This window comes from Achromobacter sp., from assembly GCF_032102605.1.
In the GTDB taxonomy this organism is placed as follows: Bacteria; Pseudomonadota; Gammaproteobacteria; order Burkholderiales; family Burkholderiaceae_B; genus Achromobacter.
In genome coordinates this window covers 220636-276784 of record NZ_DAMDGT010000001.1, presented here as the reverse complement: position 1 = coordinate 276784, position 56149 = coordinate 220636, and the positions used below count along the sequence as shown (strand labels likewise).

General features: G+C 67.5%; 56 protein-coding genes (2 of these 56 running past the window's edge). 34 read left to right on the top strand and 22 right to left on the bottom strand.

Going from position 1 to position 56149, the window contains the following annotated elements; translation table 11 throughout:
- Both pdeR and RT614_RS01315 read right to left on the bottom strand, forming a co-directional pair.
- Window positions 1-1338, bottom strand: partial view of a cyclic di-GMP phosphodiesterase gene (gene pdeR, locus RT614_RS01320; RefSeq protein ID WP_313619741.1) — the 5' portion only. It extends 660 nt beyond the left edge of the window; 1338 of the gene's 1998 nt are visible here — the first part of the coding sequence; its start codon is at window positions 1336-1338; its stop codon lies off the left edge, out of view.
- Between the two features lie 289 nt (window positions 1339-1627).
- Window positions 1628-2623 carry a tripartite tricarboxylate transporter substrate binding protein gene (locus RT614_RS01315; RefSeq protein ID WP_313619739.1) on the bottom strand — a complete coding sequence of 332 codons (996 nt, stop codon included), beginning with the start codon at window positions 2621-2623 and terminating at the stop codon, window positions 1628-1630.
- Window positions 2624-2844: 221 nt separating this feature from the next.
- Between RT614_RS01315 and RT614_RS01310 the strand changes: the two genes are divergently transcribed.
- From RT614_RS01310 to RT614_RS01290, 5 genes are all read left to right on the top strand, one after another.
- On the top strand, window positions 2845-4620 hold the full coding sequence (locus RT614_RS01310; RefSeq protein ID WP_313619737.1) for an IlvD/Edd family dehydratase: 1776 nt from the start codon (window positions 2845-2847) through the stop codon (window positions 4618-4620).
- A 16-nt stretch (window positions 4621-4636) separates the two neighbouring features.
- On the top strand, window positions 4637-5314 hold the full coding sequence (locus RT614_RS01305) for a GntR family transcriptional regulator (protein ID WP_313619735.1): 678 nt from the start codon (window positions 4637-4639) through the stop codon (window positions 5312-5314).
- Window positions 5315-5427: 113 nt separating this feature from the next.
- A complete protein-coding gene (locus RT614_RS01300) occupies window positions 5428-5949 on the top strand; it encodes a sigma-70 family RNA polymerase sigma factor (RefSeq protein ID WP_313619734.1) in 522 nt (173 codons plus the stop codon).
- 8 nt (window positions 5950-5957) lie between these two features.
- Window positions 5958-7010: a FecR domain-containing protein gene (locus RT614_RS01295; RefSeq protein ID WP_313619732.1), complete on the top strand. Its 1053-nt coding sequence runs from the start codon at window positions 5958-5960 to the stop codon at window positions 7008-7010.
- Window positions 7011-7080: 70 nt separating this feature from the next.
- The gene (locus RT614_RS01290) at window positions 7081-9516 is read left to right on the top strand and encodes a TonB-dependent receptor (RefSeq protein WP_313619731.1); all 2436 of its coding nucleotides are present in this window, start codon (window positions 7081-7083) and stop codon (window positions 9514-9516) included.
- A gap of 76 nt (window positions 9517-9592) precedes the next feature.
- Here RT614_RS01290 and RT614_RS01285 read toward each other — a convergent pair whose 3' ends face one another.
- Window positions 9593-10504, bottom strand: a complete 912-nt coding sequence (locus RT614_RS01285; RefSeq protein ID WP_313619730.1) for a LysR family transcriptional regulator — start codon at window positions 10502-10504, stop codon at window positions 9593-9595.
- A 122-nt stretch (window positions 10505-10626) separates the two neighbouring features.
- Between RT614_RS01285 and RT614_RS01280 the strand changes: the two genes are divergently transcribed.
- From RT614_RS01280 to ccmI, 16 genes are all read left to right on the top strand, one after another.
- Complete coding sequence (locus RT614_RS01280) at window positions 10627-11589, top strand: 3-hydroxyacyl-CoA dehydrogenase family protein (RefSeq protein WP_313619729.1); 963 nt, start codon at window positions 10627-10629, stop codon at window positions 11587-11589.
- Window positions 11586-12440, top strand: coding sequence for a 3-keto-5-aminohexanoate cleavage protein (locus RT614_RS01275; protein ID WP_313619728.1), 855 nt, complete (start codon window positions 11586-11588; stop codon window positions 12438-12440). The genes RT614_RS01280 and RT614_RS01275 overlap by 4 nt, the downstream gene beginning before the upstream one ends.
- A 223-nt stretch (window positions 12441-12663) precedes the next feature.
- Complete coding sequence (gene napE, locus RT614_RS01270) at window positions 12664-12822, top strand: periplasmic nitrate reductase, NapE protein (protein WP_313619727.1); 159 nt, start codon at window positions 12664-12666, stop codon at window positions 12820-12822.
- 23 nt (window positions 12823-12845) lie between these two features.
- The gene (locus RT614_RS01265; protein WP_313619726.1) at window positions 12846-13166 is read left to right on the top strand and encodes a chaperone NapD; all 321 of its coding nucleotides are present in this window, start codon (window positions 12846-12848) and stop codon (window positions 13164-13166) included.
- Window positions 13150-15645, top strand: coding sequence for a periplasmic nitrate reductase subunit alpha (napA, locus tag RT614_RS01260; protein ID WP_313619725.1), 2496 nt, complete (start codon window positions 13150-13152; stop codon window positions 15643-15645). Before RT614_RS01265 ends, napA begins: the two co-directional genes overlap by 17 nt.
- 20 nt (window positions 15646-15665) lie before the next feature.
- On the top strand, window positions 15666-16151 hold the full coding sequence (locus RT614_RS01255) for a nitrate reductase cytochrome c-type subunit (RefSeq protein ID WP_313619723.1): 486 nt from the start codon (window positions 15666-15668) through the stop codon (window positions 16149-16151).
- Window positions 16152-16167: 16 nt separating this feature from the next.
- Window positions 16168-16806, top strand: coding sequence for a cytochrome c3 family protein (locus RT614_RS01250; protein ID WP_313619722.1), 639 nt, complete (start codon window positions 16168-16170; stop codon window positions 16804-16806).
- Window positions 16793-17476, top strand: a complete 684-nt coding sequence (gene ccmA / locus RT614_RS01245; RefSeq protein WP_313619720.1) for a heme ABC exporter ATP-binding protein CcmA — start codon at window positions 16793-16795, stop codon at window positions 17474-17476. The genes RT614_RS01250 and ccmA overlap by 14 nt, the downstream gene beginning before the upstream one ends.
- Window positions 17442-18107, top strand: a complete 666-nt coding sequence (ccmB, locus tag RT614_RS01240; protein WP_313620626.1) for a heme exporter protein CcmB — start codon at window positions 17442-17444, stop codon at window positions 18105-18107. The genes ccmA and ccmB overlap by 35 nt, the downstream gene beginning before the upstream one ends.
- Window positions 18108-18115: 8 nt before the next feature.
- Window positions 18116-18937 (top strand): heme ABC transporter permease CcmC, encoded by an 822-nt coding sequence (gene ccmC / locus RT614_RS01235; protein ID WP_313619719.1) that lies wholly within the window; start codon window positions 18116-18118, stop codon window positions 18935-18937.
- Window positions 18934-19197, top strand: a complete 264-nt coding sequence (gene ccmD, locus RT614_RS01230; RefSeq protein WP_313619717.1) for a heme exporter protein CcmD — start codon at window positions 18934-18936, stop codon at window positions 19195-19197. Before ccmC ends, ccmD begins: the two co-directional genes overlap by 4 nt.
- Window positions 19194-19691, top strand: coding sequence for a cytochrome c maturation protein CcmE (gene ccmE, locus RT614_RS01225; protein ID WP_313619716.1), 498 nt, complete (start codon window positions 19194-19196; stop codon window positions 19689-19691). The genes ccmD and ccmE overlap by 4 nt, the downstream gene beginning before the upstream one ends.
- On the top strand, window positions 19688-21691 hold the full coding sequence (locus tag RT614_RS01220; RefSeq protein WP_313619714.1) for a heme lyase CcmF/NrfE family subunit: 2004 nt from the start codon (window positions 19688-19690) through the stop codon (window positions 21689-21691). Before ccmE ends, RT614_RS01220 begins: the two co-directional genes overlap by 4 nt.
- Complete coding sequence (locus tag RT614_RS01215; RefSeq protein WP_313619713.1) at window positions 21691-22212, top strand: DsbE family thiol:disulfide interchange protein; 522 nt, start codon at window positions 21691-21693, stop codon at window positions 22210-22212. The genes RT614_RS01220 and RT614_RS01215 overlap by 1 nt, the downstream gene beginning before the upstream one ends.
- Before the next feature lie 149 nt (window positions 22213-22361).
- The gene (locus RT614_RS01210; protein WP_409558421.1) at window positions 22362-22757 is read left to right on the top strand and encodes a cytochrome c-type biogenesis protein CcmH; all 396 of its coding nucleotides are present in this window, start codon (window positions 22362-22364) and stop codon (window positions 22755-22757) included.
- Window positions 22754-24166, top strand: coding sequence for a c-type cytochrome biogenesis protein CcmI (gene ccmI, locus RT614_RS01205; RefSeq protein WP_313619711.1), 1413 nt, complete (start codon window positions 22754-22756; stop codon window positions 24164-24166). Before RT614_RS01210 ends, ccmI begins: the two co-directional genes overlap by 4 nt.
- 6 nt (window positions 24167-24172) lie before the next feature.
- Here the strand turns inward: ccmI and RT614_RS01200 are convergent, their stop codons facing one another.
- The 4 genes from RT614_RS01200 to RT614_RS01185 form a co-directional block, all read right to left on the bottom strand.
- Window positions 24173-27388, bottom strand: coding sequence for a tetrathionate reductase subunit A (locus RT614_RS01200; RefSeq protein WP_409558414.1), 3216 nt, complete (start codon window positions 27386-27388; stop codon window positions 24173-24175).
- Between the two features lie 23 nt (window positions 27389-27411).
- Window positions 27412-28446 (bottom strand): NrfD/PsrC family molybdoenzyme membrane anchor subunit, encoded by a 1035-nt coding sequence (gene nrfD, locus RT614_RS01195; RefSeq protein WP_313619710.1) that lies wholly within the window; start codon window positions 28444-28446, stop codon window positions 27412-27414.
- 19 nt (window positions 28447-28465) lie between these two features.
- Complete coding sequence (gene dsrO / locus RT614_RS01190; protein WP_313619708.1) at window positions 28466-29239, bottom strand: sulfate reduction electron transfer complex DsrMKJOP subunit DsrO; 774 nt, start codon at window positions 29237-29239, stop codon at window positions 28466-28468.
- Window positions 29240-29389: 150 nt separating this feature from the next.
- A complete protein-coding gene (locus RT614_RS01185; RefSeq protein WP_313619706.1) occupies window positions 29390-29935 on the bottom strand; it encodes a DNA-deoxyinosine glycosylase in 546 nt (181 codons plus the stop codon).
- Between the two features lie 171 nt (window positions 29936-30106).
- Between RT614_RS01185 and RT614_RS01180 the strand changes: the two genes are divergently transcribed.
- Window positions 30107-30970 (top strand): pirin family protein, encoded by an 864-nt coding sequence (locus RT614_RS01180; RefSeq protein WP_313619705.1) that lies wholly within the window; start codon window positions 30107-30109, stop codon window positions 30968-30970.
- Between the two features lie 70 nt (window positions 30971-31040).
- Here RT614_RS01180 and RT614_RS01175 read toward each other — a convergent pair whose 3' ends face one another.
- Window positions 31041-31670 carry a class I SAM-dependent methyltransferase gene (locus tag RT614_RS01175; RefSeq protein ID WP_313619704.1) on the bottom strand — a complete coding sequence of 210 codons (630 nt, stop codon included), beginning with the start codon at window positions 31668-31670 and terminating at the stop codon, window positions 31041-31043.
- Window positions 31671-31799: 129 nt separating this feature from the next.
- Here RT614_RS01175 and RT614_RS01170 point away from each other — a divergent pair, with 129 nt between their 5' ends.
- Window positions 31800-32678 (top strand): aldo/keto reductase family oxidoreductase, encoded by an 879-nt coding sequence (locus RT614_RS01170; RefSeq protein WP_313619703.1) that lies wholly within the window; start codon window positions 31800-31802, stop codon window positions 32676-32678.
- A 93-nt stretch (window positions 32679-32771) separates the two neighbouring features.
- On the opposite strand, the gene RT614_RS01165 is transcribed toward RT614_RS01170, so the two are convergent.
- Together RT614_RS01165 and RT614_RS01160 are read right to left on the bottom strand one after the other, a co-directional pair.
- The gene (locus RT614_RS01165; RefSeq protein WP_313619701.1) at window positions 32772-34628 is read right to left on the bottom strand and encodes a phosphoenolpyruvate carboxykinase (GTP); all 1857 of its coding nucleotides are present in this window, start codon (window positions 34626-34628) and stop codon (window positions 32772-32774) included.
- A gap of 141 nt (window positions 34629-34769) precedes the next feature.
- Complete coding sequence (locus RT614_RS01160; protein WP_313619700.1) at window positions 34770-36422, bottom strand: acyl-CoA synthetase; 1653 nt, start codon at window positions 36420-36422, stop codon at window positions 34770-34772.
- A gap of 172 nt (window positions 36423-36594) precedes the next feature.
- Between RT614_RS01160 and RT614_RS01155 the strand changes: the two genes are divergently transcribed.
- Entirely contained in the window at window positions 36595-37320 is a 726-nt protein-coding gene (locus RT614_RS01155) for a TetR/AcrR family transcriptional regulator (protein ID WP_313619698.1), read from the top strand.
- On the opposite strand, the gene RT614_RS01150 is transcribed toward RT614_RS01155, so the two are convergent.
- Complete coding sequence (locus RT614_RS01150; RefSeq protein ID WP_313619697.1) at window positions 37284-38195, bottom strand: SDR family oxidoreductase; 912 nt, start codon at window positions 38193-38195, stop codon at window positions 37284-37286. The genes RT614_RS01155 and RT614_RS01150 overlap by 37 nt on opposite strands.
- Before the next feature lie 135 nt (window positions 38196-38330).
- Here RT614_RS01150 and RT614_RS01145 point away from each other — a divergent pair, with 135 nt between their 5' ends.
- From RT614_RS01145 to RT614_RS01125, 5 genes are all read left to right on the top strand, one after another.
- Complete coding sequence (locus RT614_RS01145) at window positions 38331-39125, top strand: enoyl-CoA hydratase/isomerase family protein (RefSeq protein WP_313619696.1); 795 nt, start codon at window positions 38331-38333, stop codon at window positions 39123-39125.
- Between the two features lie 142 nt (window positions 39126-39267).
- On the top strand, window positions 39268-40545 hold the full coding sequence (locus tag RT614_RS01140) for a Zn-dependent hydrolase (RefSeq protein ID WP_313619695.1): 1278 nt from the start codon (window positions 39268-39270) through the stop codon (window positions 40543-40545).
- 13 nt (window positions 40546-40558) lie between these two features.
- Window positions 40559-40894 (top strand): thioredoxin family protein, encoded by a 336-nt coding sequence (locus tag RT614_RS01135; RefSeq protein WP_313619694.1) that lies wholly within the window; start codon window positions 40559-40561, stop codon window positions 40892-40894.
- Between the two features lie 56 nt (window positions 40895-40950).
- The gene (locus RT614_RS01130) at window positions 40951-41835 is read left to right on the top strand and encodes a DMT family transporter (protein WP_313620623.1); all 885 of its coding nucleotides are present in this window, start codon (window positions 40951-40953) and stop codon (window positions 41833-41835) included.
- A gap of 99 nt (window positions 41836-41934) precedes the next feature.
- Window positions 41935-43308, top strand: a complete 1374-nt coding sequence (locus RT614_RS01125; RefSeq protein ID WP_313619692.1) for a carotenoid oxygenase family protein — start codon at window positions 41935-41937, stop codon at window positions 43306-43308.
- On the opposite strand, the gene RT614_RS01120 is transcribed toward RT614_RS01125, so the two are convergent.
- Together RT614_RS01120 and RT614_RS01115 are read right to left on the bottom strand one after the other, a co-directional pair.
- A complete protein-coding gene (locus RT614_RS01120) occupies window positions 43293-44177 on the bottom strand; it encodes a DMT family transporter (RefSeq protein WP_313619691.1) in 885 nt (294 codons plus the stop codon). The two genes, RT614_RS01125 and RT614_RS01120, sit on opposite strands and share 16 nt — an antisense overlap.
- Window positions 44168-44971 carry a GNAT family protein gene (locus RT614_RS01115; protein ID WP_313619690.1) on the bottom strand — a complete coding sequence of 268 codons (804 nt, stop codon included), beginning with the start codon at window positions 44969-44971 and terminating at the stop codon, window positions 44168-44170. Before RT614_RS01115 ends, RT614_RS01120 begins: the two co-directional genes overlap by 10 nt.
- Before the next feature lie 123 nt (window positions 44972-45094).
- Here RT614_RS01115 and RT614_RS01110 point away from each other — a divergent pair, with 123 nt between their 5' ends.
- The gene (locus RT614_RS01110) at window positions 45095-46603 is read left to right on the top strand and encodes a PLP-dependent aminotransferase family protein (RefSeq protein ID WP_313619689.1); all 1509 of its coding nucleotides are present in this window, start codon (window positions 45095-45097) and stop codon (window positions 46601-46603) included.
- A 7-nt stretch (window positions 46604-46610) separates the two neighbouring features.
- Here the strand turns inward: RT614_RS01110 and RT614_RS01105 are convergent, their stop codons facing one another.
- Genes RT614_RS01105 through RT614_RS01095 form a run of 3 tightly spaced genes read right to left on the bottom strand, consistent with a single transcriptional unit; the run spans window position 46611 to window position 48778 of the window.
- Window positions 46611-47117: a MaoC family dehydratase gene (locus RT614_RS01105; RefSeq protein ID WP_313619688.1), complete on the bottom strand. Its 507-nt coding sequence runs from the start codon at window positions 47115-47117 to the stop codon at window positions 46611-46613.
- 48 nt (window positions 47118-47165) lie between these two features.
- Window positions 47166-48353 (bottom strand): acetyl-CoA C-acyltransferase family protein, encoded by a 1188-nt coding sequence (locus RT614_RS01100; RefSeq protein ID WP_313619687.1) that lies wholly within the window; start codon window positions 48351-48353, stop codon window positions 47166-47168.
- A gap of 14 nt (window positions 48354-48367) precedes the next feature.
- Window positions 48368-48778, bottom strand: a complete 411-nt coding sequence (locus RT614_RS01095; protein WP_313619686.1) for a hypothetical protein — start codon at window positions 48776-48778, stop codon at window positions 48368-48370.
- A 29-nt stretch (window positions 48779-48807) separates the two neighbouring features.
- Here RT614_RS01095 and RT614_RS01090 point away from each other — a divergent pair, with 29 nt between their 5' ends.
- A complete protein-coding gene (locus tag RT614_RS01090; RefSeq protein WP_313619685.1) occupies window positions 48808-49032 on the top strand; it encodes a hypothetical protein in 225 nt (74 codons plus the stop codon).
- Here RT614_RS01090 and RT614_RS01085 read toward each other — a convergent pair.
- Both RT614_RS01085 and RT614_RS01080 read right to left on the bottom strand, forming a co-directional pair.
- A complete protein-coding gene (locus RT614_RS01085; protein ID WP_313619684.1) occupies window positions 49029-49325 on the bottom strand; it encodes a hypothetical protein in 297 nt (98 codons plus the stop codon). The two genes, RT614_RS01090 and RT614_RS01085, sit on opposite strands and share 4 nt — an antisense overlap.
- Complete coding sequence (locus tag RT614_RS01080) at window positions 49325-49957, bottom strand: LysE family translocator (protein ID WP_313619683.1); 633 nt, start codon at window positions 49955-49957, stop codon at window positions 49325-49327. Before RT614_RS01080 ends, RT614_RS01085 begins: the two co-directional genes overlap by 1 nt.
- 151 nt (window positions 49958-50108) lie before the next feature.
- On the opposite strand from RT614_RS01080, the gene RT614_RS01075 reads away from it, so the two are divergent.
- Complete coding sequence (locus RT614_RS01075) at window positions 50109-50930, top strand: DUF72 domain-containing protein (RefSeq protein WP_313619682.1); 822 nt, start codon at window positions 50109-50111, stop codon at window positions 50928-50930.
- A gap of 18 nt (window positions 50931-50948) precedes the next feature.
- Here RT614_RS01075 and gorA read toward each other — a convergent pair whose 3' ends face one another.
- A complete protein-coding gene (gene gorA, locus RT614_RS01070) occupies window positions 50949-52307 on the bottom strand; it encodes a glutathione-disulfide reductase (RefSeq protein WP_313619680.1) in 1359 nt (452 codons plus the stop codon).
- Between the two features lie 180 nt (window positions 52308-52487).
- Between gorA and RT614_RS01065 the strand changes: the two genes are divergently transcribed.
- Window positions 52488-53111 carry a LysE family translocator gene (locus tag RT614_RS01065; RefSeq protein WP_313619679.1) on the top strand — a complete coding sequence of 208 codons (624 nt, stop codon included), beginning with the start codon at window positions 52488-52490 and terminating at the stop codon, window positions 53109-53111.
- 13 nt (window positions 53112-53124) lie between these two features.
- Here RT614_RS01065 and RT614_RS01060 read toward each other — a convergent pair whose 3' ends face one another.
- Both RT614_RS01060 and nirK read right to left on the bottom strand, forming a co-directional pair.
- On the bottom strand, window positions 53125-53451 hold the full coding sequence (locus RT614_RS01060) for a c-type cytochrome (protein WP_313619678.1): 327 nt from the start codon (window positions 53449-53451) through the stop codon (window positions 53125-53127).
- 164 nt (window positions 53452-53615) lie between these two features.
- Window positions 53616-54698, bottom strand: coding sequence for a copper-containing nitrite reductase (gene nirK, locus RT614_RS01055; RefSeq protein ID WP_313619677.1), 1083 nt, complete (start codon window positions 54696-54698; stop codon window positions 53616-53618).
- Between the two features lie 191 nt (window positions 54699-54889).
- On the opposite strand from nirK, the gene RT614_RS01050 reads away from it, so the two are divergent.
- Complete coding sequence (locus RT614_RS01050; protein ID WP_313619675.1) at window positions 54890-55672, top strand: Crp/Fnr family transcriptional regulator; 783 nt, start codon at window positions 54890-54892, stop codon at window positions 55670-55672.
- 53 nt (window positions 55673-55725) lie between these two features.
- On the opposite strand, the gene RT614_RS01045 is transcribed toward RT614_RS01050, so the two are convergent.
- Window positions 55726-56149: the 3' portion of an SUMF1/EgtB/PvdO family nonheme iron enzyme gene (locus tag RT614_RS01045; RefSeq protein ID WP_313619673.1), read on the bottom strand. The gene runs 410 nt beyond the window's last position; 424 of the gene's 834 nt are visible here — the last part of the coding sequence; its start codon lies off the right edge, out of view; it ends in the stop codon at window positions 55726-55728.

The window sequence follows — 56149 nt, the reverse complement described above, 5'->3', positions numbered from 1 at the left end:
CCAGCGCACCAGGGCTTCGACGCTGTCCACCTCGCCCGTGCGGCCCGCCAGCTTGGGCTGGTAGTACAGCATCAGGTGGTTCTCGGCCAGGGCCTTGCGCAGGTTGGTGTCCAGCCAGACGTAGTCGGCGTTGCGGCGGTCCATCTCGTGCTGGAAGACGCGGTAGGTGTGCCGCCCCGCTTCCTTGGCCACATACATGGCGATGTCGGCGCTGCGCACGACACTGTCCAGGTCGGCGCCATGATCGGGATACATGGCGATGCCGATCGAGCAGCTTGTATAGACCTCGATCAGGCCCTGCCGGAAGGGTTCGCGCAGCCGTTCGATGATGCGCTGCGCAGTGGCCTCCAGCTGCCAGGCCTGGGCCTCTTCCTGCAGGACGATGAATTCGTCGCCGCCCAGGCGGGCCAGCGTCTGGCCTTCGGACAGGCAATTGGAAATCGCCACCGACACCGCCTTCAGCAGGCGGTCGCCAAACCCGTGGCCGTAGTGGTCGTTGATGCGCTTGAAGTTGTCCAGGTCCAGGAAAAGCACACCGCCGCGCCCGTCTCGGCCCGCCTCCAGCGCCCCCTTCAGACGCGACGTGATCGCGTGGCGGTTGGGCAGGTTGGTCAGCATGTCCGTGTTGGCCAGCACGCGCAGGCGTTCCTGGGCCTGGCGTTCTTCGGTGATGTCGGTGCCGGAGCAGATCAGGTAGACGCGCTTTTCGCCGCTGCCGCTGGTGACGAACTTGTTGCGGAACAGGAAGAGTCGCGGCCCCTTGACCGTGTTGATCGTGCGCTCGACTTCATAGGACTGGCCGCGTTTGTAGAATTCGGCGATGTTGCGCCGCGAGGCCACGGCCTCTTCGCGCGTCATGAACATGTCGAAGACGCTGCGGCCCACGATGTCCTGTTCGCGCTTGCCGGTGTATTCCTCGCTCAGCTTGTTGAAGCGCTGCACGCGGCCGTTCTGGTCGACGATGACGATCACCGAATTGGCTTCCGACACCACCGTTTCTGCGAACGACAGGCCTTCGACGAGGTCCTTGGCGACGGATTCGGTATCGGTGTGCGCGGACGCGGTGCCCGCCCATTCATTGGGATTGATCTTGCGGCCGACCAGATGCAGATGGAGCAGATCGCCATACAGCGAAATGTCGATGCGCACGCTGGACGTGATGCCAGTCAGGCCACGCACGATCTCCGCCTGATCCGGGCGCAAGGCCATCGCGATATTGGTTGCGCCCTTGACTGCGGCGAGTTCAATCGCATCGCTATCGGCGGACAACCGCCAATAAGGGCTATGCGTACCGAAATGCGTGTGCAGGATCGATTTTTCGTCCTGGTTCTCAGTCATTGGTATCCCCCCGCCGTCCTAAGGCCCGCAAAGCACATTACGGGCTACTTAATTTGGGGTCAATCACATTATTGAGACAGCCAAATCGTTTATTGCGGTTTATTGCATAGAAGCACGGCGCGCCATGCAAACCTCTGCAACACAGGCGCGTTCCCAGGCGGCGGCAGGCGGTACCCGGCCGGATTATTGCGTTTTTTTTCACATCCCGCATAAACGAAAACGCCGGAAGTCCTGAAGAGGAATTCCGGCGTCTGGCGTAACGGGCGCGAGCCGCGTTGGGCAGGACGATTTACTCGCCCTTGACGCCCGCTTCGTCAATGACCTTGGTCCAGCGGGCGACCTCGGCCGAGACGCGCGCGCCCGCGTCCGCCGGCGTCGTCCACGTGGCGATGGCGCCCTGGTTCAGCAGCGACGCCTTCACTTCCGGCTTGGCCAGGATTTTCTTCAGTTCGCTGTTCAAGCGCTCGATGACCGGCGCCGGCGTATTGGCGGGAGCCACGATGCCGAACATGGAGCTGACTTCGAAGTCCTTCAGGCCGGCCTCGGCGGCGGTGGGCACGTCGGGCAGCGCATCGACGCGCTGGGGCGAGGTCACCGCCAGGGCGCGCAGCTTGCCGGCCTTGATGTTGGCCTGCGCCGCGGGCACGGTTTCGATCATGCTGAGCACCTGGCCACCCATCAGGTCCGTCATGGCCGGACCGCTGCCCTTGTAGGGCACGTGCAGGATGTCGGCGCCAGCGGTGCGCTTGAACATTTCACCCGCCAGGTGCTGGGGCGAGCCGTTGCCGGCGGACGCCATGGTCACGTAACCGGGCTTCGACTTGGCCAGCGCGATGAACTCGGGCAGCGTCTTGGCGGGAACGGATGGGTTCACCACGAACACCAGCGGCACCGTGCCCACGATGGACACCGGGGCAAAGCTCTTTTCCACGTCATAGGTGACGCGGCCGCGGTACAGCGCGGCGTTGATGGAATGGCTGGTCAGCGCGCCCATCAGCAGCGTGTAGCCATCCGGCTGCGCCTTGGCGACCTGGTCCGCGCCGATGTTGCCGGCGGCGCCCGCGCGGTTTTCCACGACGACCGTCTGGCCCAGCGCGCCGGTCAGCTCCTGCGCCAGCACGCGGCCGATCACGTCCGTGGCGCCACCGGGCGGATACGGAACGATCATGCGGATGGGCTTGTCGGGATACGCGTCGGCGGAGAGCGCCGGGGCGGATACGCCGGCGCACAAGGCCAGCAGGGAAAACAGCACAGCGCGGCGCGGCCGCAGACGCAGGTCTGACATGAAGGTATCTCCAGCCGGGATGGGTATAGGAATGAACGGACGCCCGGTTCGTCAACGGCGCCAGTGTATGGGCCGATTCTTGATTGAAGAATCGACATTTTTCTATCGACTGATCGTCATTCCAGATCAATCGATCAACCCCAACAAACTGCTTGCGGCGGGCTCCACGGGCTGGATATGATGTGCCCCCTGGATTATCAATAATATTATCGGGACTGAAAATGACGGACGAGACGAAGGGCGGCAAGCCCGCCAAGGGCCCCTTTGACAGCGACAGCGCCACCGCGCAGGGCGTGGCCCGCGGGCTGACGAACTACGGCGACAAAGGTTTCTCGCTGTTCCTGCGCAAGGCCTTCATCAAAGGCGCCGGCCTGTCGGACGACGCGCTCGCCCGCCCGATCATCGGCATCGTCAACACCGGCAGCAGCTACAACCCCTGCCACGGCAACGCCCCGCAACTGATCGAAGCCGTCAAGCGCGGCGTCATGCTGGCCGGCGGCCTGCCGATGGACTTCCCCACCATCTCGGTGCACGAGAGTTTCTCGCAGCCCACCAGCATGTACCTGCGCAACCTCATGTCCATGGACACCGAGGAAATGATCCGCGCCCAGCCCATGGACGCGGTCGTGCTGATCGGCGGCTGCGACAAGACCGTGCCGGCGCAGCTGATGGGCGCCGCATCGGCCGGCGTGCCCGCCATCCAGCTTGTCACCGGGTCCATGCTGACCGGCTCGCACCGCGGTGAACGCGTGGGCGCCTGCACCGATTGCCGCCGCTACTGGGGCCGCTACCGCGCCGAAGAGATCGACGCCGTCGAGATCGCCGACGTGAACAACCAGCTGGTCGCCAGCGTGGGCACCTGTTCCGTGATGGGCACCGCCAGCACGATGGCGTGCATCACCGAAGCGCTGGGCATGATGGTGGCTGGCGGCGCATCCGCCCCCGCCGTGACCGCCGACCGCGTGCGCGTGGCCGAACGGACCGGCGCCACGGCCGTCGCCATGGCGGCGTCGCGACTGACGCCCGATCTCATCCTGACCGGCAAGTCCATTGAAAACGCCCTGCGCGTGCTGCTGGCCATCGGCGGGTCGACCAACGGCATCGTCCACCTGACCGCCATCGCCGGCCGGCTGGGCATCGACATCGACCTGGCGGGCTTGGACCGCATCAGCCGCGAAACGCCGGTGCTGGTGGACCTGAAGCCGTCGGGCCAGCACTACATGGAAGATTTCCACGACGCCGGCGGCATGCCCGCCCTGCTGCGCGAGTTGCGCCCTTTCCTGCACCTGGACGCGCTGACCGTGTCCGGCCGCACGCTGGGCGAGGAACTGGACGCCGCGCCCCCGGCGTTCAAGCAGGACGTGATCCGCACCGCCGCATCGCCCATCTATCCCGTGGGCGGGCTGGCCGTGCTGCGCGGCAACCTGGCGCCCGGCGGCGCCATCATCAAGCAGTCGGCCGCCAACCCCAAACTGATGGAGCACGAAGGACGCGCCGTCGTGTTCGAGGACGCCGAGGACATGGCCCGCCGCATCGACGACGAGGCGCTGGACGTCACCGCCGACGACATCCTGGTGCTCAAGCGCATCGGCCCGACCGGCGCGCCGGGCATGCCCGAAGCCGGCTACATGCCCATCCCCAAGAAGCTCGCGCGCGCCGGGGTCAAGGACATGGTGCGGATTTCCGACGGCCGCATGAGCGGCACCGCGGCCGGCACGATCGTGCTGCACGTGACGCCCGAGGCCGCCATTGGCGGACCGCTGGCCTACGTGCAGAATGGCGACCGCATCCGCCTGTCGGTGGCCCAGCGCGAAATCGCCCTGCTGGTCGACGACGCCGAACTGGCGCGCCGCGCCGCGGCCCAGCCCATCTCACGCCCCACCGCCGAACGCGGCTATCGCAAGCTGTTCCTGCAAACCGTGACGCAGGCCGACCAGGGCGTGGACTTCGACTTCCTTCGCGCCGGCGTCACGAACGACACCGTGCCCAAGAAGTAAGCACCGCTATTGCCACATGAACGCCATCACGCCCGACGCCTTGCAGCAACCCGCCCCCGACGCCGTACAGGCGGCGGTGGCCACGCTGGAAGAAGACATTGTCTTCGGCCGGTTGCACCCACGGGAACGCCTGACCGAGGACGAGCTGATGGCGCGCTTCGGCATGAAGCGGCATGCGGTCCGGCAGGTGCTGGCCGACCTTGAACTGCTTGGCGTGGTCGAGAAAAAGCGCAATATCGGCGCGGTGGTGCGCGCGTTCTCGGCCCGCGAGGTCATGGAACTGTATGCCTTGCGCGAGGTGCTGGAAGTGCATGCCGCCCGCCAGATGCCCCTGCCCGTGCCCGAACATCGGCTGGCGGCCCTGGTGGCGGTGCAGCGCGAGCACGACGCGGCCGTGGCCGAAGGCGACGCCCGCCGGGTGTTCCGCAGCAACCAGGACTTCCACCGCGAGTTCTTCGGTCTGCTGGACAACGCGGTGCTGGGCCAGGCCATCGAGGAATACGCGCGCCGCACCCATCCGATCCGTTTCGGATCACTGGTGACGGCCGGACATCGCGAACGCGCGCGGCAAGAGCACTGGACCATGATCCAGGCCTTGCGCGACGGCGATCGCGACGCGCTGATGACCGTCTGCCGGGAACATCTGATTCCGTCGCGCGACGCCTACCTGTCCTTGCAGCACGCAACGATTTGACAAGCCATGCCCGGGATCGGTAATAATAACAATTACTATTTCCCGTAATTCGCATGAGCAGTTGGCCCGCCTCGGCCTGCGAGGCGCCGGCGGCTTGATCAAAAGGTTCGATCTTGACTACGCCGGGATGCGCCTTCCCCACCTCCATCGAAACGCTGTATAGCGACCACCACTCCTGGCTGCGGGGCTGGCTGCGCCGTCGCCTGGGCAACGCAGACCAGGCCGAAGACCTGGCCCACGACACGTTCATCCGCCTGCTCAGCAGCGAACGGGTCCCCGCCACGCTCGCCGAGCCGCGCGCCTTTCTCACTACCGTCGCGCAGCACCTGGTGTCCAACCACTGGCGCCGCGAAAAGCTTGAGCGCGCGTACCTCGAGGCGCTGGCCCAGGCCCCGCAGGCGGTGCATTGGTCGCCCGAAGACCGGGCCATCGTCCTGGAGACGCTGCTGGAACTGGACCGCCTGCTGGACGGCCTGCCTGCCATCGTGCGGCGGGCCTTTCTGCTGTCGCAGCTCGAGGGGCACACCCATGCGCAGGTGGCCGAGGCGCTGGGCATCTCGATTCCCACCGTCAAGCGCCACCTCGTCAAGGCCTTGCAGCGCTGTTGCTTCGCCGATCTTTCCTTTACCCGATGAGCCGGCGCATGTCCGCCTCGCCCTGGTACCGAACTACCCGCGACGCCTCCGCCCTGTCGCCCGCCGTCGCGCAGCGCGCGCTGGAATGGCTGGTGGAACTGCAGGGCGACGCCGTGGCGCCCGAAACCGTGCGCGAATGGACGTCGTGGCGCGCCGCGCATCCCGACCACGAGCGGGCCTGGCTGCGCATCGAATCCGTGCAGGGCACGCTGCAGCCCCTTGCCTGTCCCGGCAACGCGGCCATCGCGCAAGCGGCGCTGGCCGCGCCCGCCTCGGCGCAGCGCCGCCGGGCATTGAAGGCCATGAGCGTCCTGGCGATCACGAGCGGCGCAGCCTGGGGCGTGGGACAGGTCACGCCGTGGCGCGCATGGACGTCGGACCATCGCACCGCAGTCGGCGAACGCCGCAAGCTGACGTTGCCGGATGGCACCCGTCTCGTTCTGAACACGGACAGCGCCATCGACGTGCGCTACAGCGCCGCCCAGCGCCGGGTGGCGCTCATCGCTGGCGAGATCCTGATCGCGACCGCCCACGAGGCGGGCGCGCCGGCGCGCCCCTTTCTCGTCGAGACCGCGCACGGCACCGCCCGCGCGTTGGGCACCGAATACACCGTGCGGGTGCTGGGCGCTTCGACCGAAGTCAGCGTCTTCCAGGGCGCCGTGCAGATCCAGCCGCGCGATGACGCCGAGCACGGGCTGACCTTGCAGGCCGGCCTGCGCGCCAACTATTGGGCGCGCGGCGTCGAGCAGCCGGCCGCCGCCGAGGAAAACCAGATTGCCTGGAAGGACGGCTTCATCGTGGCGCGCGGCATGCGGCTCCACGACTTCATCGCCGAGCTGGGCCGCTATTGCCCCGACACGCTGAGTTGCGACCCGGCCATCGCAGGCCTGCGGCTGTCGGGCTCGTTTCCCGTCAACAACGTGGACAAGGTGCTTGCCGCGCTCAGCGCCACCCTGGATATCCGGGTCGAAACCGAAACGCGACTCTGGCGCGGACGGCGCCTGCACCTCATCGCGGGCCCCGACACAGCGCGCCCGGCGCCGCTGTTACAAAAAAGCTGATCCGTTTTGCGATCTGGCGGGTCAAGGCAGGTGAGCACACAGCAACCTCACCTTTCCGATAGGCCAGTACATGACTCACGTCCGGGCGCCCAAGCGCCAGTCCCCTCGTTTCCTGCGGCGCGCTGCCACGGCGCGCCTGGCGGGACGCATCGCCACCGCCGCGCTCGTGGCGGCTCCCGTTCTTGCAGCACCCATCGCCGCGCATGCGCAGACCACCGCGACCCGCAGCTACGACATTCCCGCGGGTACGCTGGAAGACGCGTTGGGCCGTTTCGGACGTGAGGCCGGCATCGTGCTGTCGTTCCGTCCCGAGGTGACCGCCGGCCTGCAAAGCAACGGGCTGCGCGGCAGCTACGGCGTGCGCGGCGGGCTGGACACCCTGCTGGCCGGCACCGGCATCCGGGTCCTGCCGCAATCGAACGGCAGCTATGTGCTGGACCGCCCCGCCGGCGCCGGCGTCGCGACCACGCAACTGCCCGCCGTGACGGTGACCGCCTCGGCCGCCGACCCCGCGTTGCCCGAGCCCTTTGCTGGCGGGCAGGTCGCGCGCGGCGGCGGCCTGGGCGTGCTGGGCACCGGCGATGTCATGGACGTGCCGTTCAGCACCACCAACTACACGTCGCAGATGATCGAGAACCAGCAGGCCCGCACGCTGGCCGACGTGGTGATCAACGAGTCCTCGGTGCGCACGACGACCGCCAGCGGCGGCTTTTCCGACGAGTTCCAGATCCGCGGCTTTTCCGTGGCCGCCGGCGACGTCGGCCTGAACGGCCTGTACGGCCTGGCCTCCGCCAGCCGCATGCCGGCCGCCATCATGGAACGCGTCGAAGTCCTGAAGGGCCCCGGCACGCTGATGAACGGCATCGGCCCCAGCGGCAGCATCGGCGGCGGCATCAACATCGTCACCAAGCGCGCCGGCGACGAACCCCTGACCCGCCTGACCACTACCTACCAAAGCAAGTCGGTGCTGGGCGGCCAGCTCGACATGGGCCGGCGCTTTGGCGAAAACAACGAATGGGGCATCCGCGTCAACGGCGTCTACAACAACGGCGACACCAACATCGACGACGGCAAGCAGCAACAGGGCCTGGGCGCGCTGGCGCTGGACTACCGCGGCCAGCGGCTGCGCTGGTCGCTGGACGCCTACACCCAGCACGAAGACATCGACAACTTCCGGCCCCAGATCGGCTTCCAGTCGAACGTGACGTCGCTGCCCTCGCCGCCGTCGGGCCACCGCAATTTCTACCCGGGCACGGAGCTCAAGCTGAACGATTCGGCCGTGGCCACGCGCCTCGAGTACGACATCAACGACCACCTGATGGTCTACGGCGCCACCGGCTACCGCTACGGCACCGCCGAGCAGACCTTCCCGTCGGGTCCCGCGGACGCGCTGGGCAACTTCACGGTCAGCAATGCCTTCTACGACTCGTATTCGCGCACCTGGACGGGCGACGTCGGCCTGCGCGCGCGCTTTGACACCTGGGGCGTCGGCCACACGCTGACGCTGTCCGCCACGCGTCTGGACCAGGAGTCCGGCAACGCGTATGTGACGTCCTCGGGTCCCGGCGTCCCGTCCAGCATCTTCCGGCCCGCGCCCCTCCCCCCGGTCACCGCCTACCGCGGCGCGCCGCAGAAGGCGTCCAAGACGGAGCTGACCAGCTACACGCTGGTCGACACCCTGTCCTTCGCCGACGACACGCTGCTGATCACCGGCGGCCTGCGCAACCAGCGCGTGGCGCTGGACAACTATTCGACCGCGACCGGCGCACGCTTGAACTCCTACGACGAAAGCGCGATCTCGCCCGTCGCCGGCATCGTCTTCAAGCCCATTTCCAACGTCTCGCTGTACGGCAACTTCACGTCGGGCCTGACCCGCGGCGGCATCGCGCCGGCCACGGCCGCCAACGCCGGCCAGGTCTTCGCGCCGTACAAGTCCAAGCAATACGAGGCCGGCGTCAAGGTCGACTGGGGCAAGGTGATCACCAGCGCCTCGGTGTTCCAGATCACGCGCCCCAACTCGATGACCGATCCCGACACGCGCATCTACAGCTTCGACGGCGAACAGCGCAACCGCGGCCTGGAGCTGTCGGCCTTCGGCGAAGCCATGCCGGGCCTGCGCATGATGGCCAGCGCCACGTTCTACGACGCGACGCTCAAGCGCACGGCGGGCGGCGTGAACGACGGCAACGAAGCCAACGGCGTGCCGAAGAACACTTTCAATCTGGGGGTGGACTGGGACACGCCATGGGTGCAAGGCTTGAGCCTGAACGCGCGCGTGATCCATACGTCGTCGATGTACTTCAACGCGGCCAACACGCTGACCCTGCCCTCGTGGACCCGCTACGACATCGGCGCGCGCTACAACACCGAGATCCTCGGCCGGGCGGTGGTGTTCCGCGCCAACATCGAAAACCTGTTCAACAAGAACGCCTGGCTGGCCAGCGGCTCTTACGCAACGGTCTCGGCGCCGCGCACGGTGCTGCTGTCGGCGCAGATCGACTTCTGAACGCGGCTGGCCGACCGGCGAACCCCGGTCCCGCCACCCGACCGGCAAGCCGGCCTCTGCATAGAGGCCGGCTTTTTCATTGGCGCGGCTGCTGCGCAACATACTCCCGCAACGTCTGCACCAGGGCCACGGCCGCCGGCGACAGGCTGCGGTTGCGGGCAGTCACCAGGCCGATCGACCGCTCGGCCACCGGCCCGGTCAGCCGCCGCTGCACGATGCCGTTCTGCGCCACCGCGCCCGCGGCGATCTCCGGCAGCGCCGCCACGCCGAACCCGCACTCCACCATCGCCACGATGGTGGTCAGGTGCTCGGCTTCGAAAGCCGGAACGAAACGGATGCGGTTCTGCAGGAAGGCCCATTCCGTGTACTGACGCACGCTGCTGGGGTGCACCATGGACACGTGCTCGGCCGTCGCCGTGTCAGCCCAGCGCAGCGGCCCTTTCGCGCGGGCAAGGGGATGCGCCTCTGGGATCAGCAGGATGAAGCTGTCGGACATCAGCGGCACGTAGTGCAGATCGGCATGCTGCGGATCGGCCGCCGTCAGCGCGAAGTCCACCTCGCCTGCCCGGACCAGGTCGAAAGCGGGGCCGGACAGCGTGTCGCGCACCTTCAGCGCCACGTGCGGATGCGCCTGGCGGTAGGCCATGAGCACGCGCGGCAACAGGCGCGCGGCCAGCGACGGCAGCGCCGCCACCGACACCTGGCCGTGCTCGGCGCTGGTGATGCTGCCCACCGCGGCGATCGCATCGCGGAACGCCGCCTGCAGCGTCGCGGCCTGTTGCAGGAAGACCTCGCCGGCGGCCGTCAGCCGCACCGTGCGCGTGGTGCGGTCGAACAGGCGCACACCCAGTGCGTCCTCGATCCGCTGGATCTGCGTGGAAAGCGCGGACTGCGACAGATGCAACTGCGCGGCGGCCTGCCGGAAATTCAGCGTGCGGCCCAGCACCAGCGTGGTATCGATGTCCCGCATCGACAGATTGATCTGCATGATTTGTCCCCGATCCTATTGATCTGATTTGTCGATCATTCTATCCAAAACTTCTGATTCATCAATCAACCCGCCTTCTCTACACTTGCGCCGAAGCGTAGTTTCAGATTCAGGAGAACAGCATGCAGACGGACGCAACAGGGCTGCCCAATCCGGGCGTGGCGCATGCGGTGGTGGTGGGCGGCGGCACGATGGGCGCCGATGTCGCCGTGGTGTTGACCCGCGCGGCCTGCCGCACGACAGTGATCGAACCCGAAGCCGGACGCGCGGCAGCCCTGCCCGCCCGCGTCGCGGAGAACCTCAAGACCATCGGACGCGAGGCGAATGCCGCCCTGCTGGCCACCGCGCCGACGCTGGACGACGTGGACTGGTCCACCGTGGACCTGGTCATCGAATGCATTCCCGAGCGCCTGGACATCAAACAGGCGCTCTTCGCGGACCTGGCGCGGCGCGCGCGGCCCGACGCCGTCCTGGCCAGCAACAGCTCCAGTTTCCCGATCAGCGCGATCAGCCAGGGCCTGGATACGCGCGGCCGCATGCTGGGCCTGCACTTTTTCATGCCCGCGCATCTTGTGCCGCTGGTGGAAGTGGTGCTGGGCGAGGCCAGCGACGACGCCTGCGCCGACTCGCTGATCGCGTTCATGCGGCGCTGCGGCAGCGTGCCGGTCAAGGTGAAGCAGGATCTGCCGGGCTTTCTTTCCAACCGACTGCAGCACGCGCTGTCGCGCGAGGCGTTCGACCTCATCGACCGAGGCATCGCGTCGCCGGAAGACGTGGACGCCGCCGTGCGCTTTGGATTCGGCTTCCGCTTCCTGGCCGCCGGCCCCGTCATGCAGCGCGACCACGCCGGCATCGACGTGCACGCCGCAGCCGGCGCCACGATGTACCCAACCTTCTGCAACGCCGACCACCCCGCGCGTTGCCTGACCGAGCGCGCCGCCGACGGGCGCCATGGCATGAAGGCGGGGGAAGGCTTCTACGAATGGACGCCCGAGACCATCGCGGCCGAACGCGCGCGCTATGACAGGCTGCTGCGCGCCGGCCTGGACCTGATCGCCCCCGAACTGCCGGAGATCCATCCTTGAACGCACCCGCACTGCCGCGCGCCGCGCTGGCCGAATCCCCCGTCATCATCACCGTGGCGCCCAACGGCGCCTACAAGAAAGCCGCCGACCATCCCGCGGTGCCCATGACCCCAGCGGCCCTTGCGCAGGAAGCGCGCGCCTGCCTGGATGCCGGCGCCGGCATGATGCACATGCATGTGCGCAAGCCGGACGGCAGCCATCTGCTGGATGCCCAGGCGTACCGCGACGCGCTTGCCGCAGTGCAGCAGGCGGTCGGCGACGAACTGCTGGTGCAGGTGACCAGCGAAGCCGCCGGCGTCTACAAGGCTGCCGAGCAGATCGCAATGGTGCGCGAATTGCAGCCCGAAGCCGTCTCCATCGGGCTGCGCGAAATCGCCGTGCCCGACATTCCGGAAGCGGAACTGGCCGCTTTCCTGGCGTGGCTGGCCGAGCGGCGGATCATGACGCAGATCATCCTGTACGACGAGGCCGACGTGCGCCGCTGGCTGTCGCTGCGCGCACGCGGATTGGTGCCGCCCGGAGCGTGGTCGGTGCTGTTCGTGCTGGGCCGCTACAGCGCGGGCCAGACCTCGTCCGCGTACGACCTGCTGCCCTTCCTGTCCGCTTACGACCACTCGCTGCCCTGGGCGATCTGCGCCTTCGGCCCCGAGGAAAACGCCTGCGTCACGACCGCCGCGGCGTTCGGCGGCCATATGCGCGTGGGCTTCGAGAACAACCTGAAGCTGCGCGACGGGTCGATTGCGCCAGACAACGCGGCGCTGGTGGCACAAGCCGCCCAAGGCGCCCGCGCCCTGGGCCGTCCGCTGGCGACGGCAGCCGACGCGCGGCGCATCTACGGCGCCGTGGCGTAACCGCGCACGGGCCCTGAGCGGCCCGACGCTGACCCCGAAAGACCCGATGCCTGACGCATGCCGGCGCCCCCGCGCAGCGTGCGTTAGGCATTTTTGTATATAGCGCAGCGCCTACCGCTCACGCCGTGTTGCAACATTGACGCAGCGCAAACTAATCTGCTACAAACTTTCGCATCAGTACGTTTGACGCAATGCCCCTAATGTTTCTGCAGCGAGGTGGTGTGTGCAAGACGAATCCGATGGCTACACGAAGTCTCAGGAGCTGCGAAGTTTCCTGTTCCTGACGGCGGTCATGGCCCCAGTCCTGACGGTGATCATCGTTGCGGGCTATGGTTTCGCGGTCTGGATCTACCAGATGTTCGCCGGCCCCCCGGGCAGCTGATGCGACGCGACGGAACCCCTTCCATGTCCGCGCTCCCCTCCCCCCCGGCGTCCTGTAGCGCCCCTCCTGAATTGCACATCGCCAGCATGGTGGTGCATGCCGCTCCGCGGCGCGTGTCCGACATGCAGCAGGCGATTCTTGCGATTGCCGGCGCCGAAATCCACGGCGCCTCCGACACCGGCAAGCTGGTGGTCACCCTGGAAGCCCCCTCTACCGAAGAAATGCTGGCCCGGATCGCCGAGATCCAGCGCCTGGATGGCGTGCTTGCGTCGGCGCTGGTCTACCAGCATTCCGACACGCTTGCCGCGATGAACGAGGAGATTGACGATGTCCATGGCTCGTAGAGAGTTCATCAAGCAATCCGCCGCTGCGGCTGCCGCCACGGTTGCCGGTATCCCGATCGTCGGCTACACGCAGAACATCGTGACCGACTCCGAGGCCGCCAAGCTGAAATGGTCCAAGGCGCCCTGTAGGTTCTGCGGGACCGGCTGCGGCGTGAACGTCGCCGTGAAGGACAACCAGGTCGTGGCCACGCACGGCGACTTCAATGCAGAGGTCAACCGCGGCCTGAACTGCGTCAAGGGCTACTTCCTGTCGAAGATCATGTACGGCAACGACAGGCTGACCAGCCCCCTGCTGCGCATGAAGGACGGCAGGTATTCCAAGGACGGGGAACTGGCGCCGGTATCCTGGGACCAGGCGTTCGACGTCATGGCCGAACAGTTCAAGCGGGTGCTGAAGGAAAAGGGCCCCACGGCCGTGGGCATGTTCGGGTCGGGCCAGTGGACGATCTGGGAAGGCTACGCCGCCCTGAAGCTGATGAAGGCGGGCTTTCGCAGCAACAACCTGGATCCGAACGCGCGGCATTGCATGGCGTCGGCGGCGGTGGGCTTCATCCGCACCTTCGGCGCCGACGAACCCATGGGCTGCTACGACGACATCGAAAGCGCAGACGCCTTCGTGCTGTGGGGCGCGAACATGGCCGAAATGCACCCCATCCTGTGGACGCGGGTGACGGACCGGCGCCTCAGCAAGCCCAACACCAAGGTCGTGGTGCTGTCGACCTTCGAGAACCGGTCATATGAACTGGCCGACCTGTCGCTGACCTTCACGCCGCAGAGCGACCTGGCGATCCTGAATTACATCGCCAACCACATCATCAAGACCAAGCGCTACAACCGCGAGTTCATCGACGAGCACACCCGGTTCCTGGAAGGCAATACCGACATCGGCTATGGCCTGCGTCCTGAGCATCCCCTTCAGAAGGCCGCCAAGAACGCCAACAATGCCGGCGGCTCGAAGCCGATCACGTTCGACGAATATGCCAAGTTCGTCTCCAAGTACGACCTGGAGTACACCGCCAAGCTGACCGGCGTGCCCGCCAGGAACCTGGAGGCCCTGGCCGAGCTCTACGCCGATCCGAAGATCCGCGTCATGTCGTTCTGGACCATGGGCTTCAACCAGCACACGCGCGGCGTCTGGGCCAACAACCTGGTCTACAACATCCATCTGCTGACCGGCAAGATTTCCACCCCGGGCAACAGTCCGTTCTCGCTGACGGGCCAGCCTTCGGCCTGCGGCACGGCGCGCGAGGTCGGCACGTTCTCGCATCGCCTGCCCGCCGACCTGGTCGTGACGAACCCCGAGCACCGGGCACGCGCCGAGGCCATCTGGGGCCTGCCGGACGGCACCGTGCCCGACAAGGTGGGCGCGCACGCCGTGCTGCAGAACCGCATGCTGAAGGACGGCACCATCAACGCGTACTGGGTGATGGTCAACAACAACATGCAGGCGGCCGCCAACATGTTGAACGAAGGGTATCCGGGCTATCGCAACCCGGCGAACTTCATCGTGGTGTCCGACGCCTATCCCACCGTGACCACCATTTCCGCCGACCTGGTGCTGCCCACGGCCATGTGGGTGGAAAAGGAAGGCGCCTACGGCAACGCCGAACGCCGCACGCAATTCTGGCACCAGCTGGTCAACGCCCCCAGCGGCGCGCGCTCCGATCTGTGGCAGCTGATGGAGTTTTCCAAGCGCTTCACCACCGACGAAGTCTGGCCCGCGGATCTGCTGGCCAAGAAGCCCGAGCTGCGCGGCAAGACCCTGTTCCAGGTGCTGTACGAAAACGGCAAGGTCAACAGATACCCGAATTCCGAGCTGAACCCCGAATACGCCAATGACGAGGCCAAGGCCTTCGGCTTCTACGCGCAGAAAGGCCTGTTCGAGGAATATGCGGAGTTCGGCCGCGGCCATGGCCACGACCTGGCGCCCTTCGACACCTATCACGAGGTGCGCGGGTTGCGCTGGCCCGTCGTGGACGGCGTGGAAACGCGGTGGCGCTACCGTGAAAAGGCGGATCCGTACGTGAAGGTGGGATCGGGCTTCAACTTCTACGGCAACCCGGACGGCAAGGCCAACATCTATGCCCTGCCCTACGAACCGCCGCCCGAGGTGCCGGACGAGGAATATCCCTTCTGGCTGTCCACCGGCCGGGTCCTGGAGCACTGGCACTCCGGATCGATGACGCGGCGCGTGCCCGAGCTGTTCCGCGCCTTCCCTGAAGCGGTGTGTTTCATGCACCCGGATGACGCGCAGGCGATGGGACTGCGGCGGGGATCGCTGGTCGAGATCGCCTCGCGCCGCGGCAAGATGCAGACGCGGCTGGAGACGCGCGGCCGCAACAAGCCGCCGCGCGGACTGGTGTTCGTGCCGTGGTTCGACGCCGGCCAGCTGATCAACAAGGTCACGCTGGACGCCACCGACCCGATCTCCTTCCAGACCGACTTCAAGAAGTGCGCGGTCAAGATCACCAAGGCTTGACGGGCCCGACGGAGACACTCATGAAAATTCGCGCTACAGCGATCGCAATGGTCCTCCTGGTGGGTTCGGGCAGCGCCTGGGCGGCGCCGCCCGACCCGATGGTGGACCCCTTGAGAGGCCCGACGCCCTTGACCGAGTCCATCACGCCGCCGCTGATGAGCCCGGTGGAAAATCGGGATATCCGGCGCATGCGCACGTATTCGATGCAGCCGCCGACCATCCCGCACAAGATCGACGGCTACCAGATCGACAAGAACTTCAACCGGTGCCTGGCCTGCCACGCCCGCGTCAACACCGAACAGACGCAGGCCGTGCCACTGAGCGTGACGCACTACATGGACCGCGACAGCAACGTGCTGGCGGAAGTGTCGCCCCGCCGCTACTTCTGCCTGCAATGCCACGTTGTCCAGACGGAAGCCAAGCCGCTCGTGCCGAACAACTTCCAGGACATCGACACCATCCTGAAGCGGCTGACGGCGACGCCGGCGCCGGCGGAAAAGCGCTAAAAGAGGATGCCTACCCATGCGTAACCTCCTGAAGCGGTACTGGAACATCATCCGCAGGCCCAGCGTGCATTTCAGCCTGGGCTTCCTGACGGTCGGCGGGTTCGTGGGCGGCATCCTGTTCTGGGGCGCGTTCAATACGGCCATGGAGCTGACCAACACCGAGCAGTTCTGCACCGGCTGCCACGAAATGCGCGACAACGTGTATTCGGAACTCAAGGGCACGATCCACTTCACCAACCGTTCGGGCGTGCGCGCCCTGTGCTCGGACTGCCACGTGCCGCACAACTGGACCGACAAGATCGCCCGCAAGATGCAGGCGTCCAAGGAAGTCTGGGGCAAGATCTTCGGCACCATCAACACGCGCGAAAAGTTCGTCGACAAGCGGCTGGAACTGGCGCAGCACGAATGGGCGCGCTTCAAGGCGAACGACTCGCTGGAGTGCCGCAACTGCCACAACTACCAGTACATGGACTTCACGCGCCAGAGCGTGCGCGCGCAGAACATGCATTCGACCTATCTGGTGGACCGCACCAAGACCTGCATCGACTGCCACAAGGGCATCGCCCACACGCTGCCGCACATTCCTCCTGGCCAGACCTCCGAAGCGACGCCGCCGGCCAGGGCGTCCCAAGAGGTCGCGAATGCGTCCCGGTGACGCGCCGGCGCCCATCCTGAGCGCGCGCGGACTGGCCAGCCGGCGCGGCGAGCCGGAGGGCCCCGGGCCGGTGGATTTCGACCTGCACGCCGGCCAGCTCCTGCATGTACATGGCGCGAACGGCAGCGGCAAGACCAGCCTCTTGCGCATGCTCGCGGGCCTGCTGCGGCCGCTCTGCGGCGAGGTCGTCGGCCGGGACGGCGACATCCGGCGCGATCCCAGCGCGCATTTTGCGCGCACCGCCTACCTGGGCCATGGCAACGGCCTGTGCGGGGACCTGACGGCGCTGGAGAACCTGCGCTGCGCGCTGCACGTGGCCGGCACGCCTCATGGTGACGACGCCATCGCCGCCTGCCTGCAGGCCTGGCGCCTGGGCGGCTGCCTGCATATGCCGGCCGCCCGCCTTTCGCAGGGCCAGGGCCGCCGGCTGGTCCTGGCCGCGGTGGTGCTGGGCGCCAAACCGCTATGGCTGCTGGACGAACCCGACGCCGGGCTGGACGCAGCCAGCCTGGATCAATTGCAGCAGGCGCTGGAGTCCCACCTGGCGGCGGGCGGCGCGGCCGTCGTCGCCTCGCACCGCGCGCCGCGCACGTCCGCCGCCCACACCCAAACCTTGAACATGGATGACTACGCGGATGCTGGCTACGCTGTCTCAGTTGGCGCTGCGTGAAGTCCGGCTGGCCTGGAGGCGACCGGCGGACACGCTGGGCGCAACGCTGTTCTTCATCGTTACGGGTTCCCTGTTCCCCCTGGCGGTCGGGCCCGATCCCGTCCTGCTCCTGGCGATCGGGCCGGGCGTGCTGTGGGTCTGCGCCCTGCTCGGCATCCTGCTCAGCCTGCATCGTCCCTTCGCGCAGGACTACGACAGCGGCGCGCTCGAGCAATTGCTGATTTCGCCGCACCCGCTGCCGCTGCTGGTCGGCGTGAAACTCGGGGCGCATTGGTTCAGCACCTGCCTGCCGCTGATCCTGGCAAGCCCGGTGCTGGCCCTGCAGTTCGGCCTGTCGCCGCACGCCATCGGCATCCTCGTGCTGTCGCTGCTGCTGGGCACGCCCACGCTGGCGCTGGTGGGCGGACTGGGCGCGGCGCTGACCCTGGGCCTGCGAGGCGGCGCCCTGCTGCCGCTGCTGGTGCTGCCGCTCTACGTGCCGGTTCTGATTTTCGGCGCGGGCGCGGTGTCGGCGACGCACGCCGGGCTGGCCGCCGGGCCGCAGCTATCGCTGCTGGGCGCCGGCCTGTGCCTGGCGATCCTGCTCTGCCCGTGGAGCGCATCGGCCGCGCTGCGTGTGGCGCTGGACTAGGAGGGGCAATGCAGAACCAAACCGCCTTCGACTCCCCCCGCGCCACGCCGCAACGTTCGGGCTGGCTGCGCTACGCGTCGCCCGTGCTGTTCTATCCGCTGGCGGGCCGGATGACTCCCTTCTTCGCGCTGGGGGCCGCGCTGCTGGCGGCGGCCGGGCTGTACACGGGCCTGGTCGTGGCGCCCATAGACAGCCAGCAAGGCGAGGTCTACCGCATCCTCTTCATCCACGTGGCCGCGGCATGGATGTCGATGTTCCTGTATCTCGTCATGGCGGGCTATGCGGCGCTGGGGTTGATCCTTAACACGCGGCTGTCCTTCATGATGATGCGCGCGCTGGCCCCGACGGGCGCGCTCTTCACCTTCCTGACCCTGTGGACCGGCGCGCTGTGGGGCAAGCCGACCTGGGGCACGTGGTGGGTCTGGGATGCCCGGCTGACGTCGGAATTGATCCTGCTGTTCCTGTACCTGGGATTCATGGCGTTGCAGGCCGCCACCGACGACACGCAGCGCGCGGACCGCGGCGGCGCGATCCTGCTGCTGGCGGGCGTCGTCAACGTGCCCATCATCTACTTTTCGGTGCAATGGTGGAGCACCCTGCACCAGGGCGCATCCATCAACCTGACCACCGCGCCCAGCATGGCGCACATCATGGTGACCGCCATGTTGCTGATGGTGGCGGCCTTCTGGCTGTACAGCGCCGCGGTGGCGCTGGCGCGCGTGCGCGGCATCATCGCCGAGCGGGAGCCTGCGGCCGTCATGGCAGCCGGCGGGCAGACAGGTCTTGTACACGCCGGCGCGATGCGGGCGGGCCGCGGAGAAGCGCCATGAACTGGGACACGCTCTTTTCCCTGCAGGGCCACGGTCCGTACATCCTGGGCGCCTACGGCGTCACGATCGCGCTCATGGCCTGGGAAGTGCTCGCGGTGTGGCGGCGCAGCCGCCGGGCATCGGGGCAGCGGGACGGTGCATCGGGAACCGGTGGATCGGCAAGGGGTGCTTCGGCAGCCGTTGCATCGGCATCGCCCGATCGTGGAAGCTCCGCCTCGCCCGCATCCGTCGCGAAGTCCGATTCAGGGACTTCGCCATGAGCCCCCGCAAACGTCGCGCCTTCGCCATCGTCGGCGGTCTTGCCCTGCTGGGGCTGGCGACCGCGCTGGTGCTCAACGCCCTGCAATCGAACCTGGTGTTCTTTTTCAGCCCGACGCAGGTGGTGGCCCGCGAAGCCCCCGGTAGCGGCAGCTTCCGGGTCGGCGGGCTGGTCGAGCAGGGCTCGCTGCGGCGCGAAGCCGACGGCCTGACGCTGCGCTTCGCCGTCACGGACACCGCCCACGTCGTGCCCGTGACCTACCAGGGCCTTCTGCCCGACCTGTTCCGCGAGGGCAAGGGCGTGGTCGTGGCCGGCAAGATGGGCCCCGACGGCGTATTCCGCGCCACCGAGGTCCTGGCCAAGCACGATGAAAACTACATGCCCCCCGAAGCCGCCGACGCAGTCAAGCGAGCGGAAGCGGCGGCAGGCGGTCCTGCGGCAGGCGGCTATCCCTCAACCGGCAGCACCTCCACGATCCGGGCGGAGGCTCGATGATTCCTGAAATCGGCCTCTTCAGCCTGATCCTGGCGCTGCTGGTGGCGCTGGCCCAGGGCATCCTGCCGCTGGTCGGCGCGGCCACCGGCTGGCAGGCGGGACTGCGCGTGGCGCGCCCCGCCGCGATCGGCCAGTTCGGCCTGACCACCGTGGCCTTCGCGTGCCTGGGCTGGTCGTTTATTCACAACGACTATTCCGTGTTGTACGTGGCCGCCAACTCGCATTCGGATCTGCCCGCCGCCTACCGCTTCGCGGCGGTCTGGGGCGGCCACGAAGGGTCCCTGCTGCTGTGGCTGTACCTGCTGACCGCCTGGACGCTGGCCGTGGCGCTGTGCAGCCGTCGCCTGCCGCTGCCCTTCGTGGGCCGGGTGCTGGCCGTGATGGGCTGGATCAGCGTGGGCTTTCTGCTTTTCATGCTGTTCCTGTCCAATCCCTTCGAACGCCTGATCCCGCCCGCCATGGCCGGCCGCGACCTGAATCCGCTGCTGCAGGATCCCGGCATGATCGTGCATCCGCCCATGCTGTACATGGGTTACGTGGGCTTTTCGGTGGCGTTCGCCTTTGCCATCGCCGCGCTGTTGTCGGGCGAACTGGACGCGCTGTGGGCGCGCTGGGTCCGCCCCTGGACGCTGGCCGCGTGGACCTTCCTGACCATCGGCATCCTGCTGGGCAGCGCCTGGGCCTACTACGTGCTGGGCTGGGGCGGCTGGTGGTTCTGGGACCCCGTCGAGAACGCGTCCTTCATGCCCTGGCTGGCCGGCACCGCGCTGATTCACTCATTGATCGTCACCGAGCGTCGCGGCGCGTTCCGAAGCTGGACGGTGCTGCTGGCCATCTGCACGTTCTCGCTCAGCATCCTGGGGACGTTCCTGGTCCGGTCCGGCGTGCTGACCTCGGTGCACGCCTTTGCGGTGGACCCCGGCCGCGGCCTGTACATCCTGGCCTTCATGACGCTGATCGTCGGCGGATCGTTGGCCCTCTATGCCTGGCGCGCGCCCACGGTCGGACTGGGCGGCGGCTTTTCGCTGCTGTCGCGCGAATCCCTGCTGCTTTCCAACAACGTGGTGTTGACGGTGGCGGCGGGTTCCGTACTGCTGGGCACGCTGTATCCCGTCGTGCTGGACGTCCTGGAGTGGGGCAAGATTTCCATCGGACCGCCCTACTTCGAAGCCGTGTTCGTGCCGCTGATGACGCCCGCCATCTTCCTGATGGGCGTAGGGCCCGTCGCGCGCTGGAAGCAGGCGGAAGTGCCCGACCTGGCCAAGCGGCTGCGTGTCGCGTTCGCCGTCAGCGTGCTGACGGCGGTGCTGGCGCCGCTGGCGATGCCGGGCGCATCACGCTTTGGCTCGCCGATGATCATCCTGGGCCTGTGGCTGGCCGCCTGGTCCGTCGCCAGCTCCGCAGCGCACGCCTGGCAGCGACTGACGGACGGCGATGGCGACGTGCTGCGGCGGCTGGCGCGCCAGCCGCGCTCCTGGTACGGGATGCTGCTGGCGCACGCCGGCATCGGCGTCTTCATCGCGGGCGTCACGCTGGCCAACGGCTACGAGGTCAAGCGCGAAATACGCGTGGACATCGGCGCCACGGAAGAAGCCGGCGGCTACGAGTTCACTTTCGCCGGCGTCGGACCCGCGACCGGCCCCAACTACAGCGCGCAGCGCGCCGTCTTTCATGTGGTGCGCGACGGCAAGCCGGTCGTCACGCTGTATCCGGAAAAGCGCCTCTATACCGTGCAGGACATGGCGCTCAGCCAGGCCGACATCGACAGCGGCTTCACGCGCGATCTGTTCGTGGCGCTCGGCGACCCCGTGGGCGACAGCGCGTGGACCGTCCGCATCCAGGTCAAGCCCTTCATGACCTGGATCTGGACAGGCTGCATCCTGATGGCCCTGGGCGGCCTGCTGGCGGCGGGCGACGGCCGCTACCGGCGCGCGCAAGAAGCGCAGGCGCGCAAAGATGCGCGCGCCCCGCTCACCGGCGCCCCGCGGGAGGGCTATTGATGCTGCGCTACCTGCTGCCGCTGGCCGCATTCCTGGCGATGGCCGTATTTTTGGCGATGGGCCTGTCGCGCGACCCGCGCGCGGTGCCGTCGGCCATGATCGACAAGCCCGCCCCCGCCATCAGTCTGCCCGTCCTGCAGGAACCCGGCCAGACGTTGGACGTGGAGTCGCTGCGCGGCAAGGTCTGGCTGCTGAACGTATGGGCATCGTGGTGCGGCCCCTGCAAGGATGAACTGCCCGTGCTGCGCGAGGCCGCAAAGCGGCATGGCATCGCGCTATACGGCCTGAACTACAAGGACAAGCCGGACGACGCGCGCGAGTGGCTGGCGCGCAACGGCAATCCGTACATCGCGTCGGCCAGCGACGTCGACGGCCGGGTCGGCATCGAATATGGCGTCTATGGCGTGCCGGAGACGTTCGTGATCGATGGAGCCGGCCGGATCCGCTACAAGCACCTGGGGCTGATCACGCCGGATCTCTGGCGCACCCGGCTGCAACCCGTCATCGAGGCGCTGCAATGAACGCGCCGCGCCGCTTTCTTTCCATTGCGCTGCTGTCGGCCGCGCTGCTTGCGGTGGCGGTAGCGCAGGCGGCAGGCGAACCTGCGGCAGATGGACCTGCGGCAGGCGGACCTGCGGCAGCCAGCTCCACGGCGGGTCGTCCTGCGGCGATCGCCCCCGCCCAGTCCGCGCTGTCTGCCGACCAGGAACAACGCGCCGACAAGCTGGCGCACGGCCTGCGCTGCCTGGTCTGCCAGAACCAGACGCTGGCTGAATCGAATGCGCCGCTTGCCCAGGACATGCGCAAACTCATACGCGGGCAGTTGGCCGATGGCAAGACCGATGCGCAAATCATGCGGTTCTTCGAGGACCGATATGGCGATTTCGTCCGCTACGATCCGCCTTTCAAACCGATCACCTGGCTGCTCTGGGTGGGCCCGTTCGCGCTGCTGGCGCTGGGATTCCTGGTGTTGGTCCGCACGCTGCAACGACGCGCCGGTGCGCGGGCCCCGCTGACCGCGGACGAACGCGAACGCGCCGCCCGCTTTCTGGACTCCGGCTCATGACCGCCCTCTGGCTCATCGTCCTGGCCCTCTTGCTGGCCACCCTGCTCTGCCTGGTGCCCCCGCTGCTGCGCCGCGCGCCCGCCGCGGACGGCAGCGCCGAAGGCAGCGTGCGCGCCTTTTACCTGGCGCAGCGCGATCAGCTTCGGCGCGATCTGAACAGCGGCGCCCTCAGTCCGCAGGCACACGCCCGCGCCGAAGAAGAATTGCAGCGCGATCTGCTGCAGGACCTTGCCACGCGCCGCATGCGCGGCGCTACCCTGGGCGGGCAGCGCGCCGGCATTGCCGTGGCCTGCCTGATGAGCGTGGCCGTACCGGTCGCCGCCATGCTTCTGTATGGCCAACTCGGCAATCCGCGCGCCGCCGCGAGCATCGCAATGGCGCCCGCGGCCGAGCCGCATGCGGCGGACGCGGGCAATGACATGGCGCTCGCCATCAACGCGCTGGCCCAACGCCTGCGCGCCGCGCCGGACGACGCCGATGGCTGGTACATGCTGGCCCGCTCGTACGAAACGCTGGGCCGCTTCAACGACGCCGTCGCCGCCTACCAGCAGGTGCTGCGGCTGGTGCCCGGACAACCGGCCGTGCTGGCCGACCTGGCCGATGCGCTGCTGTCCGCCAGGCAGGGAGAGCCGGACGACGCCTCCATCGCAGCCGTTGCGCAAGCGCTGGAAGCGCAGCCGGATCAGCCCAAGGCCCTGGCGCTGGCCGGCATGATGGCGCTGCGCCGGGGCGACGCCGCCGAGGCATTGATGCATTGGGAGCGGCTGCGCGCGCTGTTGCCGCCGGACTCGGAAGCGGCTCGCCAGATCCAGACGAACATCGCGCAGGCGCGGAACATGGCGGCAGGCGCTGCCGTGGCGACGGCGTCCGCGGCGCCAGCGGCATCCTCATCGGCCCCGGCGGCCGCACCGTCGACCTCCGCAGCCGCGCCGCCGATGGCGGCCGCACCGTCGACCTCCGCAGCCGCGCCGCCGATGGCGGCCGCGCCTTCCTCTTCGGCGCAAGCCCCCGCATCGTCGACCTCCGCCGCACCGCCGTCCGGCAGCGCCGCCGCGTCCTCCGAGCCCGCCCGCATCAGCGGCCAGGCCCGCATCGCCGACGCGTTGCGCGGGCAGGTCCGCCCCACCGACACCGTCTTCATCCTGGCCCGGCCCGCTGAAGGACCGCGCATGCCCGTCGCCATCCTGCGCATGCGCGTGTCGGACCTGCCGCGCGCCTTCGTGCTGGACGACAGCACATCCATGTCGCCGGACGCGACGCTGTCGAAAGCCGGCAAGGTGCGGGTGGAGATCCGCATCAGCCAGTCGGGCAACGCCGCCGCCCAGCCCGGAGACCTGAGCGGCGTGCTGACCGACGTCGGCCCGCGCGCCGACGGGCTGGAGCTGGTGGCCGACACCGTCGTGCGCTAGGCGCGCCTACGCCCGTTCGATCCGCGCCGGCAGGCCTTGCCGCACCGCCGCGCCAGACACCCAGTCGATCCAGACGTTCGCATGCGCGCCGCGCGTCGCGTCGCCGAACCCCAGGTCGTTCAGGTTGACGCCGGCCGCCAGCGCCGGATCGTGCGGCATCGGTTTGCCATCCACGAGATGCGCGCGGGCGCCCAGCTCCGTATGCCCGTAGCCGTGCTCGATGCCCACCGCGCCCGGCTGGATGCCGTCACGCAGCAGCGCCAGCCCCGTCACCGAGCCGCCGGGCGTCACGACGCGCACCGCATCGCCATTGCGAATGCCCAGCCGCTCGCCGTCCTGCCGGCTGATCGACACCGGATTGTGCGGATGCACCTGGCGCAGGCGATTCACGCCGATCGACATGGAGCTCATCAGGTTGGACTTGAACGAACTGAGAAGGAAGGGCCAATCCTGACGCGGGTACTCGTCGCGCATGTCGCGCCCGTCCGCCAGCCGCGTCGGATACCAGGTGGGACAGCCGCTGTAGCGTTCGCCGGTCATCGCATGGCGGAAGCCTGCGAGCTCATCGCTCCAGACGTGCAGCGGCTTGGCGTACGCCACGCGGGTGCGGCGCCCCTGGTTGCCCTCGTCCGTCCACGCATCTTCCATCCTGTCAAAGCGACCGCCCCGGCTCATCAGCATGGCGACGTGGCGCCATTCGCCCGGCTTGAGCTTTTGCTGCAGCAGGTCGCGATACCGGTCCACGCCGGTCAGCGCCATGTCGTCGTCGCTGGCTTGCGGCACGGGACGGCCGGCCGCGAAGGCGATGTTCGCCATGCCGCGCAGGAAGAAGTCCTCGGGGGTGTCCAGCGCGTACTTGCCGCCGTCCTTGTCCGAGATGGCCCCGGCGCCGAAGCCCGGCATGCCCAGCCGCTTGGCGCAGGCGATCAAAAAGGTTTCCAGGCACACGGGCTCGTTCGTGGCCGTGCGCGCCACGCGCGGCTGCACGGCGGGCCAGCGCACGGTGGACGCCTTCGCCACCACGTCCGCCCACGGCGCCGACACGCCCCAGCTTTCGTACGTCACCGTGTCCGGCACGATGTAGTCCGCCAGCGCGTTGGTCTCGTTGATGAACGGGTTGATCGACACCGACAGCGGCAGGACCGCCGGATCCTTGAGTTTGTCCAGCGCCACGTGCTTGAACCCCGCAATGCCATAGACGGGGTTGCTCATGTGGTTGAACCAGACCTTGGCGCGGTAGGGATACCCGGCCAGCGCGGACGCCAGCATTTCCGAACTGAGGCCGCCCGTGGCCGGATACCAGGGCGCGGCGGCCGGGTAGGCGGGCTGCCCCGCCGCCTTCTTGCGCTTGAACTCGCTGGATTTTTCGTACGGAAAGCGGTTGCGCGACAGCGACACGCCCTTGGGCGCCGCCTTGTTGGCAAACCCCGCGATGTTGTAGCGCGGCCCCGCGCCATACGGCGGGAACGGGCCGGCATCCAGCACCAACCCGCCCTCCACGTTCAGGTTGCCCACCAGCGTGTTCAGCATCGCGATGGCATAGGCGGTGTAGAAGCCCGAGCCGCTCATGGTCCCGCCGTGCGCGTCCGCCACTGCGCGCTTGCCATGGCTGGTGAAGCGCTCGGCCAGCGAGGCGATCTTGGTCGCGGGCACGCCGCACAGCTCGGCGTACTCGTCCAGCGACTTGCGCCGGGCTTCTTCGCGCAGCAAGGTCAGCGACGTGCGGACCCGCAGCGATTCGGGCGCGCCCGCCATGCCCGGCGCGGCGATCTGCGCATCGAAGAACAGCTCGGCCGGCGCGGCGGCGGTATGCGGCGCCAGCGTGCCGTCCGCCAGCCGCACGACGTACTCGTCCTCCCATTTGTCATCTGCATCGGCGGGACGCGCCCAGCCCATGTCGGCGCCGCGCAGGAACGAGCCCAGCCGCGGATGGCCGGGTTCGGCCACGACCAGGTGCGTCGCATTGGTCCAGGCGGCCTCGCCGGCCGCCTTCATGGCATTGGACCCAGGCTGCGCAAGCATGCGCGCGTCGAAGCGTTCGTTGTCCAGGATCCAGCGGATCAGCCCCATAGCCAGCGCCAGGTCGCTGGCCGGATTGACGGGCACCCACTCATTGCCCGAGCCCGCCGACAGGCTGGACGACGCCGGCAGCACGGGCGACACCACCACGTAGGTGAAGCCGGATTCCTCCGGCCGCACGCGCGCTTCCGCCAACTGGCGGGCCTGCCGCTGAAACGGGTTGCCGGCCTGCGCCGGCGCCGCACCGATGAACAGGCCAAAGCGCGCGTTGTCCCAGTCGGGCTTGCCGTGCGGCATGCCTTTCAGGTCGCCCAACGCCGCGCCCGCGCCCACGCGGAAGCTCTGGCCGCAGTAGGAGCCATGGTTGCTGAAATTGACGGTGCCAAAAGACTGCGCGGCAAACCGCTGGATCAGCGGCGTGCGCCCCTCGTTCGACGCATCGGTGAACAGAAACTGGTTCACCCTGGCGCCGTATTCGGGGTTGTCGGGATCCAGCGGCGTCTCGCGGTCGTAGATGGCGCGCAGCCCGTCCACGTGCCCTTCGCCGAACAGGTCGCCGCCTTCGCATACTTCCTGCACCAGCTGCTCGAAGGTGACCGTCTGCCACTTGCCTTCACCGCGCTTGCCCACCCGCTTCAGCGGCTGCAACACGCGGAACGGACTGTCCATCTGCTCCAGCATCGCCGAACCCCGCGCGCACGACGTCGCGCGTCCTTCCAGCCCACTATCGCCGCCCAGTTGCGCATAAACGTCGCGCACCGGCGTTTCCATGGCGGCGGGCCGGGTCGTGGCCAGCGGATGATACGGATTTCCCGCCACGCGCAGGATGCGGTTTTCCGCGGTGTCCACGCGCAGCCGCACCCCGCATTGCGTCCAGCAGCCCAGGCAGCTCGACGGGCTGACGGTCTGGCCCGGCTGCGCGCTGAGCACGCCCGTCAGCGGATCGATGCGGAATTCCGGTGTCAGCGAATTGCCACGCACGGCATGCGCGGTCGGAACACCGGCCGAGCCCTGCGCCAAACCTTTCACGGCCTTGGCCACGGTTTCGCCGTAGCCCGCCGCAAAGGCCGCCATGCCGCCAGCGACCATGCCGCTGCGCACCATCAATTTGCGCCTCGCCTCGTCGCGAGGCAGGTCGGGGCCATCGTCCGCGGGGCGGCGCTTGTCGTCTTCGTGTTGCTTGTCCATTGCCTTCTTTTCCATGTTCTTTCGTCCGACTGCCGGACTCATGCCGCCACCGTGCGGGCGCGGGCCGGGAAGAGCTCCAGCGCCCACGTCACGGCAGTGACCAGCGCCACGCACAGACCCAGCACGCCCACCATGCCGAGCAGGCCGTCGCTGCCCCAGGGCATGTCGTACAGATAGAGTCCGGCGCCGTACTTCGGCACGCCCTGCACACTCATGAACACCACCCAGCGGAAGATCCACGCGGCGCCCAGCATCGTCAGCGCCAGCACGGCCGACGGCAGCGGCGCGGACAGCGTGCGCCATGGCCGCTGCAGCAGCGCGATGATGCAGAACGCGGTGATCACGGCGCCGGCCAGGCTGGCGCGCCAGATCGGGAAATCCGCGAACAGGCGCAGCGCGGCCTCGAACGACGGGTCCAGCCCCAGCATGCCCAGCAACACCCAGGCGCCCGCGCCCAGCGCGATCAGCACCACCGCCGTCACGCTCAGGCGGCGCAGCATGTCCACCGGCAGGGCCCGCATGCCTCCGGGCAGCCAGCGGCCCACCAGGAACATCGCGCCCAGCGCGCCCAGCCAAGCCGTCAGGGCGAAGTTCACCGGCAGGAACACGGTGTGCCACAAGGGCCGCGAACGCAGCACCATCACTTCGGCGCCCGTGTAGACCAGGATGGACAAGGCCGACAGCGCCAGCGCCACGGCCACCACGCGCACCCAGCCCATCCTGCCCCACCACCACGCGGCGCAGAACAGCAGGGCCAGGGTCACGAACACCGGCAGCAGCAAGGCGCCCAGCCACATCCACGACCACGGCGTGAAGTGCGCATAGAAATGCCAGAAGCGGCCCGGCTGGTGCAGGTCGGCCAGCAGCGACACCGGTGCGGCGATCGCGCTGACCAGCAGCACCGTCACCGCGGCCGGCAGCAGGCGGCGAGCCCCCGAATCCGCCCGGCCGAAGGCCGCGAAGGCGGCGGTCAGCGCGGTCGTGGCGCTGATGCCGATCAGGAAGAAATACTGCACGGCCCACGGCAGCCAGGCAGCGTCATAGACGGGAGTAAGCAGTTCAGAAATTTGCATGAGAGTCCCCTTCGATGGCTCAGTGGCCGCCCGCCAGGCGCACGCCGGCCTGGCCGTCGACCTGGTGCACGAACGCATCGGGCAGGCCGATGTAATAGACGTGGGGATCGGTCTTCATCTCGGGCTTGAGCACCTTGATGTCGGCCTTGTGTTCGGCCAGCAGCCGCGAGATGGCGCTTTCGGGGTCGTTCAGGTCGCCGATGACGCGCGCGCCACCCACGCAGCTCTCCACGCAGGCCGGCAGCAGGCCGGCTTCCAGCCGGTGCTCGCAGAACGTGCACTTGTCCGCCGTCTGCGTCTCGTGATTGATGAAGCGGGCATCGTAGGGACACGCCTGCACGCAATACCCGCAGCCCACGCAGCGTTCGTTGTCGACCAGCACGATGCCGTCTTCCCGCTGGAAGGTAGCCTGGACCGGACAGACGGGCACACAGGGCGGCTTGTCGCAGTGGTTGCACAGGCGCGGCAGCATCACCATGGCGCACGGCCCGCCATCATCCGGCGCGACCTCGTACTGCAGGACGGTCGTGCGGAACTGGCCGATCGGCGGCACGTTTTCCAGCGAACAGCTCACCGTACAGGACTGGCAGCCGATGCACTTGCGCATGTCGACCACCATGCCGTAGCGCTTGCCGGCCATGCCGGGCCGGCGCGGCGGCTGGCCGTTCAGGCCGGGCGCGGCATCCGCGTGGATGGGAATGACGGTGGCGGCGGCGCCCAGGCCGAGCAATCCTTTCAGGAAGCCGCGCTTGCCCGGGAGAGGCGTTTCCGGGGGGCTGGTGGGGGTGTGCATCGATTAACTCCGAAACATTTAAGTGTTACGGAAATTAACTTATCACCTGTAGTTATATAGAGCCTTGATTTGAGTCAATGGGGGACGGAGTCTGGGGTGCCGAGTCGGCAATGCACGCGCAATTGGCGCGCCAGCTATTTGTTCTGCCCCTTATGCCACCGGAAGCTTGAGTGCGCGTTCCCAAACCGCGAGCTTCTGATCGAAGCTCGCGGCCGCATGGGCGGGACTGGTGGATGGCAGTTCGAAGAACTGCAAGGCGGGCGCGGACAGGCTGGGCAGCACATACCGTCTGAACATCGCCGCAGCCTTGGCGCCGTTGAAACAGACACGGACGATGGAAGGATGGCAAGCCAGAAAACCCGCAAATTCGTTTGGCACGAGCGTGTCGCCGCGAATATCGGCATCCAGGCTTCCAGGCCGTTCGCAAGCCTGCAGGACATCCCACAGCGCCACGCCGCCGGCCTGCAATGCCAGCAGCCTGGCGTCGTAATCCAGCCCGGCATCGAAGCCGAGGATCCCCGCCGCCAGCGGCCAGAATGCATTGCGGGGATGCGCGTAGTACTGCGCCTGCCGCAGCGACGCCACCCCGGGCATCGAGCCCAGCACCAGCACGCGCGCGCCATCCGCCACCACGGGGGCAAATCCGCGCACCTGTTCGCCGCCCTGCGGGGCGGCTGTGTCCCTGATCTTGTCCATGCCCGGGAGAATACCGCCGAAAACGGGCCCCTCATTCCCGTCCCCCTTTGATCGTCCGGTACATGGAACAGTGCTTATCAAGCAGGGGGACTACCGATAGCGGCGTTCCGCCCTTATCTTCTTCTTTATGACGAACGGCCCCGATGGGGCCGCGCTACAGGAAACCTCATCATGAAGAAGATTCTCGGTTTGCATGCCAGCCCCCGTCCCCACTGGGTGGGCGACGGCTTTCCGGTGCGCGCCATGTTCTCGTACAACGACAAGGGCAAGGACACCAGCCCTTTCCTGCTCCTGGACTATGCGGGCCCGGCTGAATTCGCGCCGGCCGCCCAGCCTCGTGGCGTGGGCCAGCATCCGCACCGCGGTTTTGAAACCGTCACCATCGTCTACAGCGGCGAAGTCGAGCACCGCGATTCCACCGGCAACGGCGGTGTCATCGGCCCCGGCGACGTGCAATGGATGACGGCGGCGTCGGGGATCCTGCACGAAGAGTTCCATTCCCATGCCTTCACCCGGTCGGGCGGAAAGCTGGAAATGGTGCAGCTCTGGGTGAACCTGCCTGCCAAGGACAAGAAGGCGGCGGCGGGCTACCAGGGCATCCTCAGCGCCGACATTCCCGTCGTGGCGCTGCCGGATGATGCGGGCTCGGTGCGCGTGATCGCGGGCAGCTACGCCGGCCAGACCGGACCGGCGCGCACCTTCACGCCGATGGACGTGTGGGACGTGAAGCTGGCGGCCGGCAAGTCGGCTACCTTTCCCATCCCCGAAGGCCGCAACAGCATGCTGGTCATGCTGCGCGGCACGGTGCTGGTCAACGGCGAATCCGTCGCGCGCGACGCACAGCTGGCCCTGTTCTCGCAAGAGGGCAGCGACATCACCGTCGAGGCCAACAACGACGCGGTGTTCCTGGTCCTGAGCGGCGAGCCGATCAATGAGCCGGTGGTTGGCTATGGTCCCTTCGTGATGAACTCGCAAGAGGAAATCGTCGAAGCCATCCAGGACTTCAACGCCGGACGCTACGGCCAGATGCACTGAGGCCCGTTCGGGCTCTTGAAGCAAGAAGCCGCGCACCCTGCGCGGCTTCTTTTTGGCTGGCGCCAGGCGGCTAATCCAGCCGCCGCCAGACGCTCGCCAGCCAGGGCTGCTGATCCCGCGGCAGCCCTTCCGGCCGGTAGTAGTGCTCCAGCTCCTGGAACCCGGCGGCTTCCAGCAACGCCCGCCAGCCGTCCAGATCGTGATACGCGCCGTAGCGTCCGCGGTTCCAGCCTTCCTGGTTGCCGCCCCGCGGATTCGAACTGAACAGCACGCCGCGCGGCCGCAATGCCGCCCGCAGTTCCCGCAGCACGCGCGGCAATTCCTGGCCCGGCACGTGGAACAGCACGGCGTTGGCAAAGATGCCGTCGAAGCGTTCCGCCGGCAGCGCAAGGCTCAGGAAATCCTGCTGCCATACTTCGCAACCGCTCGCGGCGCGCGCCATTTCCACGAACCGCGGCGTGCCGTCCAGCCCCACGGGCCGATGGCCCAGCGCCAGGAAGGTCTTCAGGTCGCGCCCGGGCCCGCAGCCCAGATCCAGGATGTCGTACGGCGGCTCGCCTTCCATATTGCGCAGCAAGGCCGCAATGTTCTGGCTGACGTCGTGATCGCGCGTGCCGGCCTCGAACGACACGGCGTTCTCTTCGTAGTGCGCCAGGGTCAGGGACGAGATCTTGGCAAGGTCTTCGGGATCTAGGTGCATGGGACTTTTCCGCGGAAAAAGGCGCCGGCCATGCGGGCGCGGATTGAATTGCGTTCTCGGGACAGGTTACCAAGACGCGCCGAAAGGTCTATTGTTTCCTCGTCCCCACACCCCTACATGGAAACAGACATGTCCCTGATCGAACAAAGCGGCAGCTACACCTTGGGCGCGCAACAGGTCCACCGGCTGGGCTACGGCGCCATGCAGTTGGCCGGCCCCGGTGTCTTCGGTCCGCCCAAGGATCGCGACGCGGCGATCGCGGTGCTGCGCGAGGCCGTGGCTTCGGGCGTCAATCACATCGACACCAGCGATTTCTACGGTCCGCACATCACCAACCAGCTGATCCGGGAGGCGCTGGCCCCCTACCCCGACAACCTGGTGATCGTGACCAAGGTGGGCGCGGTGCGCGGCGACGACGCCTCGTGGAATCCGGCCTTCTCCCCCGAGGCGCTGACCCGCGCCGTCCACGATAACCTGCGCAACCTGGGCCGCGACGTGCTCGACGTGGTCAACCTGCGCGCCATGTTCGACGTGCATGGCCCGGCGGAAGGATCCATCGAAGGTCCGCTGTCCGTGCTGGCCGGCTTGCAGCAACAGGGCCTGATCCGCCACATCGGCTTGAGCAACGTCACACCAACCCAGGTGGCGCAGGGACAGGAAATCTGCAGGATCGTGTGCGTGCAGAACCAGTACAACGTGGCTCATCGCACCGACGATGCCCTGATCGATGACCTGGCCCGCCAGGGCATCGCCTACGTGCCGTTCTTTCCGCTGGGCGGATTCAGCCCCTTGCAGTCGTCCATTCTTTCCGAGGCCGCGGCGCAGATCGGCGCGACGCCCATGCAGACGGCGCTGGCGTGGCTGCTGCGCCGTTCACCGAACATCCTGCTGATCCCCGGCACGTCGTCGGTCGTGCATCTGCGCGAAAACCTGGCGGCGGCCTCGCTGCATCTGCCGGACACCGTCTTGCAGGCGCTGGACGGCATCGTTTCGGGCAAGGCCGAATAGGCGCGCAACGCGGCTCGCGCCCGACCAGCAAGGACGCAAAAAAACCCGCCTGCGCAATGCAGGCGGGTTTGTTCAGGCCGTGGCCCGGCGACCTCAGGCGGCCAGCCGGCCCTCGATCTCGGTCTTCGTGGAGCGCAGTTCCTCGGGCAGGCCCTGGGCAAGCTGGCCGAAGAGTTCGTGGTGCAGCGCCAGTTCGTCGCGCCACGCGGCGGCGTCCACCGACATGACCTGCTCGAACTTGTCCGGGCTGAATTCCAGGCCGGTCCAGTCGATGTCCTGGTAGCTGGGCGACACGCCAAACACCTGGTCCACGCCCTTGGACTGGCCGTCGATACGACCCAGCATCCAGCGCAGCACGCGCATGTTGTCGCCAAAGCCCGGCCACACGAACTTGCCGTCCGGACCCTTGCGGAACCAGTTCACGCAATAGATGCGCGGCAGCGTGGCGCCGGCGGCTTCGAGCTGCTTGCCCAGCTTGAGCCAGTGGCCGAAATAGTCGCTCATGTTGTAGCCGCAGAACGGCAGCATGGCGAAGGGATCGCGGCGAACCACGCCCTGCTGGCCGGCGGCCGCGGCGGTGGTTTCGGAGCCCATCGTGGCGGCCATGTAGACGCCTTCGACCCAGTTGCGGGCTTCAGTCACCAGCGGCACGGTGGTGGACCGGCGGCCGCCGAAGATGAACGCGTCGATGACCACGCCCTTCGGGTTTTCCCATTCGGGGTCGATGGACGGGCATTGCGCGGCCGGCGCGGTGAAGCGCGCGTTCGGATGCGCGGCCTTGCGGCCGGTTTCGCGCGCGATGTCGGGCGTCCAGTCCTTGCCCTGCCAGTCCACCAGGTGGGCGGGCGGCGCGTCGGTCATGCCTTCCCACCAGACGTCGCCGTCGTCGGTCAACGCAACGTTGGTGAAGATGACGTTGGCCTTGAGCGTGGCCATGGCATTGAAGTTGGTCTGCTCGCTGGTGCCCGGCGCCACGCCGAAATACCCGGCTTCAGGATTGATGGCGTGCAGGCGGCCGTCGGGACCGGGCTTGATCCAGGCGATGTCGTCGCCGATGGTGGTGACCTTCCAGCCGTCCATGCCCTGCGGCGGGATCAGCATGGCGAAGTTGGTCTTGCCGCAGGCCGACGGGAACGCCGCGGCCACGTGGTACTTGCGGCCCTTGGGCGACGTGACGCCCAGGATCAGCATGTGTTCGGCCAGCCAGCCCTGGTCGCGACCCATCGTGGACGCGATGCGCAGCGCGAAGCACTTCTTGCCCAGCAGCGCGTTGCCGCCGTAGCCCGAGCCGAAGCTCCAGATTTCGCGGGTCTTGGGGAAATGGACGATGTACTTGGTGGGATTGCACGGCCACGCCACGTCGGCTTCGCCGGCGGCCAGCGGCTTGCCCACCGAATGCAGGCAGGGAACGAAGTCGCCATCCGTGCCCAGCACGTCATAGACCTGCTTGCCCATGCGCGTCATGATGCGCATGTTGACGGCCACGTAGGGGCTGTCGGACAGTTCCACGCCGATGTGCGCGATGTCCGAGCCCAGCGGGCCCATCGAGAACGGCACCACGTACAGCGTGCGCCCGCGCATGGCGCCGTCGAACAGGCCGTTCAACGTGTCGCGCATTTCGGCGGGGTCGGCCCAGTTGTTGGTGGGGCCGGCGTCTTCGGCGCGATCCGAGCAGATGAAGGTGCGGTCTTCGACGCGCGCCACATCCGACGGGTCGGACCAGGCCAGGTAGGAATTCGGGCGCTTGGCGGGGTTCAAGCGGCGCAGGGTTCCGGCCTGGACCATCTGTTCACACAGGCGGTCGTACTCTTCTTGCGAGCCGTCGCACCACACGACGTTATCGGGCTTGGCCAGCGCGACAAAACTGGCTACCCAGTCGATCAGTCCGCGGTGCTTGACGTACGCCGGCACGTTCAAGGCTGCCAATCCCCCGTCCAAAGGCTTATTCATTGGGGTTATCTCCATACTATGGCTAATGGTGATACGGCCCCAATTGAGTGGGGCCGTATACAGTTTGCGCAATCATACTTGCAGCGCCGGGCAACCCGTCAACCCATCCATATGGGGGAGATTGTCACCGGGTGAGACCGCTCATGCATGAAGTCCTGCGCGCAACTCCCTACGGATAATCTTGCCGGTGGCGGTCGTCGGCAAACTGGTTACAAAGCGGATCGCACGGGGGTACTCGTGGGCGGCAAGACGGGTGCGCACATGCTGCTGCAATGCCTTTACCAGCGCCTCGTCGCCCTCCACGCCTTCCTTCAGCACCACATAGGCCACCACGATTTCCGTTCGTTCAGCATCCGGCATGCCCACGACCGCCGCCATGCGCACGGCCGGATGGCCAAGCAGGCAGTCTTCGATGGGACCCGGGCCGATCCGGTAGCCTGCGCTGGTGATGACGTCGTCGTTGCGGCCCACGAAGCGGATGAAACCTTGCGCGTCGCGCACGCCGATGTCGCCGCTCAGGAGGTAGTCGCCTGCAAATTTTTCCGCCGTCGCTTCCGGATTGTTCCAATACCCCAGGAACATGACCGGATCCGGCCGCTTTACGCCGATATTGCCCTCCTGTCCATCCGCCACTTCGGCGCCGTCGTCATCCACAATAGCCACGCGGTGACCCGGCGCGGCGCGGCCGATGGCGCCCAGGCAGGGGGCGAACAGCGACGAGCACGAGGACACCAGCATGTTGCATTCGGTCTGGCCGTAGAACTCGTTGATGGTCACGCCCAGCACGCGGCGGCCCCAGTCGATGAGTTCGGCGCCCAGCGATTCGCCGCCACTGGCCACGGAACGCAACGCGCGGGGGCCGGCGCTTTCCGGCCATTCGCAGCCGCGCATCATCTTCAGCGCGGTGGGCGGCAGGAAGGTGTGCGTCACGCCATGGCGCGCCATGAGCTCCAGCGCCGAGGCGCCGTCGAATTTCTCGAACCGCCGGGCCAGCACCGGCACCCCGTGGTGCCAGGACGGCAGCAGCACGTCCAGCAGACCGCCGATCCAGGCCCAATCGGCCGGCGTCCACATCAGCGCGGCGTTCTCGGGAAAGAATTCGTGCGACATCTCCACGCCGGGCAGGTGGCCCGGCAGGACGCGGTGCGCATGCAGCGCGCCCTTGGGCTTGCCGGTGGTGCCCGAGGTATAGATGATGACGGCCGGGTCGTCGGCCGCCGTGCGCACCGGTTCGTAGGCGTCGGACTCCCGGGCCAGGGCGGGATGGAACGGCACGACGCCGTCCAGCGCGCCGCCCGATTGCGCGGCCCCCGCCGCTTCGTCTCCGTCGATGCAATAGATCACCTTCAGGTCGGGCAGGCTGGCGCGGATCTCATGCAGCTTGCGGCACCCTTCCGAGTCCGTCACCAGCGCCGCCGCGCCGCTGTTGGCCAGTCGGTACTGGATGGCGTCCACGCCAAACAGCGTGAAAAGCGGCACGGCCACCGCCCCCATCTTGTAGACGGCGACGTGGGTTACCGCGGTCTCCGGCGCCTGGGGCAGGTAGACGGCCACACGGTCGCCGCGGCGGATGCCGTGACGCTGCAGGCTGTTGGCCAGCCGGTTTGACTGGGCCTTTATCTGATCGAACGTATAGCGCGTCTGGTCGCCGTTGCTTTTTTCATAGATCAGCGCCAGCCGGCCGGTGCCGTCGGCCCATTTGTCGCAGACGTCGACGCCGATGTTGTAGTCGGCCGGAACCTGCCACCGGAACCGGGACACGAGTTGCTCGTAGGAATCTGCTCTGTGCAGCATGGTCTGTCTCTGATGTAGTTATGGATGTCGGCGGTCAGCCCGGCTTTGGCGTGTTGGCGGACGGAACGCCCGCGGAACCGCCCGCCTTGCCACGAACTTGACCATCGCTCAATAATAGGCCCTCGCGCGGGCGGACCTGAAGGCCTCTCGCGTCCCGAACCTTCCTGCCAGAATGGAAAAAACTGCCCCCGTCCCGATGCGCCGGCCCCCGGCCAGCGCCAAATCCGAACAACGTATCCGAGACATCCTGCGCGTTGCGCGCCAGGTCTTCTCCGAGGCCGGTTTCCAGGCCGCCACCACCACCGAAATCGCGCAGCGGCTGGGCGTGTCGGAAGCCACGGTATTCACCTATTTCGGCGGCAAGCGCGAGCTCTGCGTGCGCGTGATCAGCGACTGGTACGACGAAATCATCGCCAAGGTGGAAGACAATCTTCCCCATATCAATGGCGCGCGCGCCCAGCTTCATTACCTGGTGCATACCCATCTGCGCCACCTGCTGGCCGAGGGCCCCGGCCTGTGCGCTTTCATCCTGTCCGAAGGCCGCGCGCGCAACGACGACTTCGGCGACATCTACGCCGACCTGCAGCGCCGTTACACCGCTCCGCTGATGCGCATCCTGGCCCAGGGCCAGGCCGACGGCGACATCCGCCAGGACATGCCCTTGCGGCTGCTGCGGTCGGCGGTCTATGGCCCGATGGAGCACGTGCTGTGGGATGCGATCCTGCGCGGGGCGGCCAGCGACGCCGCCGCCACCGCCGATCATCTGGTCGGCTTCCTGTGGCAGGCATTGCAGCCGCCGCGGCAGGATGCGCTGGCGCTGGCGCAGTTCCGCGGGGAAGTGCAAGACGCGCTGCACCGCCTTCAATCCTCGGAAAACAGCGCCGGCGGCACGTACTGAGGAAAGCCGTTGTAGACCTCGCCCCTTTCCGCGGGCTGCAATGACCACGAATGTCGCGCGTTGGGCACGCCGCCATCCACGCGGATCACGCTTCCATTGATGAAGGCGGCCGCGGGCGACAGCAGGAAGACCACCGCCGCCGCCAGCTCGGCCTCGGTGCCGAAGCGCTGCAACGGCACTTTGGTCTTCAGTTCACGCAGCACGCCGCGGTAATGCTCGTCATAGCTGTCCATGCCGCTGGACGCGATCCAGCCCGGCGCCACCGCATTGACCCGCACGCCGGCATGGGCCCATTCGCACGCGGCGGTCTCGGTCAGGTTCCATACGCCGGCGCGCGCCGCGCCCGAGTGGCCCATGCCGGGCATCCCGCCCCAGATATCCGCCAGCATGTTCACGATGGCGCCGCCGTTCTGGCGCATGTGCTGCGTGTAGACCTCGCGCGACACCAGGAAGGTGCCATGCAGGTTGTTCTGCACCACCGCGTTCCAGCCGTTGAAGCTGATGCGGTCCAGCGGCGCCGGGAACTGGCCGCCCGCACAATTGAACAGGCCGTCCAGCCCGCCATGCGCGGCCAGCGCATCCGCCACGGCGCCACGCACGCCCGCTTCGTCCCGGATGTCGCAGGGATGCTGGCTGATGCGCCCCGCCGCCTCGGGATAGATCCGGCTGATCTCCTCGACGGTCGCCTGCAGCTTGTCCGGGTTGCGCCCCACCAGCGCCAGACGGGCGCCAAGCGCCGCCAGTTCATGCGCCGCGCAGCGCCCCAACCCGCTGCCGCCGCCGGTCACCATGACCGTTTTGCCGTCGAACAGCCCGGGGCGGAACACCGATGCATAGCGCTGGTCGGCGGCCTGCCCGCTTGCTTGCTGGTTCATGTCTCTCTCCGTTATTTTTTTGAGGATAACTCAATACCATTGACGGTTGAATCGCTGTATCGTGCTTTTACCCATGGAATCAGCGGATCGGATCGAAGCATTCGTTGAGCCACAGTCAATAACCGGAGACATCGCATGACGCTGAATGCACCGCTCGACCTCGCCCTGGACGGCCCCATCGCCCGGCTGACGCTGAACCGGCCCGACATGCGCAACGCTTTTGACGATAGCCTGATCGCCGCACTGACGGCGGCCGTCAAGGCCGCCTCGGACGCCCCGGAGGTCCGCGTCCTGCTGCTGACGGGCGCAGGCAAGGCGTTCTGCGCGGGCGGCGACCTGAACTGGATGCGCAAAATGGGCACGCTCACAGCGGCGGAAAACCGCAATGACGCCACGCGGCTCGCCGACATGCTGCACGCGGTCTGGGCCTGCCCCAAACCCGTCGTCGCCTGCGTCAACGGCGACGCCTATGCGGGGGGCATGGGCCTGGTGGCCGCATGCGACATCGCCATCGCGGCGGACAGCGCGCACTTCTGCCTGTCCGAGACCCGCCTGGGCCTCCTGCCCGCCACCATCAGCCCCTATGTCATCCGCGCCATGGGCGAACGCGCCGCCAACCGCTACTTCCTGACGGCGGAACGGTTCGACGCGGCCACCGCGCTGCGGCTGGGGCTGGTGCATGACGTGGCGCCTGCGGAGCAGCTCAAAGAAGCGGTCGACGCCCTGTGCCGCACCCTGTGCGCCAACGGCCCGGGCGCCGTGCAGGCCAGCAAGCGGCTGGTGCGCGACTTCGCGGGCAAGCCCCTGGACGCCGCCCTGATCGCGGACTCGGTGGAGCGCATCGCCGCCATCCGCAGCACCGACGAGGCAAAGGAAGGCGTGACTGCCTTCCTGGAAAAGCGCGAACCCTCGTGGCGCAAGACCGCGTAGGCGGCGTCCGTCGCCGGACTCGGCGCGCCGCCCCCCGGGATGTCGGGGGTGCACCGGTTGCGCCACCCTGACGGCGGGCGACCAGCCCCCAGGCCGCGCCACCATTGATGCCATAATCCAGGGCGGATCTTCTGGAAGCCTCATGCCGCAAGCAACACCGCCCTCTTTTCCTTCGTTGAACGCCCAGCGCCTTTGGGCCCGTGTCGAGACCCTGTCCAAGTTCACGCTGCCCGACGTGCCGTGGACGCGACGCGCGTTTTCGCCGCTCTTTGACGAAGCCCGCGCCTGGCTGCGCAGCGAATTCCAGGCCGCCGGCCTGGACACTCGCCTGGACGCCGGCGGCAACCTGGTCGGCACGCGGCCCGGCCGCGACGCATCCCGCAAACCCATCGCCACCGGCTCGCACTGTGACACCGTCATGAGCGGCGGCCGGTTCGACGGCATCATCGGCGTGCTGGCCGGCATCGAGGTCGCGCACACGATGCGCGAACACGGCATCGAACTGGACCATCCCTTTGAAGTCATCGACTTCCTGTCCGAAGAGCCCAGCGACTACGGCATCTCGTGCGTGGGCAGCCGGGCGCTCTGCGGCCAGCTCACCGCCGACATGCTGGCCGCTCGCAACCCGCAAGGCGAAACGCTGGCCGACGGCATCGCGCGCATCGGCGGCGATCCCGCCGCGCTGGGCGCGCCGCTGCGCGGGGCCGGCGAGACCGCCGCGTTCGTCGAACTGCATATCGAGCAAGGCCCCGTGCTGGAAAGCCGCAAGCTGCCGATCGGCGTCGTGACCAACATCGTCGGCATCCGGCGCGTGCTGATCGTGGTCGAGGGCCAGCCCGACCACGCGGGCACCACTCCCATGGACATCCGGCGCGACGCGCTGGTGGGCGCGGCCCGCATCATCGACGCCGCCAGCCGCCAGGCCAGCGCCGCCAGCGGCAACCCCCATTACGTGGTGGCCACCGTGGGGCGCCTGTCCATGACGCCCAACGCCGCCAACGCGGTGCCCGGCCGGGTGGAACTTACGTTGGAAATGCGCAGCGACAGCAACGCCGTGCTGGACGCCTTTCCGGAAACCCTGATGGCCGGCGTGGCCGACGACCTGAAGGCGCTGCGCCTGACTGCGGGTTTCACGCAGCTCAGCCGCGCGCAGCCCACCGACTGTTCGCCGCTGGTCATGGACGCGGTCAAGGCCGCCGCCGACCAGCTTGGCTACGCATCGATGCGACTGCCCAGCGGCGCCGGCCACGACGCCGTCTACATGGCGCCCACCGGCCCCATCGGCATGATCTTCATCCCCTGCCTGAACGGGCGCAGCCACTGCCCCGAGGAATGGATCGAACCCGCGCAACTGCTGGACGGCACCCGCGTGCTGTACCAGTCGGTGCTGGAACTGGACCGCGTGCTGCGCGGCGCCTGAGCACAGGAACCCCATGGAACAGATAGAACTCAACGACAGCACCGCCGACCGCTTCCTGCTGGACGCGCCCGGCCTGTCGCTGCTGGTCTTCCACAGCCGCACGTGCGGCACCTGCCGCGTCGCGCGCGAACAGCTGCCGGGCCTTGAACTGCCCGTGGAACGCGTTTGCTGGGTGGATGCCGGCGACAACCGCGGCCTGGTCGAGCGCTACGAAGTCTTCCACCTGCCCGCCATGTTCGTCACCCGCGACGGCGCGTTCTTCGGCCCGGTGCAAGCCTCGCTGGCCGAATGGGACTTGCGCCAGCAGATCGGCCTGGCGCTGGACAGCTACCCCGCCGAACTGCCGTGACCACCGCGGCCGCAAAACCGCAGCGCCTGCCGCTGGACACGCTGGCGACCAGCTCCATGCTGCTGCTGTGCGTCTGCTGGGGCTTCCAGCAGATCGCCATCAAACTGGTGGCGGACGACGTGGCGCCGATCATGCAGATTGGCCTGCGTTCGACCTTCGCCGCGCTGGTGCTGGCCGTGGTCGTGTGGCGCAAGGAAGGCCTGCGCGCCTTCACCGATGGCACCGCCCTGCCCGGCCTGATCGTCGGGCTGCTGTTCGCGGGCGAATTCCTGTTCGTCGCCCAAGGCCTGGTCTACACCACCGCCTCGCACATGTCGGTGTTTCTCTACACCGCGCCGATCTTCGCCGCGCTGGGGCTGCACTGGCTGCTGCCTGAAGAGCGCATGAAGCCGCTGCAATGGCTGGGCGTGGCCATCGCGTTCGGCGGCATCGCCGTTGCGTTCCTGGGCAAAGGCGGCGGCCAGGCCAGCCACGCCGGCGCCAGCAACATGCTGCTGGGCGACGCCATGGGCCTGCTGGCAGGCCTGCTCTGGGGCGCCACCACCGTGGCGATCCGCAAGACGTCCCTGTCCGAAGCCGCGCCCGCCAAGACCCTGTTCTACCAGATGGCCGTCGCCTGCATCGGCCTCCTGGCCTTTGCCGCCGCCACCGGCCATGCCGGCATCCGCTACACCCCGGCCGCGATGGCCAGCGTGGCCTTCCAATCGGTGGTCGTCGCGCTGTCCAGCTATCTGGCCTGGTTCTGGCTGCTGCGCCGCTACCTTGCCTCGCGACTGTCCATCCTGTCTTTCATGACACCGCTTTTCGGCGTCAGCTTCGGCGTGCTGATCCTGGACGAACCCTTGGACGCGGGCTTCGTGGCCGGCGCCGCCATGGTGCTGGCGGGCATCACTTTGGTCAGCGGCGCCGAAGTGGTCAGGGAGTGGCTGCGCCGCCGGTAGGTGCGCGTGGCCGGCAGTCATGGTTAACCCGGCTTCCGGCCGGGAATCTGCCCGGATATAACGGTTTTTCATCCGCCGGCCGCCTCCCGCTGAGGTCTCATGCAACCCTGGCACAGCGACAACCCCGCCCTTACGAACGCCTTCGCCCCCGTCTTCGACGAGCGCGACGATGCCGACCTGCCCGTGGACGGAACGTTGCCGCCCTGCCTGTCGGGCGTGTTCATGCGGAACGGCCCGAATCCGCAATTCGAACCCGGACCCGGCTATACGTACCCTTACGACGGCACGGGCATGGTCCATGCCGTGTATCTGGACGGCGGACAGGCGCGCTACCGCAATCGCTGGGTGCTTACCCAGGAACTGCAGGAAGAACGGCAGGCCGGGCGCCGCATCTACAACCCCACTTTCGGGCCGCCGCCGCAGGCCAACCTGGCCAACACCAACGTCATGCGGCACGCTGGCAAAATCTACGCGCTTTATGAAGGCGGCTGTCCCTACGAAATGGACGTCTCGCTCTCCACTGTCGGACCGGACACGTTCCGCGGCAAGCTTGCCGGGGCGCTATCGGCGCATCCCAAAGTGGACCCGGCAAGCGGGGAAATGCTGGCCATCAACTATGACCTCATGTCCGGCACGCTGGAATACCTGCGCATGGACGCCAGCGGCCAGGTCGACCGCCAGGTGCAATTCGCGTCGCCATGGCCGGCGTTGGTGCACGACATCGGCCTGACGGCGACGCACGTGGTGGCGTTTGTGTGCCCGCTTGTTTTCGACTTCAGCCGCGGACCCGCGGCGCCCGCCTGGGAACCACAGCGCGGCACGCGCGTGCTGCTCGTCCCGCGCGACTGCACGGCCCCCTCGCAGATCCGGTGGATAGAGACAGACCCATTTTTCAACTGGCATGTCGCGAATGCCCACGTGGACGGCGATGTGATCGAAGCCGTGATGCCGTGGCACGATGGCTTGGGGTCCGGCCCGCACAAGCGGCTCGAGCTGCATCGCCTGCGCATCGATATCGCCAGCGGACGCGTACAGGACGAGGTGGTGGACGACCAGCCGTGCGAATTCGGCCGGGTCAACGACGCCTGGCTGGGCAAGCGCACACGGTATTGCTATGCCGGACTGCGGGATCCGCGGCCCGGGGAAACGCCCCAGCCCGGCGCCTTCGAATCCTTTGCCCGATACGACCTGGATACGGGCGCCAAGTCGGTTTACCGCCTGCCGGCGGGCCAGACCGCCGGCGAACCGGTGTTCGCCGCCGACCCGGCGAGCACCGCCGAATGCGACGGGTACATCCTGTCGTTCGTGCATGCTGAAAACGACCCAGGCGGACGATTCATCGTGCTGGATGCGCGTGATCTGGCGGCGGGCCCGGTTGCGCAGGTTCGATTGCCGCGCCGGGTGCCGGTGGGCCTGCACGGATCGTGGCTGCCGTCGTCAAGATCCGCCCCGGGCAATCAGGCCCGCCGCTGACCCAGGTTCAGCACGATCAGTCCCGCGCCGGCCAACACGAAGGCAAACCCCAACCAGTCCGCCGGGGCCGGACGGTCGCCCACCAGCGCCATCGCGCCCAGTACGCCCACCACCGGCACCATCAGCGTCGTCAGGGCGGCTACGGTGGCGCTGACGCGTTCGCTCAGCACGAACCACAGCCAGTACGCCACGGCCGTGCCGAGGATGATGTGAAACGACAAGGCGCCCGCAACGCTTGCGTTCCAGCCATGCGTCGGAAAGGACTCACCGGCGATCAGCGCGCCGACCAGGGCGCAGGTTGCGCCCACCACCAGCTGCCACGCCGTCACCACGATACGGTTGCCCGCCACGGGCCAGCGCTTCAGATACACCGTGCCGGCCGCCCACCCAAACGCGGCCACCAGCGGAAAGACCAGGCCCTTGGCCGCGGCCACGTCGTGTTCGCCAAAGACGGCATGCAGGACCGGCCACGCCAGCACGGCCACCCCGCAGGCGCCCAGCAGCAACGCCAGCCCGCGGCGGCGATCCAGGCGTTCGCCCAGCACCAGCCAGGCCAGCACCGCCGACATCATCGGCATGGTGAACGTCAGCACCGCGGCGCGCGAGGTGCTGGTGCTGAGCTGCGCCCAGGCCACCGCCAGGTTGAAGACGGCAACGGCCAGGACGCCGCCCACCGCAATGCCCAGCCAGGCGCTGCGCGGCGGCAACAGGGGCAGGCGCTTGGCGCCCGCCAGCAGCAACAGCAGCAGCGCGCCGCTGCCCAGGCCCAGCACGCGCAGCGTGAAGGGCGGAAAGATGGACAGGATGATTTTTACCGCCGGCCAGTTGAGTCCCCAGAACAGGGCCAGCGCGACCGGAATCAGCCGCACGCGGCGCTTTCCCGGCCGGGATTTACGTGATCCACGCCTTGCGTGCCCGCACCTGCGCCGCCGGTCTTCTGGCCAGCCGCCCTCTCGGCGGCCGCCAATTCCGCCAGCCCCTTGCGCTGATTGCCTTCCGCGTCGAAGTTGTCCGGGCTCAGCCAGCGTTCATAGGCGGCGCGCAAGGCGGGCCATTCGCTGTCCGTTATCGAGAACCACGCCGTGTCGCGGCTGCGGCCCTTGTAGACGGTGGCCTGGCGGAAGATGCCCTCGAACTGGAATCCCAGGCGCAATGCCGCGGCGCGCGACGGCGCGTTCAGGCTGTCGCACTTCCATTCATAGCGGCGGTAGCCCAGTTCGTCGAAGGCGCGGCGCATCAGCAGGAACTGCGCTTCGGTAGCGATGCGGGTGCGCTTGAGCTGGCGCGAGAACGACACGAAGCCGACCTCGATGACGCCATTGGGCGGATCGATGCGCATCAGCGCAAGCGTCCCGATGGCGCGGCCGGTGCCCAGGTCGATGATGGCGTGGTGCAGCGGATCGACGCCGGCCTGGGCGGTTTCGGCGAATGCCCGGTAGGCGGCCTCGTCGGCAAACGGGCCGACGCTCATGTAGGTCCAGTCGCTGTCGTCGGGCGCCTGGCTGAACGCGCGGTACAGGTCCGCCGCGTGGCGCTCGGCCGACAGCGGTTCCAGCCGGCAATAGCGGCCTTCGGCGGGCGTGGACGGCGGCCGAGCGCGCGGCGTCCAGCCGGGCATATCGGGGCCGATGGGTTGTTGGTAAGCGTTGGTGCGGGGTTGCATGCGACGTAGCCTCGTCCGGTTCCGGGTGCGCCGCCGGTGGTGGCGGGCGCAACATCCATGCGCTCACGATATCGGAACCGTGGCATCATAAAAAGCGCCACGAACCTTTGATTTAATAGGGCCATGATTGACACCACCCTGAGCGATACGGCCAGCGCGTCGCTGCTGTCCAGCCCGCTGTCGCGCGGCCCCGGCGCCCTGCCTCGCCAACGCCAGCTCATCCAGCGACTGAAACAGGCCATCCTGGCCGGCCAGTTGCCGACTGGCGGCAAACTGCCTTCTTCGCGCGCGCTGTCCGAGGAACTGGACATCTCGCGCAACACCGTGCTGATCGCCTACGAGCAACTGACGGCGGAGGGGTACGTGATCGCGGATCGTCAGGGCACCCGCGTGGCGCCGCTGTCGGCCGCCTCCCGCAGCGCCGCCAGCCAGGCCGTTGCACCCGCCGCCGCCCCGTTGCCGGCAACGGCCCGGCGCCTGTCCCGCATCGTTTCCACCCGCTACGCACACGACGGCTCGTTGCCCTTGACGCCCGGCACGCCGGCGCTGACCCAATTCCCCGTCAACGCGTGGCGCCGCGCCCAGGATCGCGCCCTGCAGGCGGCCCCCGCCACCACGCTGGGCTACGGACACCCAGCGGGCGAGCCCGCGCTGCGCGAAGCCATCGCCCAATACCTGCGCGTGTCCCGCGGCGTGCATTGCGACGCGTCCCGCATCGTCATCACCGAAGGCGCGCAAGGCGCGCTGGCCTTGTGCGTGCAGCTGCTTACCAACGCCGGCGACACCGCCTGGCTGGAGGACCCCGGCTACCGCGGCGCAAAGTCCGCCTTCCATGCGGGCGACCTGAACGTGGTGGCGATGCGCGTCGACGCCGACGGCATCGTCATCCCGGAAGACGCCTGGACCACGCACCCGCCCCGCCTGATCCAGACCACGCCGTCGCACCAGTATCCAACGGGCGCCGTCCTGTCGCTGACCCGCCGGCTTGACCTGCTGGAACGCGCGCGGCGCGCGGGCGCCTGGATCATCGAGGACGACTACGACAGCGAATTCCGCCACCAGGGCGAACCGATAGCCGCCATGCAAGGACTCTCGCCCGACGCGCCGGTGCTGTACGTGGGCACGTTCAGCAAGACCATGTTCCCCGCCCTGAGGCTGGGTTTCCTGGTGTTGCCGCAGGCCATCGCGGCGCATGCGATGCCGTCCATCATCGAAATGCTGCGCGGCGGCCACCGGCTGGAACAGCTGACGATGGCCGCCTTCATCGAAAACGGCCAGTTCTCGCGCCACCTGGGCCGCATGCGGCGCCTGTATCGCGAGCGCCAGGCCGCCCTGCGCGACGCCCTGGCCACGCACCTGGGCATCGACCACGAAGTGCTGGGCGGACACAGCGGGCTGCACCTGACCGTAAGGCTGCCTTCCGCGTTTCCCGATGTGGCGATCGTGGAACAGGCGCGCAAGCTGGGAATGAATCCGGGCGCGCTGTCTTCGTTCGCGCTCGTGCCCCGCGAAGAAGACAACGGGCTGGTGATCGGCTACGGAAACACCGGCGCCGAGCGTTTTCCAGCGTTGGTGCGCAGGATCCGCGACGTGGCGCTAGGTCTGGGCGGTTCGACGCCGCCGCCCCGATGACCCGCCGTTACGGCTGCGCCTCCGCATAGCGCACCAGCATCAGCCACTCGGCATGCACCGACGGCCGCGCCGCGCCTTCGGCCGCGATCGCGACGCTCCAGGTGCAGCGGGCCTCCCCCGGCCGGGTTTCCACGACCTGCGCCAACGTGAAGCTCGCCGACACGCGGGCCCCCGACAGGACCGGCGACGTAAAGCGCACTTTGTCGAAACCGTAGTTCAACAGCATGGCCGCGCCGGGAAAGGCGATGCAACTGGTCTGCCAGTCCGTCAGCAGGGACAGCACGAGAAAGCCATGCGCGATGGTTTGCCGGTAGGGCGACTCCGACTTCGCGCGATCCCCGTCGACATGGATCCATTGGTTGTCGTTGGTGACCTGCGCAAATTGATCGATCATCTGCTGCGTCACCGCGACGGTTCCGGAGACGATCGCCGGCTGGCCCACGAATTCAATAAGCGACTGGATGGAGTCGAACGGCCTCACCGCCAGAATGGCGTTGGTACCGTCCGTCGTCATGACGGCGGAATCTATCGAGACAAAAGACACGGTTGGGGACTCCGCGGTTCAGATGCGTTCAAAAATGGCGGCGATGCCCTGCCCGCCGCCGATGCACATGGTGGCCAGCGCATAGCGTCCGCCGACGCGGTGCAGTTCGTGCAAGGCCTTGACCGCGATGATGGCGCCCGTTGCGCCCACCGGATGCCCCAGGGCGATGCCCGATCCGTTCGGATTGACTCGGGCGGGATCCAGATCCAGCTCGCGAGCCACAGCCAGGGCTTGCGCCGCAAAGGCTTCGTTGGATTCGATCACGTCGATGTCGCCGGCGGAAAGTCCCGCCTTGCGCAGCACGGCGCGCGTGGCGGGAACCGGACCGATCCCCATGTAGCGGGGATCCACCCCGGCGTGGGCATAGGCCACCAAGCGGGCCAGCGGCCGGACACCGGACGCCTCGGCGCTCGCGCGCTCCATCAGCACCAGCGCCGCCGCGCCGTCGTTGATGCCCGATGAATTGCCCGCCGTCACGGTGCCGTCGCCGGCGGCAAACACAGGCGAGAGGCCAGCCAGATCCGACAGGCAGATGTCGGCGCGCACATGCTCGTCCACCTGGAACGTGTTGTGCCCCTTCCGGGCCGGGACCTCGATAGGCGCCAGTTGCGAAGCGAAGCGGCCTTCGGCGATCGCCACCGCCGCGCGGCGGTGGCTTTCAACCGCAAGCGCATCCTGTTCCTCGCGCGTGATGCCGTACCGGATGGCCACGTTCTCGGCCGTGACGCCCATGTGGATGCGGTGAAAAGGATCGTGCAGCGCGCCAAGCAGCATGTCGACCATGGGCGAGTCGCCCATGCGCGCGCCAAAACGCTGGTTGAGGCTGGCGTAGGGCGCGCGCGACATGCTCTCGGCGCCGCCGGCCGCCGCGACGTCGCAATCGCCCAGCAGGATGGACTGCGCCGCGGACACCAGCGCCTGCAGGCCCGATCCGCACAGCCGGTTCACGTTGAACGCGGGCGTGTTCTCGCCGCAGCCGGCCCCGATGGCCGCCACGCGCGACAGGTACATATCGCGCGGCTCGGTCGTGATGACCTGGCCGAAGCAGACGTGCTCCACCTGCCTGGGATCGATGCCCGCCCGCGCCACGGCGGCGCGCAGGACCTCGGTCGCCAGCGTCGTGGGCGGCACGTCCTTCAACCCCTTGCCGAAACTGCCGATGGGCGTGCGCACCCCGGATACGACGACGACTTCCCTGCTTGTCATGGCGCGGCCCCGGCTCAGATCGCCTGCGCGCTCGCCGCGCAGGCTGGCTCGGACGCCTGCGCCTTGGCGATCTCGTGGCGCAATTGATCGAAGCCCGTGGCCGGCACCGTTTCGCCCCCGCGATCGGCGATATCGTCCAGCCGCGCGATCACCGCTTGCGCCGACAACTCGGACTCGTCCAGGAAAACGCCGCGCGTCATCGTGATGTGGGCCTGTTCAAAGCTGCCCGCTCCCGCCATCAGCACGGTCCGGGTCGGCGCATTTTCCGTCACCAGCGCGATCAGCGCCGGGCTGACCGACGCCGGCTCAAGCAGCGCCAGCGCCTGCGCATCGAGCAGCCCCTCGGTCATCGCCGTGGCGGCCGTCGGCGCCAGGCAGTTCACCCGCACGCCATAGCGCTCGCCTTCAAGCGCCAGCGTCTGCATCAGGCCGACCAGGAGGCATCGTCCCGGACATGACGCTGCTGCGCCGCAGCCCGTTGCTGGCGGGTTCGGTCAAACAGATACGCGTGACGCCCGAGCCGCCTTCCAGCGTGGTGGCGCTGATCCATCGGGAAGGCGCGCTGCATCCCCGCGTGGCGTTGCTGCGCGACGCGCTGGACCAGCTCTTTTCCGGGGGACTTCAGCCGGGCGAGCCTCAGCCGCGGACGCCTGAGCCGCGCCCGCCCGCAGGGGCCTAATCCACCAGTCCGCCCAGCACCAGCACGGTCATGAACAGCCAGAACAAAAAGCCGATGATGGAACGCCGCAGCAGCGCCTTCACGGCGCCCCACAGGAACATCAGGCCCAGCGCCAGCAACACCAGATTGAACAGCGACGGGCTCATGCCCATCGCGCCGGCCAGCCCCGCGTAGAAGTCCGCCAAGGCGCCGCCCAGCCCGCCCAACAGCCATTTGATGCCCGCCACGATGGCGCGCAGGCCCTCGCCAAGCATCCCGCCCAGCGTCGCAAAAAATCCGTCCTGGCTCTGCATCAGCGACGCGCGTCCGTCAGCATGCGCACGGCAAGACCCGCCAGGACCGTGCCCATCAGCCAGCGCTGCAGCACCATCCACAGCGGGCGTCCCGCGAGGAAGCCGGCGATGGAGCCGGCCATGATGGCGATGAGCGCATTCACCGACAGGCTGATCACCACCTGCGTCATGCCCAGCGCCAGCGATTGGGTGAACACGCTGCCGTGGTCGGGCTGGATGAACTGCGGCAGCAGCGACACATACATGACGGCGATCTTGGGATTGAGCAGGTTGGTCAGCAGCCCCATCGTGAAGAGCTGGCGCGGGCTGCTCTTGGGCAGGTCATGGACCTGGAACGGCGAGCGGCCGCCGGGCCGCACCGCCTGCCACGCCATATACAGCAGGTATAGCGCCCCGCCGATACGCAGGGCGTCGTAGGCGTAGGGCACCGCCATCAGCAAGGCGGTGATGCCAAACGCCGCACAGGCCACATAGAAGATGAATCCGACCGCCACGCCGCCCAGCGAAATCAGGCCCGCCTGCGGACCTTGGGAGATGGATCGCGACACCAGGTAGATCATGTTGGGCCCAGGCGTGAGCACCATGCCCAGGGCAACCAGGGCGAAAGTCAGCAAATGAGTCAGGTCGGGCATGATGGACCGTGGCGGGACGAAAAAGAGTTTGGATGTGAATGCACACCTTAGCCCAAAACTGTACCGGAACAGCGGACTTTTCCGCAGGGGTTGGCGGCAAGTAGCGCCGGCGATACAGTTAGCCGTTCGCCCATCCCGACGGAGCTTCGGCATGCCGAAACGCCCTGCATCCCCGAAATCCAGGTCCGCCGCCATCCGGGTCGGCATCGGAGGCTGGACCTTCGAACCCTGGCGCGGCGTCTTCTATCCCGAAGACCTGCCCCATGCGCGCGAGCTGGAATATGCCAGCCGGCAGGTCACCGCCATCGAAATCAACGGCACCTATTACGGCACCCAGAAGCCCGCCACCTTCGCCAAATGGCGAGACGAAACGCCCGAGGATTTCGTGTTTTCGCTGAAGGCGTCGCGCTACAGCACCAACCGCCGCGAACTGGCGGGCGCCGGCGAATCGATCAGCCGCTTCCTGAACAGCGGCATCGCCGAACTGGGTTCCAAGCTGGGGCCGATCGTCTGGCAGTTTGCCCCCACCAAGCAATTCGACCCGGAAGACTTCGGGGCCTTCCTGGAACTGCTGCCGGACAAACTGGATGGCCTGCCGCTGCGGCACGCGCTGGACGTGCGCCATCCCAGCTTCGCATGCGAGGAATACATCGAACTGGCGCGCCGCCACGGCGCGGCCACCGTCTACACCGATAGCGACGACTTTCCCTCCATCGCCGACCGGACGGCGGACTTCGTCTACGCACGGCTGATGCGCGCCAGCACGTCGTTCAAGGCGGGTTATGCGCCCAAGGCGCTGGACGCATGGGCCGATCGCCTGCGCGCATGGTCCGGCGGCGCCGACCCGGCCGACCTGCCGCTGATCCACAAGCGGCCAACGGCGGCCGGATCGCAGGACGTCTTCGCGTATTTCATCAATGGGGCAAAGGAACGCGCGCCGGCGGCGGCGCGCGCCATGATCGAACGCCTGTAGCGTCCGTCCATGCAAGGCTTACTGCGCCACGGGCGTGCGCATGGTCACGAACTCTTCGGCGGCCGTGGGATGGATGCCGATGGTGTCGTCGAACACCGCCTTGGTGGCGCCGGCCTTCAGCGCCACGGCAAGACCCTGCACGATCTCGCCGGCGTCCGGACCGACCATGTGCACGCCCAGCACGCGATCGGTCTGCGCGTCGACGATCACCTTCATCAGCGTCCTCTCCTGCGATTCGGTCAGCGTCAGCTTCATGGGGCGGAAACGGCTTTCGAACAACCGGAGCTCGTATCCGGCGTCGCGCGCCTCGTCGGTCGTCATGCCGACCGTGCCAATGTTCGGCAGGCTGAACACCGCGGTCGGAATCAGCTTGTAATCCACCTTGCGGTATTCCGCCGGACGGAACAGCCGACGCGCCACCGCCATGCCTTCGGCCAACGCCACGGGCGTCAATGGCACGCGACCGATCACGTCACCGATGGCCAGGATCGACGGCTCCGCCGTCTGGTACTCGTCGTTCACGTCGATGAAGCCGTCGGCCCTGAGCTTGACGGCGGTGTTCTCCAGCCCCAGGTTGTCCAGCATCGGACGGCGCCCGGTGGCGTAGAACACGCAATCGGTCTCGATCACGGAGCCATCCTTCAGCGTGGCGGCCAGCGAGCCGTCTGCCTGCTTGTCGATGCGCACGACCTCGGTGTTGAAACGCAGGTCGATGCCCTTCTTGACGAGTTCGTCGCGCAGGTGCTCGCGCACGCCCTGGTCAAAGCCGCGCAGGAACAGCGGACCGCGGTAGGACTGGATGGTCTGCGCGCCCATGCCATTGAAAATCGAGGCAAATTCAACCGCGATGTAGCCGCCGCCCACCACCAGCACGCGGCGCGGCAGTTCCTTCAGGAAGAAGGCCTCGTTCGACGTGATGGCGTGTTCCTTGCCCGGGATCTCGGGCACCTGGGGCCAGCCGCCCGTCGCCACCAGGATGTGGGCGGCGCTGTAGGTCTTGCCGTTGATCTCTACGCGCTGCGGATCCACGATACGGGCATGGCCTTCCAGCAGCGTCACGCCGCTGTTGACCAGCAGATTGCGGTAAATGCCGTTCAGGCGATCGATCTCGCGATTCTTGTTGGCGATCAGCGTGGCCCAGTCGAACGTCGGCTTGCCGGCAGCCCACCCGAAGCCATGCGCCTGCTCGAAGTCTTCGCTGTAGTGCGCGCCATACACCAGCAGCTTCTTGGGCACGCAGCCCACGTTCACGCACGTGCCTCCCAGGTAGCGGCTTTCCGCCACCGCCACGCGCGCGCCGAAGCTGGCCGCGAAGCGGGCCGCGCGCACGCCGCCAGAGCCCGCGCCGATCACAAACAGATCAAAATCAAATGCCATGTCGTTTCCTTCGCGCGGCCTGGGGGCCGGCGTTCACTGTCCGGGAAAGCTGTATTTAACACCACCGGGCTTGCCACACACGCGCGGCGGCCGGGCCGCGCGGGTTTTCAGGCGGCATGGCTTGGGATACATTGGCCGCAGCCGGCGTGCAAGCCGGACTTCTTATCGGGAGCTCGACCCATGTCTTTCGAAACCTGGCTGGCGTTCCTGGGCGCCTCGGCGGTGCTTGTCATGCTGCCCGGCCCCACCATCCTGACGGTGATCAGTTATTCAATCGCCCATGGCAAGCGCGCACGCCTGCCGCTGGTGCTGGCCGTGGCGCTGGGCGATTCCACCGCCTTGGTGCTGTCGCTGCTGGGCCTGGGCGCACTGCTTGCGGCGTCGGCGTTCTGGTTCATGGTGGTCAAGACCGTCGGCGGCCTGTACCTGCTGTATCTGGGCTTCCGGCTGCTGCGGGCCGGGGTGTCCCCCGCCACCCTGCCCGCCGCGACGGCCGTGGGTTCGCGCTGGAAGCTGTTTGCCAACACGTACCTGGTCACGGCCCTGAACCCCAAGGGCATGATTTTCTTCGTGGCTTTCCTGCCGCAGTTCATCGACCCCGCCGGCGACGTGACGCGCCAGCTGTGGATGCTGTCGGCCACGTTCGTCGCATGCGCCGGCATCAACGCCGCCATGTATGCGGCTTTTGCGGGTTCGGCCCGGCGCATGCTGTCTTCGCCGCGCGCGCAGCGCGGCTTCAATCTGGGCGGCGGCGCGCTGCTGTCGGCCGCCGGAGTCTGGGCGCTGTTGGCGCGCCGCGTGTGAGTCCCGCCTTGCGCTAGCGGGCGGCGGCCATCATGTATTCCACCGCTGCTCGCAGCGTGGCGTCGTCCGCGGCCGAACCGCCGCGCGGCGGCATGGCGCCCTTGCCTTTCAGCACGGTGACCATCAGCGCATCCGCGCCTTGTGCCAGAAACGGCGTCCAGGCCTGTTTGTCGCCCAGCTTGGGCGCATTGGCCACGCCGCTGGCATGGCATACGACACAGGCCGACTTGTAGAGTTTTTCTCCTGCGGGGTTCATGGCCGCCAGGGTATCGGCAGCGGCGTGCTGCGCGGGCAGGCCCGCCAGCGCAAGGGCAAAGGCAATTCGAGCAATGTGGGTCATGACAAGGATTCCGGGCTAAGGGTTCGGGACGAAGGCGGCGAGGCGCGGCGATAGCGCGGCCGAGATGTTCGGCTGTGATGCTCGGCTGAGATGCGCGGCTGAGATGCTCGGCTGAGATGCTCGGCTGCAAAGCGCGCACCAGCGCGCGCCCCGCCGTCAGACCATCATTGAGGGATGGGACCCGGCGCCTTGATCTGCTTCATCAGATCGTCGTTCCACTTGCCTTCGACCTTGATGTGCCCGGCCGCGCCCAATTCAAAGGCTTCGATCAGGTTGTGGTTCAGGTAGGCGTAGACGCCCGGCTGCTTGAACGTGTAGAGCGCCGCTCCGGCCGAGCCGCCGCGAATGAACCAGGTTTCCAAGTTCTTTTCAGGCGGATTGGCAAACTTGCCCGTTTCCCAGACCCAGTCGCCGTGCCCGCCGATCAGGTGCGGACGCGTGTCGCGGTTGGCCTGCGAGTGGATCAGCAGCACGGTTTCGCCAACCTTGGCGGTCAGCGCGTTGTCGCCGGTCAGTGAGCCCACCTTGCCGTTGAAGACGATGTGCGAGGGCGTCAGCTTGCGCATGACTTCCACGGTATCGCCGTAGCTTTCGGCCAGCGTGGCGTAGTCCTTGTATTTGCCGTTGGCGTCCTTGGGAATGTACAGGTCGAATTCGCCGATGGTGTAGGCGCGATCGTAGTGCAGCGGCTTGCCCTGAGGATCCTTCAGGCCCTCGCGCGGCAACACCATGATGGTGCCGCTCATGCCCGACACCACGTGCCACGGCACCATGCCTTCGGGCGCGCAGTGATAGACGAAGGTGCCGCTGCGATCCGCCTTGAAGCGCAGCGTGGCTTGTTCGCCCGGATTCACGTTGGTGAGCTTGGCGCCGCCCAGCGCGCCCGTTGCAGCGTGGAAGTCCACGTTGTGCGGCATCGCGTTGGTCTTCGGGTTGACCAGCGTCAATTCGACGTAGTCACCTTCGTGCACGACCATCGTCGGGCCGGGCATGGAGCCGTTGAACGTCATTGCCTGCAGCGTGGTGCCCTTGCCATCGATGACCATCTTCTTTTCCTCGATAGTCATGGTGAACTCGACAACCTTCGGGCCGGACTTGGCCACCTGCTCATGCGGGTGGACCATCGGCGGGGCGACCAGCGTGACTTTGGCGCGCGGCAGCTTGTCGGCATCCTGGGCGAAAGCCAGACCCCCGGTCATCGTTAGAACCAGGGCAGCGGCAAGCAGGGTGGGACGCAACGCGTTCATGTGCAACTCCTCTTTCGGTTTCTTCAAAGCCGAGTCTGTCGGCAACTCCATTGAAGAACCGCGGGAGTTCGCGTTCTTTGTTGTAGCGCAAATTCGGGATAACCCTGCGGCCTCCCGTGCATTGCCAGGGTGCACCACCGGTGTCACCATCGAGCCGTGGAAAATTTCTCCACGGCCCTACGCGGACCGCCATGCCATCGCCTTTATGCCATGCCCTGCTGCGAAACCTGGATCTGTTCAGGCCCTTGTCCGATGCGCAATTGGACGCCGCACTCCAGGAAGCCGTTCCCTGCCGTCTTGAAGTTGGCGAAGTCGCCTATCGGCAGGGTGCGGCCGGCGCTCACTTCTTCGTGTTGCTGCATGGCTGCCTGAAGGTTGCACAGCTTACCTCCGATGGAGAACAGGTCGTAGTGCGATATGTCAATCCGGGCGATATGTTCGGGCTGGCCTGCGCGATGCGGCAGTCAACTTATCCCGCCACCGTACTGGCCGTGCAGGAAAGCGTCTGCCTGGCCTGGCCGGCATCGGCCTGGGAAAACTTTACGGCCAGTCATCCACAGCTAAGCGCGATCGCGCTACAGACCATGGGGCAGCGCTTGCAGGACGCGCATCTGCGCATCCAGGAACTGTCCAACGACGAAGTCGAACAACGCGTGGCGCGCGCCATCCTGCGGCTGATCCAGCAATCCGGCGAACCCATGCAGGACGGCATCGGCATCAGCTTTCCCATCACGCGCCAGGACGTCGCCGAAATGACGGGCACCACGCTGCATACCGTGAGCCGGCTGCTCAGCGACTGGAAGCAGCGCGGCATCGTTACCAGTGGCCGCAAGCGCATCGTGCTCCGATCACCCGCGGCGCTGGCCCGCCTGTCGGAAAACGCCCAGCCCGCGATGGACTGCGCGTCCTGTCTCTCCTGTCGCGATGGCTCGCCCGCGGTCGATCCGCCTTCCGTCGAATTGGCCGCGCACTAGCGCCTGACAGGTACCGCCGGCGCAGGGTGCATATTGGCGCAAGGCCTGCGGCGCTAGCCCTCTTCCAGCACCAGGCGCAGCCCCAGATTCGCCGGGGGCACACCCACCGAACACGCGCCACTCTTGGGATCGCGGATGAAGTCCGGCAGATAGGCGATATGCCTGCCCGCCGCGACGCGGATGCCGCAGTTGCGGCTCAGTTGCGCGTCGTCGGCGTCCGCCCCCACGACATCCAGCACCCGCCGCGAATGGCAGTCGGACGTCCAGTCCCAGACGCTGCCCGCCATGTCCTTCAAGCCGGCCGCATTGACGCCGTGCGCACCGAACGGGCGCACCGTCGTGTCTGCGTTCTGGCCGCCCCGCCGGCTTTGCTGGTCGTATTCCGCCAGCCAACGCTGCGCGCGGTCATCGGCGGATTGGTCGTCGCCAACAAGCGCGTCGGTCTGGATTTCGTCCTGGTAGGCCTCGCCCGCGGCA

Coding starts and splice junctions, on each gene's coding strand:
- RT614_RS01315 (WP_313619739.1), bottom strand. CDS start 2,623: ATGTCAGACCTGCGTCTGCGGCCGCGCCGCGCTGTGCTGTTTTCCCTG.
- RT614_RS01310 (WP_313619737.1), top strand. CDS start 2,845: ATGACGGACGAGACGAAGGGCGGCAAGCCCGCCAAGGGCCCCTTTGAC.
- RT614_RS01305 (WP_313619735.1), top strand. CDS start 4,637: ATGAACGCCATCACGCCCGACGCCTTGCAGCAACCCGCCCCCGACGCC.
- RT614_RS01295 (WP_313619732.1), top strand. CDS start 5,958: ATGTCCGCCTCGCCCTGGTACCGAACTACCCGCGACGCCTCCGCCCTG.
- RT614_RS01290 (WP_313619731.1), top strand. CDS start 7,081: ATGACTCACGTCCGGGCGCCCAAGCGCCAGTCCCCTCGTTTCCTGCGG.
- RT614_RS01285 (WP_313619730.1), bottom strand. CDS start 10,504: ATGCAGATCAATCTGTCGATGCGGGACATCGATACCACGCTGGTGCTG.
- RT614_RS01280 (WP_313619729.1), top strand. CDS start 10,627: ATGCAGACGGACGCAACAGGGCTGCCCAATCCGGGCGTGGCGCATGCG.
- RT614_RS01265 (WP_313619726.1), top strand. CDS start 12,846: ATGTCCGCGCTCCCCTCCCCCCCGGCGTCCTGTAGCGCCCCTCCTGAA.
- napA (WP_313619725.1), top strand. CDS start 13,150: ATGTCCATGGCTCGTAGAGAGTTCATCAAGCAATCCGCCGCTGCGGCT.
- RT614_RS01255 (WP_313619723.1), top strand. CDS start 15,666: ATGAAAATTCGCGCTACAGCGATCGCAATGGTCCTCCTGGTGGGTTCG.
- RT614_RS01250 (WP_313619722.1), top strand. CDS start 16,168: ATGCGTAACCTCCTGAAGCGGTACTGGAACATCATCCGCAGGCCCAGC.
- ccmA (WP_313619720.1), top strand. CDS start 16,793: ATGCGTCCCGGTGACGCGCCGGCGCCCATCCTGAGCGCGCGCGGACTG.
- ccmB (WP_313620626.1), top strand. CDS start 17,442: ATGCTGGCTACGCTGTCTCAGTTGGCGCTGCGTGAAGTCCGGCTGGCC.
- ccmC (WP_313619719.1), top strand. CDS start 18,116: ATGCAGAACCAAACCGCCTTCGACTCCCCCCGCGCCACGCCGCAACGT.
- ccmD (WP_313619717.1), top strand. CDS start 18,934: ATGAACTGGGACACGCTCTTTTCCCTGCAGGGCCACGGTCCGTACATC.
- ccmE (WP_313619716.1), top strand. CDS start 19,194: ATGAGCCCCCGCAAACGTCGCGCCTTCGCCATCGTCGGCGGTCTTGCC.
- RT614_RS01220 (WP_313619714.1), top strand. CDS start 19,688: ATGATTCCTGAAATCGGCCTCTTCAGCCTGATCCTGGCGCTGCTGGTG.
- RT614_RS01215 (WP_313619713.1), top strand. CDS start 21,691: ATGCTGCGCTACCTGCTGCCGCTGGCCGCATTCCTGGCGATGGCCGTA.
- ccmI (WP_313619711.1), top strand. CDS start 22,754: ATGACCGCCCTCTGGCTCATCGTCCTGGCCCTCTTGCTGGCCACCCTG.
- RT614_RS01200 (WP_409558414.1), bottom strand. CDS start 27,388: ATGGAAAAGAAGGCAATGGACAAGCAACACGAAGACGACAAGCGCCGC.
- nrfD (WP_313619710.1), bottom strand. CDS start 28,446: ATGCAAATTTCTGAACTGCTTACTCCCGTCTATGACGCTGCCTGGCTG.
- dsrO (WP_313619708.1), bottom strand. CDS start 29,239: ATGCACACCCCCACCAGCCCCCCGGAAACGCCTCTCCCGGGCAAGCGC.
- RT614_RS01185 (WP_313619706.1), bottom strand. CDS start 29,935: ATGGACAAGATCAGGGACACAGCCGCCCCGCAGGGCGGCGAACAGGTG.
- RT614_RS01180 (WP_313619705.1), top strand. CDS start 30,107: ATGAAGAAGATTCTCGGTTTGCATGCCAGCCCCCGTCCCCACTGGGTG.
- RT614_RS01175 (WP_313619704.1), bottom strand. CDS start 31,670: ATGCACCTAGATCCCGAAGACCTTGCCAAGATCTCGTCCCTGACCCTG.
- RT614_RS01170 (WP_313619703.1), top strand. CDS start 31,800: ATGTCCCTGATCGAACAAAGCGGCAGCTACACCTTGGGCGCGCAACAG.
- RT614_RS01165 (WP_313619701.1), bottom strand. CDS start 34,628: ATGAATAAGCCTTTGGACGGGGGATTGGCAGCCTTGAACGTGCCGGCG.
- RT614_RS01160 (WP_313619700.1), bottom strand. CDS start 36,422: ATGCTGCACAGAGCAGATTCCTACGAGCAACTCGTGTCCCGGTTCCGG.
- RT614_RS01155 (WP_313619698.1), top strand. CDS start 36,595: ATGGAAAAAACTGCCCCCGTCCCGATGCGCCGGCCCCCGGCCAGCGCC.
- RT614_RS01150 (WP_313619697.1), bottom strand. CDS start 38,195: ATGAACCAGCAAGCAAGCGGGCAGGCCGCCGACCAGCGCTATGCATCG.
- RT614_RS01145 (WP_313619696.1), top strand. CDS start 38,331: ATGACGCTGAATGCACCGCTCGACCTCGCCCTGGACGGCCCCATCGCC.
- RT614_RS01140 (WP_313619695.1), top strand. CDS start 39,268: ATGCCGCAAGCAACACCGCCCTCTTTTCCTTCGTTGAACGCCCAGCGC.
- RT614_RS01135 (WP_313619694.1), top strand. CDS start 40,559: ATGGAACAGATAGAACTCAACGACAGCACCGCCGACCGCTTCCTGCTG.
- RT614_RS01130 (WP_313620623.1), top strand. CDS start 40,951: ATGCTGCTGCTGTGCGTCTGCTGGGGCTTCCAGCAGATCGCCATCAAA.
- RT614_RS01125 (WP_313619692.1), top strand. CDS start 41,935: ATGCAACCCTGGCACAGCGACAACCCCGCCCTTACGAACGCCTTCGCC.
- RT614_RS01115 (WP_313619690.1), bottom strand. CDS start 44,971: ATGCAACCCCGCACCAACGCTTACCAACAACCCATCGGCCCCGATATG.
- RT614_RS01110 (WP_313619689.1), top strand. CDS start 45,095: ATGATTGACACCACCCTGAGCGATACGGCCAGCGCGTCGCTGCTGTCC.
- RT614_RS01105 (WP_313619688.1), bottom strand. CDS start 47,117: ATGACGACGGACGGTACCAACGCCATTCTGGCGGTGAGGCCGTTCGAC.
- RT614_RS01100 (WP_313619687.1), bottom strand. CDS start 48,353: ATGACAAGCAGGGAAGTCGTCGTCGTATCCGGGGTGCGCACGCCCATC.
- RT614_RS01095 (WP_313619686.1), bottom strand. CDS start 48,778: ATGCAGACGCTGGCGCTTGAAGGCGAGCGCTATGGCGTGCGGGTGAAC.
- RT614_RS01090 (WP_313619685.1), top strand. CDS start 48,808: ATGACGCTGCTGCGCCGCAGCCCGTTGCTGGCGGGTTCGGTCAAACAG.
- RT614_RS01085 (WP_313619684.1), bottom strand. CDS start 49,325: ATGCAGAGCCAGGACGGATTTTTTGCGACGCTGGGCGGGATGCTTGGC.
- RT614_RS01080 (WP_313619683.1), bottom strand. CDS start 49,957: ATGCCCGACCTGACTCATTTGCTGACTTTCGCCCTGGTTGCCCTGGGC.
- RT614_RS01075 (WP_313619682.1), top strand. CDS start 50,109: ATGCCGAAACGCCCTGCATCCCCGAAATCCAGGTCCGCCGCCATCCGG.
- gorA (WP_313619680.1), bottom strand. CDS start 52,307: ATGGCATTTGATTTTGATCTGTTTGTGATCGGCGCGGGCTCTGGCGGC.
- RT614_RS01065 (WP_313619679.1), top strand. CDS start 52,488: ATGTCTTTCGAAACCTGGCTGGCGTTCCTGGGCGCCTCGGCGGTGCTT.
- RT614_RS01060 (WP_313619678.1), bottom strand. CDS start 53,451: ATGACCCACATTGCTCGAATTGCCTTTGCCCTTGCGCTGGCGGGCCTG.
- nirK (WP_313619677.1), bottom strand. CDS start 54,698: ATGAACGCGTTGCGTCCCACCCTGCTTGCCGCTGCCCTGGTTCTAACG.
- RT614_RS01050 (WP_313619675.1), top strand. CDS start 54,890: ATGCCATCGCCTTTATGCCATGCCCTGCTGCGAAACCTGGATCTGTTC.